Genomic DNA, 57,671 nt, shown 5'->3' on the forward strand with positions numbered 1-57,671 from the left:
AAGTGACTCGCCTTAGACTCATGGAATGGAGCGCGGCTGCGCGCTCCGGGGATCTGGGAGCCGGGCGGTTTGGACAGAGGCATCGCGAGACACGGAGGACCGGCAGGAGCCGGACCGACCGCGCCCGCGGCCGTGCGGGCCAAGTCCGTACAGGGCCCGTCCCAGGCGTTCGTGCGCATCGCCATCCTGGCCGCGTTGCTGTTGCTGGCCGTCTACACCGCCTTCGGCGTCAAGCGGCTGCAGGCCGAGGCCTCCGCCCAGCCGGGCGGCGCGCCGCTGTCGGCCAAGGCCGGGCTGATCGCCGGCCGCGTCGAAGTCAATCTGGCCGCCCAACGCGCGGGCCTCTCGGCCGCCGCAGACCTGCTGAAGCGTGATCCCGGCGCGACCATGGACGCCGCCGAAACCGCCCTGCGCGCCGCCGGTGGCGAAGCCGCGGCCGTCGCCGTGGTCAGCCAGAGCGGCGTCGTGGCCGTCTCGGGCCGTGACGAGGGCGCCGACTGGAAAGCCGCCGCCCAGGCCGCCTCCGCCTCGGGCCGCACCACCTGGGTCGGTTCGGTGGGCGAAACCGGCCGGCTCTATGTCGCCACCACCACCACCCTGGACCATGCCCGCGCCTTCGTGATCGCCAGCGGCGACGCCTCGCGCCTGATCGACGAGCCGGAGAAGGGCGACAGCGGCGCGCTGGCCTTGCCCAACGGCAAACTGATCGCCGCGCGCGGCAAGGGTGTCCAGGGAGCCACCTCGTTCCGCGAAGCCTTCGCCATTTCGCCCGAGGATGTCGGCGGCGGTTCCGCGGCCTTGCGCGGCCAGGGCGTCGACGGCGCGGCACTGGACGTCGTGGTGCGCCCCGTGTCCGAAGGCGCTCTTCAGGTCGTGGCCGTCTCGCCGACCCGCACCGTCGCCAATCTCGATCGCCAGGTTATGGAAGGCGCCTTCAACATGCTGGCGCCGCTGGGCGTCGGCATCGCCCTGGCCCTCCTGCTGATGATCCAGAGCCGCAAGGCCGAGCTGGCTCACCGCGAATTCGTCGACAGCGAGCAGCGCTTCCGCCTCGCCGTCGAGGCCGCCCGGTGCGGCATCTGGGAATGGGACCTGAACGCCGACCAGGTGTTCCTGTCCGACGTGACCGGCGCGATGTTCGGCTGGGGCGGCGGCGGGGTCGTCTCGGGTCAGGACCTGATCGAACGGATCTCGCTCGACCACCGCGAACGCGTGCGCCAAGCCCTGGCCAACGCGGCCATGTACGGTGCCTTCGACGTCTCGTTCCGCGTACCGGCCGTCGAGCAAGGCGGCCGTTCGCTATGGATCGACGCGCGCGGCCAAGGCTTCGGCAAGCCGGGCGGCGACGGCTATGTCCGCATCATCGGCGTGGCCCTGGACGTCACCGAGGAGCGCCTGGCCCAGGCCCGCGCCCAGGCCGCCGAGAACCGCCTGCGCGACGCCATCGAAAGCGTGTCGGAAGCCTTCGTGCTCTGGGATCGCCAGGGCCGGCTGCTGATGTGCAACCGCAACTATCGTAGCGTCTTCTCGCTGGAGCCCAAGCTGCTGAAGCCCGGCGCGGCCCGCGCCGAGGTCAACCGCTTCGCCGCCCTGGCCATCAAGCAGGACCACCCGGCGCCGGACGGCGCCAAGGGCGTGCGCGAGGCCGAGCTGATGGACGGCCGCTGGATCCAGATCAGCGAGCGCCGCACGGCCGAAGGCGGCCTCGTCATGACCGCCGCCGACATCACGGCGATCAAGACCCAGGAAGAAGCCCGCCGCCTCAACGAGGAGCAGCTTCAGAACGCCATCACCGGCCTCGAGCGCAGCCAGGAGCAACTGGCCGAGCTGGCCCGCAAGTACGAGACCGAGAAGGTCAAGGCCGAGAGCGCCAACAAGGCCAAGAGCGAATTCCTGGCCAACATGTCCCACGAGCTGCGGACGCCGCTGAACGCCATCAACGGCTTCTCCGAGATCATGATGAACGAGATGTTCGGCCCGCTCGGGGACCAGCGCTACAAGGGCTACAGCCACGACATCCACTCGTCGGGCCAGCACCTGCTGGCGCTGATCAACGACATCCTCGACATGTCGAAGATCGAAGCCGGCAAGATGAACCTCAAGTTCGAGCCGATGCACCTGGAGGACGTGGCCGAGGACGCCGTTCGCCTGGTCCGCAACCGCGCCGAGGCCGCCGGCCTGAAGCTGGCGATCGACTTCCCAGCCCTGCCCGAGGTCGAGGCCGACTATCGCGCCGTCAAGCAAGTGCTGCTGAACCTGCTGTCCAACGCCATCAAGTTCACGCCGCGCGCCGGCAGCGTCACCGTGCTGGCCGAGGTCCGCCGCGACCCGTTCGGCGACACGGTCAAGGTCTCGGTCGCCGACACCGGCATCGGCATCGCCAAGGAAGACCTGGCGCGCCTGGCCAAGCCGTTCGAACAGGTCGAGAGCCAGTTCTCCAAGACCACCCAGGGCACCGGCCTCGGCCTGGCCCTGACCAAGTCGCTGATCACCATGCACGACGGCGTGCTGGAGATGCACTCCATCCCCGGCGAAGGCACCACGGTCAGCTTCACCCTGCCCATCCGCCAGAGCGACCAGAAGGCCACCCGGGACTTCGTGGCGGCTTAGGGAGCGGCCGCGCAAGCGCGGCGGTTCACCGGGGCTGCTCATGTCTGGCGGTGACGATCCAAGCGCCCGCTCGCCGGCCGGAAGCCTAAGGCGTGCTCGCCCCGTTGCGGACATTTGACGCCGTGCGTCCTTCGAGGCGCGCTCAGGAGCGCGCACCTCAGGATGAGGTGATCAGTAGAAGACTTCCTCATCCTGAGGCGCCCGCGCAGCGGGCCTCGAAGGACGCAGGACATGTCCGCTATCCACCAGGCATGACGGGGCCGCAGAGGGGCGGCAATCCGAGCGCCGATCCGTCCTACTCCGGTGGCAGCCCGTCCGACGCCAGGGCCAAGTTCATGATCGCCGCCAGGCCCCATTGCGCCGCGCCGTTGGTCGAGACGCTGGGCGCCTCGTCGACGGGATTGAGCACAGTGGGCCCGACCAGGCGCTTGGCGTTCGTCGCGAGGTTCAAATCCTCGACCACGCCCCTGCCGAAGAACTCAGTCCAGGCCCGCTTGGCCAGCGCCTTGTCGCCAAGGCGCGACGCCGCGTAGGCGGTCAGGCGCGAGTGCCCTTGGCGCAGGTTCGCGCCGCCGAGCGGCTGGCCGAACTTGGCCACCTGCTCCTCGCGCGAGGCGTTGTAATAGACGCAGTAGTCCAGCCAGGCCTTCTCGTACTCAGGCACGCGGATCAGGGCCAGCATCTCGACGTGGATCTCGGGCGCGCCGAACGCGGCGTTCAGGTGCGAGAGCGCGATGCGGTCCCCGGCGCCGGAGAACGCGCCCGTCTCGGTGTCGTAGGACGCGCTGCCGGTGAACCACTGGCGCTTGAGGGCGGCGATGGTCTTCATGCCGGTGACGATCCGGTCGCGCCAACGCACGTCGCCGGTGCGCTCCCACTCGGTGAACCAGGCCCCGCAGAGCGAGCTCCAGTCCGTCCCGAACGAGGCGCGGACCTCGCCCTTGGGCCAGGCGCCGTCGCCCAGCTTGCGGCCGATGTTCACCCGGTTCAGGGCGTGATCGCCGTCCAGCAGGTCGCGCATCAGGTCGCCCACGCGCTCGTCGGCGGTCAGGTAGTAGTAGATGCGCCGATAGATGGCGTTGCTGACGCGCGGCTGCTTGGAGCTGTCGCCCCAGTGCTGCACGCCATGGCGCGTGCCCAGGCCTCGGTACTGGCCCACATGATAGACGTCGACCTCGCCGGTGTGGCGGGTCATGGCCTCGGCCATGCGGAAGAGGTCCGCGCGACCGCTCCTCAGGAAGCTCAGCCACAGCCAGAGATCGGTCGAGAGCTCCGAATTGTCCCAGGCGAAGCCGCCGATGTCGTAGCGCCAGACGTGCCGGTCGACGTCATAGGTGTGCATGACGTCGCCATAGTCCCAGAAGCCGTACCAGCGGCGCTGTTCGACCTGAGCGAGGTAGTAGTTGATCAGCTGGTCCTGGCGGGCCTCGATCTGGGCCTTCACCGGCGTACCGCGATCCGGCAGGCTCCAGGCGCCCAGGACCCCGGCCGCGTGGATGCGCGCGGGTGAGGCCATCAGGCGCGGCGGCCTGTCGTTCACCTGCGCCATCGCCGGGAAACGATCGCGGGCGGGCGTGGCGTCCAGGGCCCAGATCCGCAGCTCGGAGGTGCGGGCGATGCCCTGCGGCGTCCCCCAGTCCTTCTCGTAGTCCTCGTAGGTGATGTCGAGGCCGGCGGTCTCCTGGGCGTGCGTCTCCATGCCCAGACCGTCGTGGAAGAAGCGCATGTCCATGGCCGCCGCGTCGGGCGACCACAGCCAGGCGGTCAGGCTGGCGACCTCGCCCGCCGCGCCGCGGATCTCCAGGCCGGTCGGTGGGGCGCGCCAGAAGTTGGAAAGCCCGATCGCAGCGCCGCCGGAGACCCCACCGACATAGGCCACGCCACTGGCGCGCTGGCCGCCGTCGGCATGGATCCAGGCATGGCCCGGCTCCGTCCGCTTGCGGATCGTGAAGCCGTCGGCCGTGGCCTGCGACAAGAGGAAGTCGCCCCAGTTCGGGATCAGATGCAGGGCGTTGCGCACCGACCCGGCCATCTGGGCCTCGGGCGGCGTCTTGACGCCCGCGACCTGGGCCTCCCGGAAGGCCTTGCCCGGATCGCGGCGCAAGCCGGTCAGCGGCTTGACCGCCTCGGCCCACAGACCGCCGTCCGCGCCGGTGAAGCGCACGTGGCGATCGTAGTGCGCGTCGGCCATCGGCACGTCCGCCACCACGCCCAGGCCGCAGATGAAGTCCTTGGTCTCGTCGCCGTCGAACACGAAGGTATGGAGCATTCGCAGCGAGTCCGCGCCCGCGTAGGCGTAGAAGCGCACCGTAAACGGGGCCCAGGCGCGATCACCGCTCTTGTGACGGCCTTCCACGCGGATCACGGCGCGAACGGGACCCGCCTGCTCGACGGTCACCTTGTCGAGGGCGCTCTCAAAGGTCTGGCGGCGCACGGACGCGGCGTCGAATTCGGGCGCGTCCTGGGTCGTCAGCACCAGGCGAAGGTTCTTGAGCACCTCCCGGCCGTTCCGCCGAGCCGAGGCGACCAGGGCCGAGCCGGCGCGCGGGAAGCGCCAGGTGGCGACGCCCGTCGAAACCTCCACGGCCTCCGGGGTCTCGGTCACCTGTACGCCCGGGGCCACCTTGCCCGCGGCGCCCGGTTCGATCACCAGGCGCTCGCCGACATCGCCAGCGCCGATCGCGTGGCCGGTCCACTTCAGCGAGCCGTCCGGCCAGTAGGCCAGCGGCCAGGTCTGCAGCGGCACGTCCGCGCCGGCGGCGCTCTTGGCTCGGAAGGCTTGCTTGGGCTTGAGCGCGCCTTGGGGCCACGGCACGCCCCAGGTCTGCCCGGGATTCTCCTTCGGCGGCGCGCCATCGATCCAGGCCGCTTCAGTCGGCGGCGAACGGTCGGCTGGCGCCGCGATCGCGCCCGAGGCCGACCCGGCCAGGACCGCGAAGGCCGCCTGCGCCATCAGTTCACGCCTGGTGGCGGTCATCGTGCTTGTGAAGACCATCCGAGCACCGCTTCTTCCCATATATTGATATTATGTTTTACATGATGATCCACGACGCCGTTATCGACAAGCCCACGCTTGTGACCGCGTGGCGGGCGCGTAGCGCCACAAGCGCTCGCCTACACAGATGCGCCGCCGGCCGCTTCCTAATCTAAATTTTTGGAAATATTACTTGCGTTTCATAGACTTAAATCGACGTCATGAAGCACTCGTAACGGGTATTCCGCCGAAGCCGGGTCTACACCCTCGTTCAACAGATCGCCGCGAGCGACCACACGAACAAGGGATCAAGACCATGAGCAAGACCGTCAACCGTATCGCCGCCCTCGCCGCCCTGGCTCTGGCCGCCACGCCGATCATCAGCCTGACCGCCGCCGCCCACGCCGCCGACCGCGTTCAGCCGGTCGCCCGGATCAAGGTCGGCGATCTGACGCTGTCGAACCCGGACGACGCTCGCGAGTTCTCGCGCCGCGCCAACATCGCCGCCAACCGAGCCTGCGAGGCCACGGGTCTGCGCGGCCTGTCGGTGAAGGCCTGCCTGCTCGACTTCAACGAAGACCTGAAGGACGCCATGACCGAGCGCCAGACGGCCGACCTGAAGATCGCTCAGCGCGCCGGCGCCAAGATCGAGCTGGCCTCGAACTAAAGCCCGCGCCGCATCCACGCCGCGACCGCCCAAGCGTGGGCGTCGTGGCGGAGAGCGACCACCGCGTCGCGCGGGTCCAGCCAGACCAGCGCATGGTCGTCCTCGACCTTCAGGCCGGGCTTCTCGCCCGTCACCTTGACCCCATAGACGCCGCCGAAGTTCCGCACGGGCTGGCCGTCGGACTTCAGGAAGAGCTGCGACACCCGCTCGATCAGGGCGCCGGCCTCGACCACGAGGCCGGTCTCCTCGGCGAACTCGCGGGCCACGGCGTCTTCCTCGGTCTCGTCGCCATCTACCGCCCCGCCGGGCAGGTCGAAATACGGCGCCTTGCCGGGCTTGCTGACCTGGGCCAGGGCGATCTGGCCCCGGCCGTTCTCGGCGACGCCGAAGGCCGCGGGACGGTCCTGGTAGGTCAGCCCCGCGACGGGCGCGCCGAAAGCCAGCATTCCCGAACTCAGTCCTTGCCGTAGAGGTCGAACCACGGATCGGCCTTGCCGGCCTCGACGTCCGCCACGCTGATCTCCGGACGATAGCCGATCGTGCCCTTGGCGCTGGCGTTCCAGGCGTCAAGCGTCAGGTCACGCAGGGCCGCGGCCCCGGCCGCCAGGCGAGCCTGGACGAAGGTCTTGGCGCGCGGATCAGTGGCGACCATGCCGCCGTCCTTTTCCAGTTGGTACAGCGGCTCGGTCTGCTTCCAGGTCTCGGTCAGATAGCCGACGACGCGAGTCTCGATCGAGCACTCGCAAGCTTTGTATTCTGGCACCAGCGCCTTGATCGCCTTCTCGTCGCCCAGCGCCTTGGTCAGCGGGCCCTCGAACTGGAAGTGCGTCGAGCGCGCGTTGGTGTAGCCATTGGGGTTCGGATAGTCGCCCCAGCCGTTGTAGTGGACCGACAGGTGCAGCGGCTGGCTGGCGTCGCCGACATAGTGGGCCCAGACGCCCAGGTCGCGCAGCAGCAGGTCCTCGCGACGCTTCAGGTCGGCCTTGTAATAGGCCAGCTTGGTGGCGTCCTTCTCGAGCTTCACGGCGGCGGTCAGGATGCGCCAGTAGGTGAAGTCCTTCACCAGCTGCTGGTAGCCGTCGATGATCGCGTACGGCAGGTAGCCGGCCTTCCAGCTGTCGACGCCGGCGGCGCGCAGGGCCGTCTCATAGTCGACGCGGGTCGGCGGCAGGGTCGCCACCGTGAACATCGGCCCGCCATACATGCGGCCCTGGTCGTCGACGTCCAGGAAGTGGGCGGCGTCGCGGTCGGTGTCGTGGATCTTGCCCGAGCCTTTCCAGCGGTCCGGCTCGCGGGCGTACTCGCCGATGGCGGCCACGGCGGTCGGGGTGCGCAGGAAGGCCGGCACGTCGGCCGGCAAGGCGCCGACGCCGAGGACGCCCACGGTGCGGTGGCCCGAAGAGCCCCAGGCGAAGGCCGAGGCGGCCGGCGTCGACAGGACGGCGGCGAGGGTCAGGACTTTCAGGCTGGTCGACAGACGCAAGGCTTGGGCTCCGAAGGATCAGATAATGCCGAGCGCGGTCTCGACCCGGTCTACCCACGCCTTGACGGCCGGATAAAGCGAAAGGTCGAACCCGCCCTCGTGCGCCACGCGGGTGTAAGCCACCAGGGCGATGTCCGCCAGGGTGAGACGCTCGCCGACCAGAAAGGCCGTTTGTTTCAGCTGTGTTTCCAGGCGCGCCAGGGCCGCGTCGCCGCGTTCGATCAGCCGGGTTTCCAGGCTCTCCCGCGACTTGCCCAGATAGGCGACGTGAAAGCGGACCACGGCGACATAGGGTTCGTGGCTGTACTGCTCCCAGAACAGCCACTCGAACATCTTGGCCCGCTCATAGGCGTCGGTCGGGATCAGCACCGAGCCCTCGGCCAGATGCAGCATGATGGCGTTGGACTGGGAGAGGACGCGGCCGTCCTCCAGGACCACCATGGGGACCTGCCCCGCCGGGTTCAGGGCCAGGAACTCAGGAGTCCGCGTTTCGGCCTTGAGCACATTGGTCTCGATCCATTCGAACGGCAGATGAAGTCGCTCGGCCGTCCATTTCACCTTCAGGCAATTGCCCGAAATCGAGTCGCCGTAGATGCGCAGCGCCATGCGGTTCCTCCAGCAAAGCTTGCCGAAAAGTAAAAATTTGGCCCGCTGCGGCCCAGTTTCAAGCCCCTGAATTCACGCCGCTTTCTCGCCCGACAAGCGAGCTTGGCCGGAAAGGCGCCAGCTTCCAGGGTTGTCACAGAGCCGTGATCGGAATATCCAGACCGCCGCCCGACAGATACGCCGATAAGAGGTTCCCCTCGATGCGACGCAAACTCGCCGGAATTTTGGCCACCGCGGTCATCTCCGCCTTCGCCCTTCCCGCCATCGCGAACGCCGCCCCCGGAGACGAGTCCGTCGCCGCCGCGCCTGTGCGTTCGGACCCGCTGGGCGACCTCATCACCTCCGCCCTCACAGGTGTCCTGCCGGGCTCGGTCGATTGGAAGATGCGGGCGACGATGTATCACGCCGGCGCCAAGGGCATCCGCGCGTTCGACTCGCTGGGTTGCAAGGTCGCCGCCATGCGCACCGTCGCCGTGGATCCGAAGGTGATCCCGCGCCGCACGGTGCTGTTCATCAAGGAAACCGTCGGCCTGCCCATGCCCGACGGCGGCACGCACGACGGCTACTGGTACGCCTCCGACATCGGCGGCGCGATCAAGGGCCTGAAGCTGGACCTGTTCAGCGGCGTCGGCGCGGCGTCGATGAAGACCCTGCGCGCCATCGACCTGACCAATCTTTCGGTCAGCAAGGTCGGCGAGTTCAAGGGCTGCCCGCCGCAATAACAGGCGCCGGCTCCTCTCCGAGCTTCGCCGTCTTGGCGCTCGGCGATCTTCCCCCTACACGTGATGACCATTCGAGGCCCGCGAAGGGCTCGGGAGGTCGCATGCGTTTGTCCGTCAGTGTCTTGGCCCTGGTCTCAGCAGCCCTTCTCGCCGCCTCACCGGCGCATGCCGCTGACGATCTGTCCCGCCAGAAGGCCCAGGCGGCCAAGGTCTCGATCACCCGCGACGACTGGGGCATCGCCCACATCCATGGCAGGACCGACGCCGACGCGGTGTTCGGCATGGCCTACGCCCAGGCCGAGGACGACTTCAACCGCGTCGAGACCAACTTCATGACCTCGCTGGGTCGCACCGCCGAGGCGGAGGGCGAGAAGGCAATCTGGGCGGATCTCCGCCAGAAGCTGTTCATCGATCCGACGGTGCTGAAGGCCGACTACGCCCGGAGCCCCGCCTGGCTGAAGGCGCTGATGAACGGCTGGGCCGACGGGCTGAATTACTATCTGGCCACCCATCCGGACGTGAAGCCGAAGGTCATCAAGCACTTCGAGCCCTGGATGGCGCTCAGCTTCTCGGAAGGCAGCATCGGCGGCGACATCGAGCGCGTGGCCTTGACCCAGCTCGAAGCCTTCTACGGCAAGCGCCAGTTGGCCATGACGGCGGACGAAAAGGGCCTGCTGTTCAAAGAGCCCAAGGGCTCCAACGGTTTCGCCATCGCGCCGAAGCTGACGCTGGAGGGTCACGCCCTGCTGCTGATCAACCCGCACACCAGCTTCTTCTTCCGCTCGGAGATGCAGGTCTCCAGCGACCAGGGCCTGAACGCCTACGGCGCCACCACCTGGGGCCAGTTCTTCATCTACCAGGGCTTCAATGCTCACGCGGGATGGATGCACACCTCCAGCGGCGTCGACGTGGTCGACGAGTTCGCCGAGACGATCGTCGAGAAGGACGGCGCGCGCTTCTACAAGTACGGCTCGGAACTGCGGCCGCTGAAGAGCGAGGTGATCTCGGTCCCCTACCGGGCCACCGACGGGACGATGGCGGAAAAGAAGTTCACAGTCTTCAAGACCCACCACGGCCCGATCGTCCGCGAGGCCGACGGCAAGTGGATCAGCATCGCCCTGATGAACAAGCCGGTCGCGGCCCTGCAGCAGTCGTTCCTGCGCACCAAGGCCACGGACTACGCCAGCTTCATGAAGGTGGCCGAACTGAAGGCCAATTCGTCGAACAACACCCTGTTCGCCGACAGCAAGGGCGAGATCGCCTATCTGCACCCGCAGTTCATCCCGCTGCGCGACGACCGCTTCGACTACACCAAGCCGGTCGACGGCGCGGACCCGGCCACCGACTGGAAGGGCCTGCACGCGCTGAAGGATGCGCCGCACGCGGTGAACCCGCCGAACGGCTGGGCCTTCAACACCAACAACTGGCCCTACACGGCCGCCGGTGCCTACAGCCCGAAGAAGACCGATTATCCGAAGTACATGGACACCGCCGGCGAAAACCCGCGCGGGATCCACGCCGAGCTGGTGCTGAAGGACGCCAGGAACCTCACGCTGGGCGGGCTGATCGACAAGGCCTATGACCCTTACCTGACCGCCTTCGCTCGCCTGATCCCGACGCTGGAGGCGGCCTATGCCGCGACGCCCGATGGCGATCCGACCAAGACCAAGGTGGCCGACCAGGTCGCGGCGCTGAGCGCCTGGGACCGCAAGTGGTCGGCCCGCTCGACCGAAACCTCGCTGGCCGTCTTCTGGGGCGAGGCGATGTGGGCCAAGGCCGCGCCGGCCGCCCGGGCCCAAGGCCTCAACCCCTACGACTATATGGCCGACAAGCTGACGGCCGCCGAAAAGCTGGCGGCCCTGGCCGAAGCCTCCGACCGCCTGAGCGCCGACTTCGGCGCGTGGAGGACGCCGTGGGGCCAGATCAACCGCTTCCAGCGTAACGACGGCGCCATCGTCCAGGCGTTCGATGACAGCAAGCCCAGCATCCCGGTGGCCTTCACCTCGGCCCAGTGGGGCTCGCTGGCCTCGTTCGGGGCCAAGCGCTGGCCCGGGACCAAGAAATACTACGGCACGCTGGGCAACAGCTTCGTGGCCGTCGTGCAGTTCGGTGACAAGGTCCGCGCCCGCGCCGTCTCGGCCGGCGGCGAGAGCGGCGATCCGGCCTCCCCCCACTTCAACGACCAGGCGCTGCGCTACAGCGTGGGGAACTTGCGGGACGTGTACTTCTATCCGGAGGATCTGAAGAAGCACGCCGTGAAGACGTACAAGCCGGGGGAGTAGAGGCTCCAAATCCTCTCCCTAGCGGGAGAGGTGTCGGCGCAGCCGACGGAGAGGGAAGAGGCAAGGCATCAAGCCCTTCCCCCTCCGGTCGCTTCGCGACCACCTCCCCCGCTAGGGGGAGGATCTTGAACTAGATATCCCCGCCCACGTTCGGCGCCACGCCCGGCGCGCGCGCCACGTGGATGCCGCACTCGGTCTTTTCCTGACCCGCCCAGCGGCCCGAACGGCCGTCTTCCGACGGCTTGGTGCAGGGCCAGCAGCCGATCGAGGCATAGCCCTGGGCCACCAGCGGATGAGCCGGCAGCTGGTGCTCGGCGACATAGGCTTCCAGCTCGGCCTTGGCCCAGTTGGCGAGCGGATTGAACTTGATCTTGCCGTCGGCCTCCTCGACCACCGGCAGGCTCAGGCGGTCGCCGCCGTGGAAGCGCTTGCGGCCCGTGATCCAGGCGTCGAACCCGCCGATGGCGCGGTCCAGGGGCAGCACCTTGCGGATGTTGCAGCAGCCGTCGACGCTGGTGCGCCACAGGTCCGAGTTCGGGTCCTGGGTCGCCAGGTCCGCGAAGGCCGGGCGCAGGTCGCGCACGTCGGTCAGGCCGAACTGGGCGGCGAGGTTCTTGCGGTAGTCCAGGGTCTGGCCAAACAGCATGCCGGTGTCGAGAAACAGCACCGGAATCTTCGGCGACACCTGCGAGGCCAGGTGCAGCAGCACGGCCGACTCCGCTCCGAACGACGAAACCAGCGCCAGGCGGTCGCCGAAATGGTCATAGGCGGCGCGCAGGATGGTCAGCGGATGGGCGTCGCGCAGCTCGGCGTCCAGCCGGGCCGCGAGGCCAGCAGAGGTCCCACCGATCTGGTCGTACGCCATCAGCCCGCCCTCTCCTCGAACGCGACCTGACGATCGTCTGCCGCGCGCTGATAGACGTGGCGGAAGCGGCTGGCGGCCTTGGTCCAGGCCTCGGGCGTGGCGCCATCGTTCGGCTCGAAGGCGTCGAAACCGCAGCGGACCATGAAGCCGGCCTGCTCTTGCAGCACATCGCCCACGGCGCGGACCTGGCCTTGATAGCCGAACCGCTCGCGCAGCAGCCGGGCCGAGGTGTAGGCGCGGCCGTCGCGGTACTTCGGGAAGGCCAGGGCCACCACCGCGATGCGCGGCAGGTCATAGGCCAGGACCTCGACCTCTTCGTGGGACTCGATGCGCACCCCGACGCGGCGGCTGTTGGAAGACAGCAGCGCGTCGCCCTCGGCTTCGAAGCGGGCCAAGGACAGGATCACGTCGCCCGCTTCGGGGATGGCGTCCTCGTCGGTGACGTTGACGAAGGCGTCGTCGGCCCAGCGGGCCTCGCCGTCAGCCAGCTCAATCAGCTTGGGCATAGACCGCCTCCTTGAAGGGCTCGAGGCCGACGCGGCGATAGGTGTCGAGGAAGCGCTCGCCGTCGGCGCGGACGTTCAGATAGGCGCCGACCAGCTGGTCGACGGCGCTGGCGACCCGGTCGGCCGGCAGGGCCGGACCCAGGATCTTGCCGATCGAGGCGTCCTCGGCCCCCGAGCCGCCCAGCGACAGCTGGTAGAATTCCTCGCCCTTCTTATCGACGCCCAGCACGCCGATGTGGGCGACGTGGTGGTGGCCGCAGGCGTTGATGCAGCCGCTGATCTTGATCTTCAGCTCGCCGACGTTCTCGGCGCGATCGGGATCGGCGAACTGGCGGGCGATGTCCTGGGCGATCGGGATGGCGCGGGCGTTGGCCAAGGCGCAGTAGTCCAGGCCGGGGCACGCGATGATGTCGCTGATCAGGTCGATATTGGCCGTCGCCAGGCCGTTGGCCTGCAGGGTCGCGAACACGGTCGGCAGGTCGTCCTGCTTCACGTGAGGCAGCACCAGGTTCTGGGCGTGGGTGACGCGCAGGTCCGAGAAGCTGTAGCGCTCGGCCAGATCCGCCACGACGTCCAGCTGGCCGGCCGAGGCGTCGCCCGGCGTCTGTTCCTGGGCCTTCAGCGAGACCTCGACGATCGCATAGCCCGGCTGCTTGTGGGCGCGGACGTTGTTGCGGACGAAGCGGGCGAAGGCGCTGTCATTGGCCTTGGCGAGCTCGAAGGTTTCCGAACGGGCCGGGAGGGTCTCGAACGGGGTCTTGGCGAACGCGGCGCGAATACGGTCCAGCTCGGCCGTCGGCAGGTCGGCGCGGGCGCCGTCGATCTTGGCCCACTCTTCCTCGACCTGACGCGCGAACTCCTCGGCGCCCAGGGCGGCGACCAGGATCTTGATCCGGGCCTTGTAGATGTTGTCGCGACGGCCGTGGCGGTTGTAGACGCGCAGGATCGCTTCCAGATAGCTCAGCAGCCGCTCGGTCGGCAGGAACTGCTTGATGGTCGGGCCGACATAGGGCGTGCGCCCCTGGCCGCCGCCGACGATCACCTCGAAGCCCAGCGCGCCGTCGCGGCCTTGGCGCATCAGCAGGCCGATGTCGTGAACCTTGGCCGCCGTGCGGTCCTTGGCCGAGGCGGTGATGGCGATCTTGAACTTGCGCGGCAGGAACGAGAATTCCGGGTGCAGGGTCGACCACTGGCGGATCACTTCGGACCACACGCGCGGATCGTCGATCTCCTCGGCCGTGGCCCCGGCATAGGGGTCGGACGTCGTGTTGCGGATGCAGTTGCCGCTGGTCTGGATGGCGTGCAGGTCCACCTCGGCTAGCTTGTCCAGAATATCCGGCGCGTCCTTCAGCTTCACCCAGTTGAACTGGATGTTCTGGCGCGTGGTGAAGTGGCCGTAGCCCTTGTCATAGTCTCGGGCGATCTCGGCCAGACGGCGGGTCTGGGTCGGGTTCAGCGAGCCGTAGGGAATGGCGATCCGCAGCATGTAGGCGTGCAGCTGCAGATAGAGGCCGTTCATCAGCCGCAGCGGCTTGAACTGGTCCTCGGTGATGTCGCCGGCGAGGCGGCGGGCGACCTGGCCGCGGAACTCGTTCGAGCGGTCGATCAGGAACTCTTTGTCGATGACGTCGTACTGGTACATGCCGCCCTACTTCCTGCGGATCAGGTCGACGCGGCCGGTCGAGCGCGCCGCGCCCGCCGCGTGCCGCAGGGCTTCGACGACGTCGCCGCCCTCGGCCTGCTTGCCGTGCGTGGGTTCGTTGGAGGGGCCCAGGGCCCGGATGCGTTCGCGATAGCTGAGCGGCGCCCAGCGGCCTTCGGACTCGACCAGATCGATCGGATAGACGTCGACCACAACGGTGGGCTGGCCCTTGCCCGTGGCGACCGCGGCCTCGATCGGCTCCTCGGTGTCGAACAGCTCGGCGTCGCCGAAGCGCTCGACCCACAGGCCGCCCTTCCAGAAGACGACCTCGCCGTCGATCAGGCGATTGGCGGTGACAGCTTTCATGAGCGCGCGCTCACCTCGAACGAAACGGACTGGGAAATCTCGGTGGCCCCTGGGCCGACATCGGCCAGGGCCATGGCCTCGCCGACCATCAGCAGCGCGGGGCCGGTCAGGCCTTCGGCGGCTTCGGCCAGGCCGGCCAGGGTGGTGAGGATGCGGCGCTCGTCGGCGCGGCTGGCGTTCTCGACCACCAGGGCCGGGGTCGAGCCCGCGCGGCCGGCGGCGGTCAGGCGCGCGGCGATCAGGCCGGCCGTCGAGACGCCCATATAGACGACCACCGTCTGGTTCGGACGCGCCAAGGCGGTCCAGTCCAGATCGGGATCACCGTGAGCGGCGTGGCCGGTGACGAAGGTGACGGCCTGGGCCGCGCCGCGATGGGTCAAGGGGGCCCCCGCGCTCGCGCTGGCGGCCAAGGCGGAGGTGACGCCGGGGACGACGTGGCACTCGACGCCCGCCGCGCGGCAAGCCAGAAGTTCCTCGCCGCCGCGACCGAACAGGAACGGGTCCCCGCCTTTCAGCCGGACGACATTCAGACCGTCCAGGGCCAGGCCCACGATCAGCTGGTTGATGTCGTCCTGCGGCAGGGTGTGACGCGACTTGCGCTTGGCGACATTGATCCGGCGCACCGACGACGGCGCCAGATCGAGGATCTCGTCGGAGACCAGGCCGTCATGAACGACCACGTCGGCGGCGCGCAGGGCGTTGAAGGCGCGGAAGGTCAGGAGGTCCGGATCCCCGGGCCCCGCCCCGACCAGCCACACCGCGCCCAGGGCGCGATTGGCCCGAGTCCCGCCGACGACGACGAGACCGGGCTTTCGGGAAGGCGCCTTGCGAGGGGCCATCGGATTCAGGTCCTCTAAAAGCGCGGGGCGAGACTTCCGCCGTCGCGCGACCCTTTGAGTTTTCAACGCAATACGGGGCGGCTCCTACGAACCACCCCGCCCTACCTTGGAAGAAATAGTGGGGGCGACCTTGCGGTCGCCCCCACGGCGTCCACTCGCGAAAAGGGCCAATCCGCCAGCGAACGCTTGCAAAGTCGGCGCGAAGGGGCCAATTCGCAAACAAGGACTTCTGCCGGGGCGTTCAGTAAAACTCATGGAAAGACCGAACGAGCGCCGCCGCCTGCCGCCCCTGAACGCCCTGCGCGCGTTCGAGGCCGCCGCCCGGCACCTGAACTTCAGCCGCGCCGCCGACGAGCTGTCGGTGACGCCCGGCGCCGTCAGCCAGCAGATCCAGAACCTCGAGGACTATGTCGGGGCCGCCCTGTTCAAGCGCACGCCGAAGGGCCTGTTGCTGACCGACGCGGCCCAGACCGCCCTCCCCGCCCTGCGCGAGGCCTTCGACCGTCTGGCCGAGGCTGCCTCCCTGCTGACCGCCGCCGTCGACGGCCGTCGCCTGACCCTGACCGCCGCCCCCTCGTTCGCCGCCAAGTGGCTGGTGCCGCGCCTGGGCAAGTTCGAACAGGCCCATCCCCAGGTCGACGTCTGGCTGTCGGCCGGCATGGAGGTCGTGGACTTCGCCACCGGCGAGGTCGACATGGCCATCCGCTACGGCTCGGGCCGCTACCCGGGCCTGGAGGTCATCCGGCTGTTGCAGGAGACGGTGGTGCCGGTGGCCAATCCTGACCTGCTGACCGAGAACGCGCTGGAGCGGCCCGAAGACCTGGCCCACCACATCCTTCTGCACGACGGCTCGCCCGACGCCGACGACAGCTGCCCGGACTGGGCCATGTGGCTGGCGGCGCGCGGCATCAAGAATGTCGACGGGGCGCGAGGCCCGCGCTTCAACCAGTCCAGCATGGTCATCGAGGCCGCCGCCAACGGGCGCGGCGTCGCCCTGGCCAAGCGCACCCTGGCCCAGGCCGATCTCGACTCCGGCCGCCTGGTCATCCCGTTCGAAGCCGCGACGGCGGTCGACTTCGCCTATTACGTGGTCCACCCCAAGGCCAAGGGCCGCCTGCCCCAGGTGAAGGCCTTCGTGAACTGGCTGCGGACCGAGGCCGAGGCGCACGAGGCCGCCCTGCGCACGATGGACAACGGCGCGGGCATTTAGGCGCTTACGGTACTGGTTTCCGAGCCCGGAAACCGCTTAAAGAGGCCCATGAAAACGACGACTCTCACGGTCGACGAGCGGCTCGCTCCCGTCGACTGCCAGACCATGGCCGATGTGCGCCGGGGCGTTGACGCCCTGGACCGGGCCCTGGTCCAGCTCCTGACCGAGCGCCAGGGCTACATGGACGCGGCGGCCCGCATCAAGGCCGACCGCAACAAGGTGTTCGACCGCGCGCGGATCGAGGACGTGGTGACCAAGGTCCGGGCCGCCGCGCGCGAGTCCGGCCTGTCGGAAGCGATCGCCGAACCGGTCTGGCGGACGCTGATCGACCGCTGCATCGCGTACGAATACGACAGCTGGGACAAGACGAAGGGCTGAGGGCCCTCCCCTCTCCCCTTGCGGGAGAGGGTGACCCACGCAGTGAGTCGGGTGAGGGGTCGCGCCGCCCTGTCGGACAGGTCCTTCAACCCCTCATCCGCCAGCTTCGCTGACACCTTCTCCCGCAAGGGGAGAAGGAACGCGCCCACTAGTCCCCGTCGATCAGATTCCCGAACTGGCCGAGGATAGAGCCCTCGCCACGGTTGCCGCCCTGGCCCTGCGCGGCCTGCATCATGCGGCCGGCCAGGCGCGCGAACGGCAGCGACTGGATCCAGACTTTCCCCGGCCCACGCAGGCGGGCGAAGAACAGGCCCTCGCCGCCGAACAGCACGCTCTTCACGCCGCCAGCCATGACCAGGTCGAAGTCGACGCTGGGCGTATAGGCGGCCAGGCAGCCGGTATCGACGTGCAGCTCCTCGCCGGGCGCGAGCGTGCGCTCGACCAGGGCGCCGCCCATCTGGACGAACACCCAGCCATCGCCTTCCAGGCGCTGCATGATGAAGCCTTCGCCACCGAACAGGCCGGTCATCATCCGCTTCTGGAAGTGGATACCGATCGACACGCCGCGCGCGGCGGCCAGGAAGCTGTCCTTCTGGCAGATCAGCGTCCCGCCCAGCTGGCCCAGGTTCAGCGGCAGGATCGAGCCCGGCGTCGGCGAGGCGAAGGCCACCCGAGCCTTGCCCGTCCCCTGGTGGGTGAAGACGGTGGTGAACAGGCTCTCGCCGGTGATCAGCCGCTTACCCGCGCCCAGCAGCTTGCCCATGATGCCGCCGCCCTGGTCGGCCGCGCCGTCGCCGAACACGGTGGTCATCTGGATGCTGGCGTCCTTCCAGACGAAAGCGCCGGCCTCGGCCACGGCGCTCTCGCCGGGATCGAGCTCGATCTCGACGAACTGCAGTTCCTCGCCCTTGACCTCGAAGTCGATGTCGTCGGCGACGCTGGCGCTGCGTTGATGGCTCCAGGGGCTGGGGGGCATGGGGAGGTCTCCTTTGTCTAGAGCACCGTTCTAGCGAGCCCGCGGTCGCGCCGCTAATGAAGCATCGGTAAGTCGGCGCCCAATTTCGGCGCGACTCGCGCTGAGCCGCGGCTCTTGGCCAAGAGCGGTCAAGTCGGCGACGCCGTCTGGTCATACCATTGGTCGGACAAATGGGCGCCGAATGCGTGCCCGCCTCGCGCCAAAAATGGGGCGTCAGAAGGCAAGTTTTCCCTGGCGATTCAAGGCATGCTGCCGCAATGGGCTTGGACGCGCTTCCAACGTGCGGCGGCTAATCCGCATCCTATGGTTTTGGCCTGACCAAGTGGTCGCCACCTCCGGATAAGTGGCATTACCAATTCTTGACAACGATCCGAACTGGTCGGATAAGTCTCCCTCAAGGGCGCCAGGTCAGTGCGCCGGGGGAGGCATTTCATGATCCATGCTCGCAACACCTTCGCTCTCCGCACCGCGCTGATGGCGTCGTGCGCCGCGCTCGCGGTCGCTTCGGTCGCCGAAGCGCGCCAAGCCACGCCGGCTCCGGCCGCGCCGAAGCCGGAAGCCGAGACGGTCGAAGCCGTCGTCGTCACCGGTTTCCGCCAGGCCTACGCCAACGCCATCGCGACCAAGCGCGAAACCCTCGAAATTTCGGACGGCATCTCGTCGGACGGCCTGGGCCGCTTCCCGGACCTGAACGTCGGTGAAGCCATCCAGCGCATTCCCGGCGTCCAGATCAACCGCGAGGCCGGCAGCCGCAACGCCACGATCAGCCTGCGCGGCCTGCCCGGCAGCTTCGCCCGCACCACCCTGAACGGCGGCGCCTTCGCCGATCCGATCCTGAACGGCTCGACCCCGTTGGGCGCTTTCAACTCTGACATTTTCACCGCGATCAACGTCATCAAGACGCCGTCCGCCTCGAACCTGGCCGGCGGCCTGTCGGGCAATGTCGACCTGCGCATCAACCCTGCCCTGTCGCGCAAGGACGGCGGCTTCGCCAAGCTGTCCTACGAGTATAACGACCTGGGCAACCTCGGCAGCCCGCTGGCTTCGCTGGGCTACAACAAGCACCTGACCGACGACTTCGCCGTGTTCGGCGTCGTGGCCTGGAAGGACGAGAAATTCCGTCGCGACTCGATCACCGTGAACTCGTGGGGCAACCGCCTGGGCGCGATCCAGGTCGGCAACCAGGCCGCCGCCGGCGCCAACCCGGTCTACGACGCTCTGATCGCCGCCAACCCGGGCGGGGTCTACTACCCCAGCCAGACTCGCCAGCTGGTCAAGTTCAACCGCGGCACCACCCTGTCGGCCTCGACGGGCTTCGAGCTCCGCATCAACGAACAGTGGAAGTTCGGGACCAACGCCTTCATCACCAAGCGCAAGCTGGATGAAGCCACCAACAACCTGCTCTACATCGACGCCGGCGCCGGCAACGGCACCAACACCGCCCTCGCGGCCACCTCGGCCGTCGCCAAGATCACCGACATGGGCACGCCCTACATCGTCCAGACGCCGAACGGTCCGCGCGCCTACATCAACAAGTTCAAGGCCGAGAACATCAACACCTTCGACTCGGTCCGTTCCGAGCCGGCCGAGAACCAGACCTGGGCCATCAACCCGACCCTGGAGTTCAAGAACGACGACTGGAAGGCGACCGCCACCGCGACGATGTCGCGCGCCAAGGCCTACGCCAACCAGATCGAACTGGACGTCGTCCAGAACCCCTATCGCAACCTCGGTCCCGCCGGCCTGAACGGCATCGTCGCGACGGTTTACACGGGCGGCGCCAACCTGGGGGACTACACGGCGACCCTGGTCACCCCGCACGCCACCCACCTGCCGACCGGCGGCTTCCTGATCCCGGCGACCAACACCGCTCCGACCCAGGCCGGCGCCCAGATGCCGGGCCAGAGCGCCACCACCGCCGCCGACCGCTTCGGCGTCACCGGCACCAACGGCCAGGCCAAGAACGAACTCGACGCATTCCAGGTCGACTTCGAGCGCACCCTGGAGGGCTTCGTGAACGTGCTGCAGTTCGGCGGCCGCGCCGAGCACAACAAGTTCACCTCCAGCGGCTCGCGCAACACCGCCCTGGGCGCCCAGACCCAGAACATCACGCCGGACATGGCCTACCAGCTGTCGTACGCGAACGACTTCTTCGGCGGCCAAGCCGGCGGCGCGACGACCAATTGGATGAACGTCGACATCAACCGGGTGCTGAAGGCGATCACGCCGGTCAACACCAACCTGCGCACGACCCTGAACCCGAACGGCCTGCCCGACCAGTTTCTGCTGGGCGCGCCGGGCGTGTTCCTGACGCCCTACGGCGTGGTGAACAACTACACGGACGGCAACTACTGGAACAACAACTTCAGCAACCAGAACGACGTCCTGTCGGCCTATGCCGCGGCCAAGTTCAAAGGCGACCTGTTCAGCATCCCGATCCGCGGGACGGTCGGCACGCGCTATGAGCGCACCGACCAGAAGATCGTCGCCCTGAACTGTAAGAACTGCACCACGGCGCTGTCTAACCAGGCCGGCGCGATCAACCACTCGCTGAGCACCTCGACCCGCAAGAACAAGTTCGACTACTGGCTGCCGTCGGCGATCATCATGGCCGACCTGCGCGACGACCTGGTGTTCCGCGCCGCCGCCTACCGCACCTACGTCCGTCCGCAACCGCGCGACAACGTGCCGACCACCTTCGTGCAGGTGCCGGTCGATGTGAACCCGCCGACCGACCCTGTCTACACGGTCACCTTGGGCGCGACGGACATCAAGCCGTACACCTCCGACTCGTATGACATGTCGCTGGAATGGTACAATCGTCCGGGCGGCCTGATCTCGCTCGCGGCCTACCGCAAGGAAGTGAAGGGCTACATCGGCCCGATCACCGACCAATCGGTTCTCTGCCCGGCCAGCGGCAAGATCGATGGCATCGACGTCGACCTGGGCACGCTGACGATCGACACCTCGGCCGGCTCGCCCAAGTGCATCAGCTCGAACAGGTTCACGGGTTCAGGCGGCGTGCTGAAGAACGCCGAAGTGCGCGTCACCGGCAAAACCAACCAGTCGCCGATGACCGTCACGGGCCTTGAGTTCAACATCCAGCAGAACCTGGATTTCCTGCCGGGCTTCTGGAAGAACTTCGGTGGCGCGTTCAACTACTCGTATACGAAGATCGACGGCAAGGACACGGCGGGCAACAAGATCACCCTGCCCAGCGTCTCCAAGAACAACATCAACGTGATCGGCTACTACGAAGCCGACTGGGGCGGCGTCCGTCTGGTCTACAACTGGCGTGACAAGTACGACCTGGCCGCCGGCAATTCGTTCGTCGGCGACGCCCGCACGGTCAAGGCCCGCAGCCAGCTCGACGCCTCGGCCTCGCTGAAACTGACCAAGGACATGACGATCTCGGTCGACGCCTTCAACCTGACCGACGCACAGCGCTCGGAATACGAAAACGACCCGATGCTGCCGCGCTTCATCGACTACGACGGCCGCACCTATCAGGTGACCCTGCGCGCCAAGTTCTAGGCGAAGAGACCAAACTCCTCCTCCTGCATGGGGCCGAAGTTCGCTTCGGCCCCTTTCTTTTTGCCGCTAGCCTTTCAGCGACCGCAGGGCCTGTTCGTGGGCGTAGGCGGCGATGTCCATCAGGGCCACGTCCAGGGCCGTCTTGACCCCCTCCAGGCTCTCCTGGCCCGCCTCGCAGCGCTCGCAGACCTCGCCGAGCTGGAAAGCGCCCACGCCGCGCGCCGCGCCCTTCACCGTATGGACCGCGTCCTTCCAGCCGGGATGGCTCGGATCCAGCATCGGAGTCCACAGCGCGGCCTGCTCACGGAACAGCGCCAGCACCTCGTCGACGACCCCGGAATCCCCCGCCGCGAACCCTTCCAGGTAAGCGAAATCCACGGCTCCGCTAATATCTCGTCTGGCCATGAAAAAAGCTCTTGCGCTGCCAAAATCATTGCGTATGTTCCGCGCCTCGCCGCCGGGGCTCGCAAGTGCTTCGGACCGTCGAATGGGTGTATAGCTCAGTTGGTAGAGCAGCTGACTCTTAATCAGCGGGTCGTAGGTTCGAATCCTACTACACCCACCATTCTCTCGAAAAATCAGTAAGTTGTCCGGGGCCGCGCAAGCGGCCGAGAGCCCCTGCGCGCCGGCCTCTACGCCTGCCATTTTCCGCGAAATGACGGCCTTCCGACATCGAAGCGGAGCCACATCGCGGCGAGATCATTTCAGCTCTGCAAACCGGCGCACATGTTGGGCCTCTACGGGTCGGAAGACCGTCTGCGTACCGGCGGTCCTCCGGGCCGGCCTGTCGCCGCCCGCTCACCCCGCGCCTGGCGCGGCCGGCTCGAAGGCTGACGATGACCGACTTTCAGACCACCGCCCCGCGCACGCCTCCGCGCCGCCGGACGCTGATCCTCGGCGGGCTGATCGCCATCCTCGCCCTGGTCGGGATCGTCTGGCTGGCCTGGGCGCTGCTGCACGGCGACAAGGGCGAAGGCGGCGGCCAGGGCGGTCCGGGCGGCGGAGGCGTCGGCGGCCGTCGCGGCCCGGCCAGCACGGTGGCGGTGGCTAGCGCGACCGCCACGGACCTGCCGATCATCATCGAGGCCCTAGGCACGGTGAAGCCGGCCGCCACCGTCACGGTGCGCCCACAGGTCTCGGGCACGATCACCCAGGTGATGTTCCGCGAAGGCCAGGTGGTCCAGCGCGGCCAGGCCTTGGTCCAGATCGATCCCCGCCCCTTCCAGATGTCGCTGATGCAGGCGCAGGGCAACCTGACCCGCGACGAGGCCCAGCTGGCCGCCGCGCGTCTCACCCTATCGCGCTACCAGACCCTGCTGACCCAGGACTCGATCGCCCGGCAGGAGGTCGACACCCAGGCCGCGACGGTCAAGCAGCTGGAAGGCACGGTGATGTCGGACCGCGCCGCCGTGGGCACGGCGCGCCTGAACCTCGGCTTCGCCCGCATCATCGCGCCGGTCTCGGGCCGTGTGGGCCTGCGCGTCACCGACGTAGGCAACTATATCGGCTCGGGAGACGCCAACGGGGTGGCGGTGATCACCACCGTCTCGCCGATCGACGTGGAATTCACCGTCCCGCAGGACGACGTGCCGCGCATCGCCGCCCGCCAGGGCCGGGCCAACGTGCCCGTCACCGCGCTCGACCGGACTCGCACCCAGACCCTGGACCGCGGGACCTTCTCGACCCTCGACAACCTGGTCGACACCGGCACGGGCACGGTGAAGGCCAAGGCGCGCTTCCCGAACGCCGGGAACGCCCTGTTCCCCAGCCAGTTCGTCAATGTCCGCATGGAGCTGGACACCATCAAGGGCGCGATCGTCGTGCCCGCCACGGCTGTCCGCCAGGGCGGCGACGGCGCGTTCGTCTGGCTGCTGAACCCCGACAAGACCGTTTCCAAGACCCCCGTGAAGATCGGCCAGGCCACCGGCGTCCAGGTCCAGATCACCGAAGGCCTCAAGGCCGGCGACAAGGTCATCACCGAAGGCGGCGACCGCCTGCGCGACGGCGGCAAGGTCCAACTGCCCGGCGCCCGTCCGCAAGGCCAGGGCAAGGGTGAAGGCAAGGGCAAGGGCCAACGTCGGAACCGCGACGGCGCCCAAGGCGGCAGCCAGGGCCAAGGTCAGGGCGGCGGCGAAGGCCGTCGCCAGCGCCAGGACTGACCCCCGCGATGAACCCTTCGCGCCCTTTCATCCAGAGGCCGGTCGCCACGGCTCTGTTCATGGCCGCCATCGTTTTGGCGGGTCTGGTCGGCTTCAGGCTGCTGCCGCTGTCGGCCCTGCCCCAGGTCGACTACCCCACGATCCAGGTCCAGACCCTCTATCCCGGGGCCAGCCCCGAGGTGATGAGCCAGACCGTCACCGCGCCGCTTGAGCGGCAGCTGGGCGAGATGTCCGGCCTGGCCCGCATGAGCTCGGTCAGCACCGCCGGGGCGTCCGTCGTCACCCTGCAGTTCGAACTGGGCGAGACACTGGACGTCGCCGAACAGGAGGTCCAGGCCGCCATCAACGCCAGCGGCTCGCTGCTGCCGGCCGACCTGCCCGCTCCGCCGGTCTACGCCAAGGTCAATCCGGCCGACGCGCCGGTCCTGACCCTGGCCATCACGTCCGACACCCTGCCGCTGACCGAGGTGCAGAACCTCGTGAACACCCGCCTGGCCCAGAAGATCAGCCAGGTCTCGGGGGTCGGGCTCGTCAGCCTCTCCGGCGGCCAGCGGCCCGCCATGAGGATCCAGGCCGACACCCAGGCCATGTCCAGCTACGGCCTTACTCTATCGGATGTGCAGACCGCGATCAGCGCCGCCAACGCCAACAGCGCCAAGGGCAGCTTCGACGGTCCTACCCGCAGCTATACGATCAACGCCAACGACCAGCTGCTCAGCGTCGACGACTACAGGTCGCTGATCGTGAGCTACAAGGACGGCGCTCCGATCCGGCTCTCGGACATCGCTCAGGTCGTGGCCAGCGCCGAGAACACTCGCCTGGGCGCCTGGGCGGACAAGACCCCGGCCATCATCGTCAACGTCCAGCGCCAGCCCGGCGCCAACGTCATCAAGACCGTCGACGCCATCAAGGCCAAGCTGCCGGAGCTGCAGGCGGGCCTCCCCGCCACCCTGGACGTCCGCGTCCTGGCCGACCGCACCACCGGCATCCGCGCCTCGGTGCACCATGTCGAGCTCGAGCTGCTGCTAGCCGTGGTGCTGGTGGTGCTGGTGATCTTCTTCTTCCTGCACAGCCTGCGCGCGACGGTGATCGCCAGCCTGGCCGTGCCGATCTCGCTGATCGGCTCGTGCGGGGTGATGTATCTGATGGGCTTCTCGCTGAACAATCTCAGCCTGATGGCCCTGACCATCGCCACCGGCTTCGTCGTCGACGACGCCATCGTGATGATCGAGAACATCACCCGCCACCTCGAGCGAGGCGAAAAGCCCATGGAGGCGGCCCTGAGGGGCGCCAAGGAGATCGGTTTCACGATCATCTCGCTGACCATCTCGCTGATCGCCGTGCTGATCCCGCTGCTGTTCATGGGCGATGTGGTCGGGCGGCTGTTCCGCGAGTTCGCAATCAGCCTGGCCATCACCATCCTGATCTCGGCCGTGGTCTCCCTGACCCTGACGCCCATGCTGTCCGCGCGCTGGCTGACCGCCCATCCCGAGGCCGACACCAAGGGCGTCAGCAAGAAGGCCCAGGACCTCTTCGAACGGGTCGAGCGCCGCTACGAGCGCGCCCTGGCCTGGGTGCTGGAGCGCCAGACCGCGACCCTGATCACGGCCGTCGCCACCCTGGTCCTGACCGGCGTCCTCTACATGATCATCCCCAAGGGCCTGTTCCCCACCCAGGACACCGGCCAGCTGCAGGCGCGCACCGAGATGGCCCAGTCGGTCTCGTACGCGCGCATGTCGGATCTGCAGCAGCAGGCGGCCGAGGCGATACTGGACGATCCGGCGGTCGAGAACGTCGCCTCGTTCATCGGCGTCGACGGCGCCAACAACGCCATGCTCCACACCGGCCAGCTGCAGATCAACCTGAAGCGCGATCGCTCGGGCTCGCAGGAAGCGATCATGAAGCGCCTGCGCGAGCGGGTCGCCGAGGTGGCGGGCGTCACCCTCTACCTCCAGCCCACCCAGGACCTGACCATCGACGCCGAGACCGGCCCGACCCAGTACCGCCTGTCGCTGGAAGGCGCCGACACCGCCACCATCAAGGAATGGGCCGGCAAACTGACCGCCGAGCTGGCGCATGTGAAGGCGGTGCGGAACGTCTATTCCGACGCCTCGGCGACCGGCCAGGCGGCATTCGTCGACATCGATCGCGACACCGCCGCGCGCCTGTCGATCACCGCCTCTGACGTCGATGACGCCCTCTACAGCGCCTTCGGCCAGCGGATCGTCTCGACCATCTTCACCGAGACCAACCAGTACCGGGTGATCCTGGAGGCCAAGCCGGGCGTGCTGACCGACCCGACCACCCTGGGCAATCTGAACCTGAAGACCGGCGGCGGCTTGCCCGCGCCCCTGGCGGCGTTCTCGACGATCAAGACGCAAGAGTCGCCGTTGCAGGTGACGCACGTCGCCCAGTTCCCGGCCACCACGATCGGTTTCGACACCGCCCCCGGCGTCTCGCTGGGCCACGCGGTCGACGAGATCCGCAAGGCGATGAAGGCCATCGAGATGCCCGTCTCGGTGACCCACACCTTCCTGGGCGCGGCGGGGGCCTATCAGAACTCGCTGTCGAACCAGCTGTGGCTGATCCTGGCCGCCGTGGTCTGCGTCTACATCGTGCTGGGCGTGCTCTACGAGAGCTACATCCACCCGCTGACCATCCTGTCGACCCTGCCGTCGGCGGGCGTGGGCGCGCTGCTGGCCCTGTGGATCACCGGCAACGACCTGGGCGTCATCGGGATCATCGGCATCATCCTGCTGATCGGCATCGTCAAGAAGAACGCGATCATGATGATCGACTTCGCGATCGACGCCGAGCGCGAGCAGGGCAAGAGCCCGGAGGAGGCCATCTTCCAGGCGGCCATCCTGCGCTTCCGGCCGATCCTGATGACCACCCTGGCGGCCCTGTTCGCGGCCGTGCCGCTGATGCTGGGCTTCGGCGAGGGCGCCGAGCTGCGCCGGCCGCTGGGCATCGCCATCTTCGGCGGCCTGCTGCTCAGCCAGCTACTGACCATGTTCACGACCCCGGTGGTCTACCTGGCCTTCGATCGCCTGGCCCCGGCCGCGCGTCGCAAGCACCGTGACGAGGGCCCGCATCCCGACCGTGTCGACCCCGACCCGATCCCGGGGGCGCCGTCGTGAACCTCTCGGGTCCCTTCATCCGGCGGCCGGTCGCCACCATCCTGCTGACCCTGGGCGTGGCCATGGCCGGCATCGCGGCCTTTTTCGTGCTGCCGGTCTCGCCGCTGCCCCAGGTGGATTTCCCGACCATCTCGGTCTCGGCGAACCTTTCGGGCGCCAGTCCCCAGACCATGGCCTCCAGCGTCGCCACACCGTTGGAGCGACGGCTGGGCGTCATCTCGGGCGTCAACGAGATGACCTCGCAAAGCTCCACGGGCTCCAGCCGGGTCACCCTGCAGTTCGACCTGAACCGCAAGATCGACGGCGCCGCGCGCGAGGTGCAGGCCGCCATCAACGCGGCCCGCGCCGACCTGCCGGCGACGCTGCGCAGCAACCCGACCTATCGCAAGATGAACCCGGCGGACGCGCCGGTGATCATCCTGGCCCTGACCTCCGACTCCAAGACCCCCGGCCAGATCTACGACGCGGTGTCCAACATCGTCGCCCAGCGGATCGCCCAGGTGACCGGCGTCGGCGATGTCGAGATCGGCGGCGGCTCGCTGCCCGCCGTGCGGATCTCGGCCAATCCGTTCCTGCTGAACAAGTACGGCGTCGCCATGGAGGACGTCCGCGCGGCCATCCAGTCGGCCAACGCCAACCGCCCCAAGGGGGCGCTGGAGGGCGCGGGCCAGCGCTATCAGATCTACACCACCGGCGCGGGCCGCAAGGCCGCCGACTATGCCGGCCTGATCGTCGCCTGGCGCGGCGGAGCGGGCATCAAGCTGTCGGACGTGGCTCAGGTGACCGACAGCGTCGCCGACACCCGGACCCTGGGCCTGTTCAACGGCAAGCCGGCCATCATCGTCCTGATCACCGCCCAGCCCGGCGCCAACATCATCCAGACCGTCGACAGCGTCCGCGCCACCCTGCCCGAGCTGCGCGCCCAGCTGCCCGGCGACATCAGCGTGGCGGTGGCCAGCGACCGCACCAACTCGATCCGCGCCTCGCTGCACGAGATCGAGGTAACCCTGCTGATCTCGATCGTGCTGGTGATCGTCGTGGTCAGCGTCTTCCTGCGCAGCGCCCGGGCGACCTTCATCCCGGCGGCGGCGACCATCGTCTCGCTGCTGGGCACGTTCGGCGTGATGTACCTGATGGGCTTCTCGCTGAACAACCTCTCCCTGATGGCCATCACCGTGGCCACCGGCTTCGTGGTCGACGACGCCATCGTCGTGCTGGAGAACACCGCCCGCCATATCGAGAACGGCATGGACCGCTTCGCCGCCGCCCTTCTGGGCGCGCGCGAGGTCGGGTTCACCGTGCTGTCGATCAGCATCTCGCTGGTCGCCGTCTTCATCCCCCTGCTGTTCATGGGCGGTCAGGTTGGGCGCCTGTTCCGCGAGTTCGCCGTCACCCTGTCGGCGGCGGTGCTGATCTCGCTGGTCATCTCGCTGACGACCACGCCCATGATGTGCGCCTACCTGCTGCGATCCCAACGCAAGGAGAAGGAGGGACCCATCGCCCGCTTCTTCGAGCGCGCCTTCACGGTCGTGCATCGCGCCTACGAGCACAGCCTGGACTGGGCCCTGGCGGCCAAGCCGCTGGTGATCCTGATCCTGGTCTCGGTCATCGCCATGACCGCCTGGCTCTACATAGCCGTGCCCAAGGGATTCTTCCCCCAACAGGACAGCGGCCAGCTGAACGCCGGCATCCGCGCCGACCAGTCGGTCTCATCCCAGGCGATGCAGAAGAAGCTGCGCCAGGTGGTCGGCATCATCCACAAGGACCCCGCCGTCGACACGGTGGTCGGCTTCACCGGCGGCGGCCGCGCCGGCGGCGGCTTCCTGTTCGTGAACCTCAAGCCGATCGGCGAGCGCAAGGAGAAGGGCTCGGCCGTCATCGCCCGCCTGCGGCCGCAGTTGGAGCGCGTGACCGGCATCCGGGTGTTCCTGAACCCGGTGCAGGATCTGCGCATGGGCGGGCGGCAAAGCAATTCGACCTACCAGTACACCCTGACCAGCGACTCCAGCGCCGCCCTCAAGGAATGGTCCGCCAAGCTGGCCGAGGCGATGAAGGCCCATGACGACGTGCTGACCGACGTCGATTCCGACCAGCAGGAGAACGGCGTCGAGACGATGGTGACCATCGACCGCGACAGCGCCGCCCGCCTGGGGATCACGCCGCGCGCCGTCGACAACGCGCTCTACAACGCCTTCGGCCAGCGGCAGGTCGCGACGATCTACGAGGACGTCAACCAGTACGCCGTGATCCTGGAATGGCAGAAGGCCTTCGCCCAGGGCCCCGAGGCGCTGAACGACGTCCAGGTGCCGACACGCCCGGTGGGAACCGGCTCCGGAACCGCTGCGGCGACCCGCAGCGTCAATCCGGCCCTGCGCGATCCCTCGACCGGCGCGGCGCTCAACACCGCCGCCACGGCCATGACGCCCCTGCCGGCCATCGCCAGCGTCGCCCAGAACGCCACCCCGACCTCTGTCAACCACCAGAACGGCGAGCTGGCCACCACGGTCTCGTTCAACCTGGCCGACGGCAAGGCCCTGGCCGACGCGCGCCTGGCCGTCCAGCAGGCCGAGGCCGCGATCGGCATGCCGACCAGCGTGCGCGGCAGCTTCCAGGGCAGCGCCCGCGCCGCCAACGACCAGATGAAGCAGCAGCCCCTGCTGATCCTGGCCGCGATCGTGGCGATCTATATCGTCCTGGGCATCCTCTACGAGAGCTACGTCCACCCGATCACGGTGCTGTCCACCCTGCCCGCCGCCGGGGTCGGGGCGGTGCTGGCCCTGCTGATCTTCAAGATGGAGTTCTCGATCATCGCCCTGATCGGGGTCTTCCTGCTGCTGGGGATCGTCAAGAAGAACGCCATCCTGATCATCGACTTCGCCCTGGACGCCCAGCGCAGCCGGGGCCTGACCGCCCAGGAAGCCGCCCGCGAGGCCAGCCTGCTGCGCTTCCGCCCGATCCTGATGACCACCCTGGCCGCGGCCCTGGGCGCCCTGCCCCTGGCCATCGGCTTCGGCGAAGGCGCCGAGCTGCGGCGTCCGCTGGGCGTGGCCATCATCGGCGGCCTGATCGCCAGCCAGCTGCTGACCCTCATCACCACCCCCGTGGTCTATGTCTATCTCGACCGCCTGCGCGGGAAGACGCGCAAGGACGAGCGGCATCTGGCCCACCACCCGACCGCGCCGGAGCCCGCTCGATGATCGCCCCTTTTCGCCTGGCCTGCTCCGCATCGCTGCTCGCCCTGTTGTCGGCCTGCTCGATGACCCCGGCCTATGAAACGCCCGCCCTCAAGAGCGCCGCTCCCGCCCAGTACAAGGCCCTGGAAGGCTGGAAGACGGCCACGCCGTCCGATCATCTCGACCGGGGTGACTGGTGGACGCTGCTGGGCGACGCGCAGCTCAACGCCCTGGCTGAGCGCGTGAAGGTGGACAACCAGACCATCGCCCGCGCCGAGGCCGCCTATCGCCAGGCCCGCGCCCTGGTCCGCGAGCAGCGCTCTGGACTGTTCCCGTCCATCGACCTCTCGGCTTCGGCCAGCAAGTCCGGCGGCGGCGGCACGCGCAGCACACCCTCGGGCGGGGGCAGCACCAGCGCCGGCGACACCCAGCGCTATCAAGTCGGCATCGGCGCCGGCTGGGAGCCCGACGTCTGGGGCCGCATCCGCGCCGGGATCAGCGGCGCCAAGGCCGGTGCGGAGGCCAGCGCCGCCGACCTCGCCTCCGCCCAGCTGTCGGCCCAAGGCGAACTGGCGGCCAGCTATCTGGGCCTGCGCCGCGCCGACACCGAGATCGCGCTCGTGGGCGCGACGGTCGCGGGTTACCAGCGCAGCCTCCAGATCACCCAGAACCGCTACAACGCCGCCATCGCGCCCAAGTCCGACGTGCTGCAGGCCCAGAGCCAGCTGGCCAACGCCCAGTCGACCCTGGAGGGCCTGGTCCAGGACCGCGCCACCTTCGAGAACGCCATCGCCGTGCTGGTCGGCGAACCGGCCAGCAATTTCCGCCTGGCGGCCGACGCGACCTGGAAGCCGGTCGTGCCGGAGATCCCGATCGGCGTGCCCTCGACCCTGCTGGAGCGCCGTCCCGACGTCGCCGCCGCCGAGCGCCGCGTGGCCGCCGCCAATGCCGATATCGGGGTGGCCCGCGCCGCCTTTTTCCCGACCTTCAACCTCAGCGCCAATGGCGCCTCGACGGCCAGCAAGCTGGGCGACCTGTTCGCGGCCTCGGCCAACACCTGGTCGCTGGGGCTCTCGGCCGCCCAGACCCTCTTTGATGCGGGCGCGCGAAAAGCGCGGGTGGAGCAATCGCGGGCCGCCTACGACGCGACCGCCGCCGACTATCGCCAGACGGCCCTCCAGGCCTTCGAGGACGTCGAGAACCAGTTGACCGCCGCCCGCACCCTGGAGCGGCAGTACGCGCTGCAACTGACCGCCTCCCAGGCCGCCGACCAGACCGAGCAGATGCTGCTGAACCAGTATCGCGCCGGCCAGGTGGCCTACACCGACGTCGTCGCGGCCCAGGCCTCGGCTCTGTCGGCGCGGCGGGCGTTGATCACGACGACGGTCGCGCGCCAGACGACGGCGGTGGCCCTGGTCCAGGCTCTTGGCGGCAGCTGGCGCTGACCTCGCGGGAGGCTGGACGCGGGGCCCGCCAGGCCCGAAGCTCGGCCCATGTCCGCTTCCGCCGATCCTGAACTGATCGAAGCCCTGCGCCAGACGGTGCGGGCGCTCTGCCGTGACTTCCCGCCGGCCTATTGGCGCGGCCTGGATCGCGAGAAGGCCTATCCGACCGACTTCGTGGCGGCCATGACCAAGGCCGGCCTGCTGGGCGTGCTGATCCCGGAGGAATACGGCGGCGGGGGCCTGGGTCTCACGGCCGCCTCGGCGATCCTGGAAGAGGTCCACGCCAGCGGCGGCAACGCGGCCGCGCTGCACGCCCAGATGTACACCATGGGCACGGTGCTGCGGCATGGCTCCCAGGCCCAGAAGGACACCTGGCTGCCCAGGATCGCCGACGGCTCGATCCGGCTGCAGGCGTTTGGCGTCACCGAGCCCACGGCCGGCACCGACACCACCTCGATCTCGACCTTCGCCCGCCGCGAGGGGGATACCTATGTGATCAACGGCCAGAAGGTCTGGACCAGCCGGGCCGAGCACTCCGACCTGATGGTCCTGCTGGCCCGCACCACGCCCAAGGACCAGGTCGCCCGCAAGAGCGAGGGCCTGTCGGTGTTCCTGGTCGACATGCGCGAGGCCAAGGGGCGTGGACTGACGATCAAACCGATCGCCACCATGCTGAACCACGCCACGACCGAGATCTTCTTCGACAACCTGGTCATCCCGGCCGACAGCCTGATCGGCGAGGAGGGCAAGGGCTTCCGCTACATCCTGGACGGCATGAACGCCGAGCGGATCCTGATCGGCGCCGAGTGCCTGGGCGACGCCGCCTGGCTGATCGGCAAGGCCCGCGACTACGCCAACAGCCGCGTCGTGTTCGGCCGGCCGATCGGCCAGAACCAGGGCGTGCAGTTCCCGATCGCCCGCGCCTATGCCCAGGCCCACGCCGCGCGCCTGACCGTCTATGACGCCGCGGCCCGCTATGACGCCGGCCTGCCGTGCGGCGAGCAGGCCAATATCGGCAAGATGCTGGCCTCCGAGGCCTCGTGGGCGGCGGCGGAGACCTGCCTGCAGACCCACGGCGGCTTCGGCTTCGCCGAGGAGTACGATATCGAGCGCAAGTTCCGCGAGACGCGTCTCTACCAGGTGGCCCCGATCTCGACGAACCTGATCCTGGCCTATGTCGCCGAGCACGTGCTCGGCCTGCCCCGCTCGTACTGATGAGCGCCTTCGCCGACTGGGTCGGTCGCGAGCGACGGCGGACGGCGGTCCTGGCGGCTTCCGACCTGGCCCGTCTTGCGGCGGTGCTGGATCGACCCGCGCCGCCCGACGAGGTTCCGCCAGCCTGGCACTGGGCCTGCCTGGCCGATCCGGTCGCGCGCGCCGATCTCGGTCCCGACGGCCACCCCCGGCGCGGCCTCTTCCTGCCGCCGATCGAGGCGCCCCGCCGAATGTTCGCGGCGGCGGACCTGCGGTTCGCAAAACCGCTGCGCATCGGCCTCGAAACCGAGCTGGTCGAGACCATCGCCAAGATCGAGGACAAGCCCGGCGCCAGCGGGCCGCTGACCTTCATCACCCTGGATCGAACCTTCAGCCAGGCTGGCGAGCGGTGCGTCCAGGAACGCCAGACCATTGTTTACACCGCCGCCCCGCCCTCGCCTCGGACCGCGGACACGGAATCCGCCCCGGCCGCCGATTGGAGCCAGGAGACCCCGACCGATCCCGTGCTTCTGTTCGCCTTCTCGGCGGCGACATCGAACAGCCACCGCATCCACTACGACCTGGACTACGCGACAGGGGTCGAGGGCTATCAGGGCCTCGTCGTCCACGGCCCCCTGATCGCCCTGCTGCTGTTGGACGCCATGCCCGAACGGCCGCTGACGCGCTTCGCGTTTCGCGCCGTGAAACCCGCCTTCGCCGGCGAGACCGTCACGGCGCGCGGCCGCCTTGTCGAAGACGGCGCCGCGCTGTGGGCCGAGGCCGACGGGACGGTTCTGATGACCGCCAAGGCGACCTTCTAGGCTGCCCTACTCCTCCAGCGTCGACGTATCGAAGCCGTGGTACAGCGACAGGAACCGGAACGGATGGCCTGGGACGTACTCGTTGAACATCACGTTGTTGATGTCGCTGAAGGTGTCGAAGATCCCGATCGATACGTCGGGGACGTGCAGCGCCAGGTGATGGCGGGCCAGGTTCAAGGCGACCTGGTCGATCCAGCGGGTGACGGTTTCACCGCTCAGGCGCTCGTCCAGATAGGTTCGCAGCCAGCGCAGCAGCACGGCGGTGGCGGGGGTCGGGCGGGCCAGCAGCAGGTTGGCGGTGATCCGCGAGCCGGCCTGGATGTTGCGGTCGTTTTCGTTGATCACCAGGTCCGCGTCGCGCCACTGGTCGAGGAGATCGGCGACGCCGCGCTGCAGCAGCAGGTCGATATCCGACACGAAGACCGGCCGTTGCAGCAGGTCCAGCAGGCCGCCCAGGCGCTGGAAGCGCACCGACTGGTAGTGGGCGACGGGGATCTCGATCAGGCCCTTGGGCGGGGCCTCGAAGCACTGGGTCGTCACCGCCGAAGCGTCGAAGTCATCGCCCACGAAGACCAGGCGCGGATCCTCGATCCGCACGGTCGCCGCCGCTTCCGCCAGGCGATCCTTGCCGCCGATCACGTGGATCACCACCAGGAACGGCACGTCGCTGTGCTTGATCACCGACAGGGTCAGCAGGCGGCCATAGAGCTCGACATAGCGCTCGTCGGCGGCGGCGAAGAACACCACCTGGGCGCCCAGGGCGTCGGCATGGGCCTTGAGCCCTTCCGCGTCGAGGGTCTGGCCGTCGCCGGTCAGGAAGATCTGGGGGCCATCGTCCGGCGCATCCGGCGTCGGCCCATCAAGGTTCGCCCCGGTCAGGGAGTCCATCACCACCCGATAGTGGATCACCCAGTCGGTCCACTGCGGCCCCGGCGCCTGGACGTCCAGCGCCTGCGCCTCGGCCAGCAGGGCCTCGAACAGGGCCAGCCGCTCCCAGGTCAGAGGCTCGCAGAGGATCAGGCTGACGGCGTCGTGATAGAACTTCATCCGGCCTAGCGCGTGCAGTCCGGAGTGCGGATTGCGGGCCGTGGCGATGGCCTGGGCCAACTCGCCGGCGACGTCGATCGCGGGCTCTTCCGGCGCGGGCGGCGGCTCGGCGCCGGGCCCCACGCCTTCGAAGAACCGGCTCATCGCCGCCAGCGCCTCGCCACGCGCGGGCAAGGCACCCTCGCCGCCCAGGATCTCGAACCGAAGCCCGCCTCGCCAGCCGACCTGCAGCTCGAACCTGTTCATCGCCTGCTCCCAGGCGGTCTCGCCCGGGAAGGTCAGATGCTCGATCAGGGGCGTCTTGGGGGCCAGGACCAGGACGCCAGCGTCGTTGTCCACGCCCCAGCGGTGATGGGCGAAGCCGCGATGGGGCCCCTCGGGCTTGAGGACCTCGAGAAAGCGCGACGGCGTGGTGATCCAGCCGGCCTCGGCGACCAACGGCAGGCGTTCCAGCAGCACCGAGGGCCGAGCTAGGAGCTGCAGGGCGTGCAGCGCCACCACATAGTCGAACCGGCCTTCACGGGCCACGTGGGCCAGGATGGCGCGGTAGGTCTCCTGATCCGACAGGTCGCCCGGGAACTCGACGTCCGCCCCGCCCAAGGTCGCGTCACGCAGATCCTCGGGCCAGCCCGGCGGACCGCCGCCGATCGTCAGGATGCGAAAGTCGGGATTCTGGGCTTTGCGGGCTCTCAGGTGCCTTACGAGGCCGTTCAGGTCGTTCAGCGCCGTCAACCGCCCGAACTGGGACGGCCGCGCCGCCCGTCGCTTGAACAGGAGGTCCATCTGCAGGATGCCGTCACGGACCTCCTCCAGGCGGTGGAAATCGGTGACGTCGACCGGCGCGAAGCCCATGGACGCCAGCTGCGCGAAGACGTCCTCGGCCGGAGGCGCGCCCTCGTTGAAATTGACGACCGAGATCTCGATCAGAATGTAGTCGGCCTGGCGCAGGACCGTCGCGCCGCCGCGCAGCACATCGAGCTCGGCGCCTTGGGTGTCGATCTTGACGAAGTCGAAGCGACGGCCGCTCAGCAGGTCGTCCAGGCGGACCTTGGGCACCGTTCGCTGAACCACCAATTCGTCGCGGAAGTAGTGCGAAGCCTCGCGGTAGAGCGAGGCGCCGGTCGTCTGCAGCCAGTCCTTGGACAGGAACAGCTCGGCCTCGCCTGCCGCGTCGGAGGCGGCGACCATGTGCCGCTCGAACGGCGTCTGGGCCAGGGCGTCCTCGCAGAACGGATTGGGCTCGACCAGGGTCGGGGCGCAGTCCGGAAAGGCCTGCAGGAAGCCCCGGGTGAAGTCGCCGACGTTCGCGCCGATATCCAGAAGGGTGCGTGGCGCGTAGCCGTCGAGCTTCAGGGCCTCCAGCTGCCGGCGGTTCACGTGGACGCGCCCTCCCACAACCGCCCGTCGGCCGGGATCGACTTGACCTGGTCGCGCCGCGCCAGCTCGTGGACATAGAGGGCGTCCAGGTCGGGCTCGGCCTGCATCTCGCGATCGTCGCGATCCAGGGTCAGGCCGATATCGAGATAGGTCAGCAGGTTGGCGAGGTTCGGCCGCGGCCGCTGGCCAGCCTGGTATTCGGCGATCATCTCGCCGTAGAGCTCTTCCAGCTTGCCCGCCAGCAGGTCCATGTCGAACAGCACGCAGGTGTCGCGATTGGCCGCCAGGCTTTCGCGCATCGCCTGGGCCTTGGCGCGATCGGAGCCGATCTCGACGGCCTTCTCGACATAGGCCTGGGCGCTGTCGACCACCAGCTCAGGCAAGCCGGCGCTACGCACCAGGCTGCCGCAGACCCGCGAGGCGAAGCAGCGGCCTGACCAGGTCAGGACCGGCACGGACATCCAGAGCGCGTCCGAGGCGGTGGTGTGGGCGCCATAGGGCGTGGTGTCGAGGAACAAGTCCGCCAGGCGATAGCGCGCCAGGTGCAAGGCGTTCTGCATCTTCGGCGCGAAGACCAGGCGCGTGCGGTCCACGCCCCGCGCCTCGGCCGCGTCGCGCAGGCGGGCGTTGGTCTCGGGATTGCTGTCCAGCAGCCAGAGCACGCTGCCCGGCGTGCGCTTCAGGATCTCCATCCAGCGGCCAAAGCTGTGCGGCGTGATCTTCTGGGTGCCGTTGAAGCAGCAGAAGACGAAGCCGTCCTCGGGCAGGCCCGCCTCGGTGCGGGTCGGGCAGCTGTCGTCGACCTTCCGACGGCGGTCATTGGGCTGGTAGCAGGGAATCCGGCGAACCGCCTCGGTGTAGTAGTGCTCCATCTCCGGCGGGATGATCCACGGGTCGCCGACGATGTAGTGGTGATAGTCGCTGCCCATCGTCCCCGGATAGCCCAGCCAGTTGACCAGGATCGGCGCGGGACGCCGGGCGAAGACGGCCGACCGGGCGTCGCGGGTGTGGCCGTTGACGTCGACCAGGATATCGATGCCGTCCTCGGCGATGCGCTGGGCGGCCTCGTCGTCCGTCATCGGACGGATGTCGGTGAAGTGCTCGACCGCGGCCCGGATGCGGGTGTTCAGCCCGTCGCTGGACTCCGGCCCGCAATAGTAGGCGAACACCTCGACCTTCGACTTGTCGTGCACCTCGAACAGCTCGGCCATCAAGTATCCGACGGCGTGATCGCGCAGGTCCGACGAGATGTAGCCGATGCGCGGGCGGCGGCCGGCCAGGTCGATCGGCGCGTCGCGGCGGTCGGCGCGGATCTGCTCGGGCGTGGCCTTGGCCTCGCGCTCGATGAACACGTTCGCGGCGGCCATCTGCAGCACGGGATCGTCGGTATAGGCCGCGATCGAGAGCGGATTGACGCCCTCCAGCAGGACCTCGCGGCGGACGCGCTCGCTCGGCAGCAGCGCCGGCCATTTGCATTGCGAGAGGCGCGTGGCGACCAGCTGGCCGATCACGTCCATCGCGTGCGGGTCGAGGTCTGCGGCCCGCTGCAAGGCCATCTCGGCGCGGGCCGGCTGGTGCATTTCGCCTAGCAGGCGGGCGATCTGCTTCAGGCAGGTGAAGGCGTATCCCACGCCCATGCCGCTCATCACGCCCGGGCGGTTGGCGCCGATCTCCCAGGTTGCGATGGCTAGCTCGTTCAGTCCCGCGCGCTCCTGCAGGCCGCCCAGATTGACGTAGGCCGGCATGAAATCGGCGTTGAGGGCGATGGCCTGCTCCAGCGAGGCCGCGGCGCCGGCATTGTCGCCGAGAGCGGCCTGGAGGATGGAACGATTGAACAGCGCCACGCAGAGCTGCGGATGCTCGGCGTTGAACCGGATCCAGACCTTGTAGGCCTGGTCCGCCAGGGCGGGCTGTCCGCCCCCTCCCAGGCTCGCGGCGAGGGTGATGATGTCGCCGAGCGGGTAACCTTCAGCGGTCAGCTTGCTCAGCAGATCCAGCGTATCGACGTCGGCCATTGTCTTCCTGAAACCGATTGGCGGCGGACAGGCGCGGGCGAGCACGGCGCGCGAGTCAGCCGAACACGATCATGGCATGGGGTGGGAGCCTCGACCAATGGCCGAGACGCGAGCCGCCGCCCGCGCCGGTGGGCGCGAGCGGCGAGCGTCAGAGTCAGTTGATCGTCAGGTACGAAGCGATCTGAGCGTCGCTCAGGCTCTGCACCTGGGTGGCGGTCAGGGCGCTGGCCTGGGTGCTGCTCATCGCCTCGATGTTGGTCGTCGAGAGATAATCCAGCTGGGTCGAGGTCAGGCCGGACAGCTGCGTGGCTTGCAGCTGGCCGATCTGGGTGGTGTTCAGAGCGCCCACCACCGTCGTCGACAGAGCGCCGAGCTGGCTGGTGGTCAGCGCCGCCAGCTGGGTGTCGGCCAGGTCGCTGACGTCGGTCGTGGACAGGCCCTTCAGCTGCGTCGAGGTCAGACCCTTGATCTGGGTCGTCGACAGCGCGCCGGTCTGGGTGGAGTCGAAGGCCGAGACGTTGGTCGCCGACAGGGCCGCCAGTTGCAGGATGCTCAGGGCGGCGATCTGGGTGTCGGCGAACTGACCGATATCGGTCGTGCTCAGGCCCGCCATCTGGCTGGCGACCAGGCCCTTCACCTGGGTGGTGGTGAGGGCGCCGACCTGGGTGGTGTCCAGCGCCGAGAAGGCCGTGGCCGTCAGCGCACCGACTTGCGACGCGTTCATGCCGCCGATCTGGGTGGTCGACAGCTGCGCCGCCTGCGTCGAGGCCAGGACCCCGAGCTGCGCGTTGGTCAGAGCGCCGATCTGGGTGTCGCCCAGCTCGCCGATGTCCGTCGTCGACAGGCCCTTCACCTGGTCGACCGTCAGGCCCTTGACCTGGGTGGTCGTCAGGGCGGCGGTCTGGGTGGCGTTGAAGGCCGAGACGTTGGTCGTCGACAGCGCCGCCAGTTGGCTGGTGGCCAGGGCCGCGATCTGGGTGTCGGCGAGTTCGCCGATATCCGTCGTCGTCAGGCCCTTCAGCTGGTCGACTGTCATGCCCTTGATCTGGGTGGTGGTCAGCGCCGTCATCTGGGTCGCGTTCAGCGCCGAGAAGTTGGTCGCATTCAGCGAGCCGATCTGAGCCGCGGTCAGCGCCGCCACCTGGGTGTCGGCCAGCTCGCCGATATCCGTGGTGGTCAGGCTCTTCAGCTGCGTGGCCGTGAGGCCCTTCAGCTGGGTGCTGCTCAGGGCGGCCACCTGGGTGCCGTCCAGGTTCGAGAAGCCGGAAGCCGTGAAGCCGCCGATCTGCGTCGAGCTGAGCGCGCTCACCTGGGTCGTGGCCAGGGCCGCGATGTTGGTGGCGTTCAGGCCGCCCAGCTGCTGAGTCGTCAGACCCTTCACCTGGGTCTCGGTCAGGGCGCCGATCTGGGTCGAGTTCAGCAGGGTCAGGTTCGTCGACGGGATCGCCCCCAGCTGGGTGGCCGAGAGGCCACCGATCTGGGTGGTCGACAGTTCCTGCACCTGGGTCGAGGCCAGGGCCCCGATCTGGGCGGCCGAGAGCGCGCCGATCTGGGTCGAGGACAGCTCGTCGATGTCGGTGACCGACAGGCCCTTCAGCTGCGTGGCCGACAGCGCCTGAATCTGCGTGTTCGCCAGCGCCGCCACCTGGGTGTCGGACAGGGCCGAGATGTTGGCCGCCGAGATGTTCTTCAGCTGGTCAGCGGTCAGGGCCGAGATCTGCGTGGTCGAGAACTCGCTGATGTCGGTGGTCGTCAGGCTCTGCAGCTGGGTGGTCGCGATGCCCTTGATCTGGGTCGCCGACAGGGCCGCCACCTGGGTGCTGTCGAGCAGCGAGAAGCCCGTGGTGCTGAACGACCCGATCTGGCTGGCCGACAGGCCCGTGATCTGGGTGTCGGCGAGCTCGGCCAGCGCGCCGCTGTCCAGACCCTTGATCTGGGTCGCAGAGAGGCCCTTCAGCTGGGTGGAGCTCATCGCGGCCCACTGCGTCGCATCGAGCAAATTCAGGGTCGTGGTGTCGAAGCCGCTGACCTGGGTCGAGGCGAGCGCGGCGATGGCCGTTTCGCTGAACTCCAGCGCCTCGCCGCTCATCCCGTTGATCTGGGTGGCGGACAGGCCCTTCACCTGGGTGGCGGTCAAGGCGGCCATGGCGGTGCTGTTGAGCGACCGCAGGTTCGTCGACGACATGGCTCCGAGCTGGGTGGAGCTCAGCGCCGCGATATTGGTCTCGCTGAAGGAGCCCAGGATGCCTTGCGGCAGAGCGCCGAGCTGCGAGGTGTTCAGGCCAGGGATCTGGCTGGCTTCCAGATCGTCGTAGAACGCGCTCGCGAAGTTGGTGAAGGATTCCTTCTTGATGGCGCCGATCTGGGTCGTGGTCAGCGCCTTGATCTCGGTCCCGTCGATCGAGGTGATGTTGGTCGCCGTCAGCGCCCCCACCTGAGCCGTCGTCATGGCGGCGAGTTGGGTCCCGGTCAATTCGGACAGAAGGCCGCCGGTGACCGCGCCGATCTGGCTGACGGTCAGCGACTTGATCTGCGTGGTCGTCAGCGCCTGCGTATTGGTTTCGTTGATGCCGTTCAGATAGCTCGCCGAGAGGGCGGCGATCATGGTCGTCGAGACGGCGGCCGTCTGGGTTGCGTCGAGGTTGTCGAACAGGGCGCCGGCGAGATCCTTGGCCTGGGTTGCCGCCAGGCCGCCCAACTGCGTGGTCGTCAGAGCGGCGACCTGGGTCGATTCCAGGTTGCCCAGGGCGGTGACGTTCAGCGCGGCGAGCTGGCTGGGGGCCAGGAACGACACCGAGGTCGAGAACTCGCGAATGTTGTTGACGTCAAGCGAGCGCAGCTGGGTCGCCGACAGGCCCTTGACCTGGGTCGACGACAGGCTTTGCACCTGGGTCGAGTTCAGGGCCTGGAAGGCCGTGTTGCTGAGCGCGCCGATCTGGGTCGCGGTCAGGCCGGTCAGCTGGGTTTCCGACAGCTCCTGGACCTGGGTGTCGACCAGGGCGCCGACCTGGATGGCCGACAGCGCGCCGATCTGGGTCGAGGACAGTTCGTCGACGTCGGTGACCGACAGACCCTTCAGCTGGGTCGCCGTGAGCGCCTGGATCTGGGTGTTGGCCAGCGCCGCCACCTGGGTGTCGGCCAGGGCCGAGACGTTGGCGGCCGACAGGTTCTTCAGCTGGTCGGCGGTCAGGGCGGCGACCTGGGTCGTGGCCAGCTCGCCGATGTCGGTGGTGGTAAGGCCCTTCAGCTGGTCAGCCGTGAGGCCCTTGATCTGAGTGGTCGACAGGGCCGCGACTTGCGTGCCGTTCAGGGCCGAGAAGCCCGTGGCGGTCAGCGAGCCGACCTGCGAGGCCGAGAGCGCCGCGACCTGAGTATCGGCCAGTTCGCCGATATCCGTGGTCGTCAAGCCCTTCAGCTGGGTCGCCGTCATGCCCTTGATCTGGGTCGTGGACAGGGCCGCGACCTGGGTGCCGTTCAGGGCCGAGAAGCCGGTGGCCGTCAGGGCGCCCAGTTGGGTCGCCGTCAGGGCGCCCACCTGGGTGTCGGCCAGTTCGCCGATGTCGGTCGTCGTCAGACCGGCCAGTTGCGTCGCGGTCAGACCCTTCATCTGGGTCGCCGACAGCGCCGCCACCTGGGTGGCGTCGAAGGCCGAGAACTTGGTCGCGCCGAGCGCGCCGATCACCGAGGAGCTGAGACCCGAGATCTGGGTCGTCGTCAGGTCCTGCACGTTCAGCGCCGTGACCTGAGCCGCGCTCAGGGCCGAAAGCTGGGTGTCGGCCATCTCGCCGATGTCGGTCGTCGTCAGGCCGGCGATCTGGGTGTTGGTTAGGCCCTTGATCTGGGTGACCGTCAGGGCCGCCGTCTGGGTGGCGTCCAGCGCCGAGAGGTTGGTGGCCGAGAGGTTCTTGATCTGATCGGCGGTCAGGGCGCCGATCTGGGTGTCGGCCAGCTCAGCGATGTCGGTGGTCGACAGGCCCTTCAGCTGGTCGGCGGTCAGGCCCTTGATCTGGGTGGTGGACAGGGCCGCGACCTGCGTGCCGTTCAGGGCCGAGACGTTGGCCGGCGACAGGGCGCCGACCTGGACGGCCGAGAGGGCCGCGACCTGGGTGGTGGCCAGCTCGCCGACGTCCGTGCTCGTCAGACCCTTCAGCTGGGTCGCCGTCATCCCTTTGATCTGGGTTTCGCTCAGCGCCGCGACCTGGGTCGCGTTCAGGGCCGAGAAGTTGGTGGCAGTCAGCGCGCCCACCTGGCTCGACGATAGGGCCGCGAGCTGGGTGTCGGCCAGGTTGCCGATGTTGGTGGTGTTCAGGCCGCCCAGTTGGCTGGCGGTGAGGCCTTTGACCTGCGTGGTGCTCAGCGCCCCCAGCTGGGTCGCGTCCATCAGGCTGAGATTGGTCGAGGTGATCGCGCCGAGCTGGGTGGCCGAGAGGCCGCCGATCTGCGTGGTCGAGAGTTCCTGCACCTGGGTCGAGGCCAGGGCGGTGATCTGGGCGGCCGAGAGCGCGCCGACCTGGGTCGAGGACAGCTCGTCGATGTCGGTGGTCGTCAGACCCTTCAGCTGGGTCGTCGACAGGGCCGCGACCTGGCTGTTGGTCAGGGCCGTGACCTGGGTCTGGCTCAGGGCCGAGACGTTGGCGGCCGACAGGTTCTTGATCTGGTCGGCGGTCAGGGCCGCGACCTGGGTGTCGGCCAGCTCACCGATGTCGGTGGTCGTCAGACCCTTCAGCTGGTCGGCCGTCAGGCCCTTGATCTGGGTCGTGGACAGCGCCGCGACTTGCGTGCCGTTCAGCGTCGAGAAGCCCGTGGCGGTCAGCGAGCCGAGCTGCGTCGCCGTCAGGGCGCCCACCTGGGTGTCGGCGAGGTCGCCGATGTCGGTGGTCGTCAGCCCCTTCAGCTGGGTGGCCGTCAGGCCCTTGATCTGGGTGGTCGACAGAGCCGCGGTCTGGGTGGTGTCCAGCGCCGACAGGCCGGTGATCGACAGGGCGCCGACCTGGGTCGCCGCCAGGGCCGCGACCTGGGTGGTCGCCAGCTCGCCGATGTCGGTCGCATTCAGCGCCGCCAGCTGCGAGGTCGTCAGACCCTTGACCTGGGTTTCGGTCAGGGCGCCGACCTGGGTGGCGTCCAGGGCCGAGAAGTTGCTGGCCGAGAGCGCGCCCACCTGCGAGGCGCTGAGCGCCCCGATCTGGGTCGTCGACAGGCTCTTCACGTTGGTCTGGGTGAGCGCCGAGATCTGCGAGGTCGCCAGGGCGGCGATCTGGGTGTCGGCCAGTTCACCGATGTCGGTGGTCGACAGACCCGCCAGCTGGGTGTTGGTGAGGCCCTTGATCTGGGTCGTCGTCAGCGCCGCGACCTGGGTGTCGGCCAGGGCCGAGACATTGGTCACCGAGAGATTCTTGATCTGGTCAGCCGTCAGGGCGCTGACCTGGGTGGTCGACAGTTCACCGATGTCGGTGGTCGACAGGCCCTTCAGCTGGTCGGCGGTAAGGCCCTTGATCTGGGTGGTGGTGAGCGCGGTGACCTGGGTCTGGCTCAGGGCCGAAACGTTCGTCGCGGTCAGCGCGCCGATCTGGGCGGCCGACAGGGCCGCGATCTGGGTGTCCGCCAGCTCGCCGATATCGGTGGCGTTCAGGCCCTTCAGCTGCGTCGCGGTGAGGCCCTTGATCTGGGTCTCGGTGATCGCCGCCACCTGGGTGCCGTTCAAGGCCGAGAAGCCGGCCGAGGTCATCGCGCCCAGCTGGGTCGAGGACAGGGCCCCGACCTGGGTGTCCGCCAGGTTGCCGATGTTGGTGGTGTTCAGGCCCGCCAGCTGGCTGGCCGTGAGGCCCTTGACCTGGGTGGTGGTCAGCGCGGCGGTCTGGGTGGCGTCCAGCTGGCTCACGTTCGTCGTGGTCAGCGCGCCGATCTGGCTCGAGGACAGGCCACCGATCTGAGTGGTCGACAGCTGCTGCACCTGGGTCGTCGCCAGCGCGCCGACCTGGGCCGTCGTCAGGGCGCCGACCTGGGTCGAGGACAGCTCGCCGATGTCGGTGGTCGACAGGCCCTTGACCTGGGTCGTCGTCAGACCCGCGACCTGGGTGTTGGTCAGGGCCGTGACCTGAGTCTGGTTCAGGGCCGAGATGTTGGCGGCCGACAGGTTCTTGATCTGGTCGGCGGTCAGGGCCGCGACCTGGGTGTCGGCCAGCTCGCCGATGTCGGTGGTCGTCAGACCCTTCAGCTGGTCGGCCGTCAGGCCCTTGATCTGGGTGGTCGACAGCGCCGCGACCTGGGTCGCGTCGAGGGCCGAGACGTTGGTGGCGGTCACGCCGGCCAGCTGGGTGGCCGCGAGGGCGCCGATCTGGGTGTCGGCCAGTTCGCCGACGTCGGTGACGCTGAGACCCTTCAGCTGGGTCGCCGTCATGCCCTTGATCTGGGTGGCGCTCAGCGCGGCGACTTGAGTGGCGTCCAGGGCCGAGAAGGCCGTCGTGGTCAGCGAGCCCAGCTGCGTGGCGCTGAGGGCGCCGACCTGGGTCGTGGCCAGCTCGCCGATGTCGGTCGCGTTCAGCGCGCCCAACTGGGCGGTCGTCAGGCCCTTGATCTGCGTTTCGCTGAGCGAACCCACCTGGGTGCTGTTCAGGGCCGAGAAATTCGTGGCGCCGAGCGCGGCGACTTGGGTCGCGGCCAGGGCGGCCAGCTGCGTGGTCGCCAGCTGCTGGGCTTGGGTGGTGACCAGGGCGCCGATCTGCGAGGCGTTCAGGGCGCCGACCTGGGTGTCGGCCAGCTCACCAATGTCGGTGGTCGTCAGGCCCTTGATCTGGTCGGTGGTCACGCCCTTGATCTGGGTGACCGACAGCGCGCCCACTTGAGTGGCGTCGAGGGCCGAGAAGTTGGTGGACGACAGCGCGCCCACCTGGACGGCCGAGAACGCGCCGACCTGGGCCGCCGACAGCTCGCCGATATCGGTGGTCGTCAGGCCCTTCAGCTGCGAGGTCGTCAGCGCGGCGATCTGGGTGTTGCTGAGCGCGCTGACCTGGGTCGCATCGAGCTTCGACAGATTCGTGGCGCTGAGCGCGGCCAGGCGGTCGCCGGCCAGGGCGCCGATCTGGGTGCCGGCCAGTTCAGTGATATCGGTGGTGGAGAGGCCCTTCACCTGGCTGGCGGTCAGACCCTTCACCTGGGTCTCGCTCAGCTGACCCACTTGAGTCGCGTCGAAGCCCGAGAAGTTGGTCGCCGACAGGGCACCCAGTTGCGTCGCGCTAAGAACGGCGATGTGAGAGACGTCGAGGCCAGCCAGCTGGGTCGAGGTAAGGGCCGAGACCTGCTGGGTGGAAAGCTGCGTAAGCTGCGTGACGTCGAAGGTCACCGAAGTGGCGAACTTCGGGATCTGCGTCGCGGTGAGCGCCTTGACCTGCGTCGTACTGAGCGCGGCGACCTGCGTATCCGCTAGCGCCCCAATGCCCGTTGCGCTGATCGCGGCGACCTGAGTGCCGCTGAGGGACTGGATGTCCGTCGTCGACAAGCCTTGGATCGCGGTGACCGTCAGGGACGAGATCTGCGCGGCGGAGAGACTGGAGATCGGCATACATATCCATCCTTGCTGGCGGATACGCCCCTTAGCGTATCACTGAGCAATGTGGAGACGCCCCCCAAACGCTGACGTCTCGGCAACAAGCCACACTACGGCCTATCTCGCGTAACCATAAGTCCTTTCCAAGTCCTTTCAACGAGACAAGCGGACGCAGCCGAACACCCGAGACGCCGCGCACGCCAAGGCAGCCTGTTTTGGCCACTGAGATTTGCCACAAAGCCTTACTAGACAAGCTCATAGCCTGGACCTCGATCGTCCGGCCACTGTGCTGTCAGCGCCTCTTTTTCGCTTAACAGGCGACTAACAAAGCCAGATCAAACCTCGCCTGAGGTCATATTCCGGGGTCAATCCCAGGGTGTCTCGATTCGGATTTACCCCTGCCCGCTCGCCAAAAGCTCGAAACTGGCCGTCAGGCCGTCGGCTGAGGAGCTGGCGATCCACACGTCGAAGACGCCCGGCTCGACGATCCAGTAGTCGTTATCGCCGACGAACATCAGATGCTCGCGCTTCAGTTCGAACCGAACCTCGCGCTCGACGCCAGGGGCCAGGGAGACGCGCTGGAAGCCCTTCAGCTCGCGGACCGGGCGGGTGCGACTGGCGACACGGTCGCGGATATAGAGCTGGACGACGTGGTCGCCCTGGACCGCGCCGATGTTCTTCACCCTGGCGCTGACGTGCAGGGTCTCGCTCCAGCCCAAGCGCGGGGTGCTGAGCTTCACGTCGGAAACGGCGAAGCCGGTGTAGCTCAGGCCAAAGCCGAACGGATACAGCGCGTCATTGCGGATCGACCGCCAGCGCGCCTTGTACTCCTGCCCGTTCGGATCGGCCGGCGCCGGGCGGCCGGTGGTGCGGCCGTTGTAGAAGAACGGCTCCTGGCCGCTGTCGATCGGGAAGCTGACCGGCAGGCGGCCCGAGGGATTCACCCCGCCGAACAGCACGTCGGCCACGGCGTTGCCCATCTCGCTGCCCAGGAACCATGTGGCCAGGATCGCCGGCGCGTCGCGGACGGCGCCCTCCAGGGCCAGGGCGCGGCCGTGGCGCAGCAGCACGACGACCGGCTTGCCCGTGGCGGCCACGGCCTCGGCCAGACGTTGCTGGACCGCGGGAACGCGGATGTCGGTGCGCGATTTGGCCTCGCCGGTCATGTCCTGGCTCTCGCCGATGGCCAGCAGCACGACGTCGGCCGCCTGGGCGGCGGCGACCGCGCGCTCGATCCCGCCGGCGATAGCCGCCTCGACATCGCAGCCACGTTCGACGATCAGGCCCGCCGGGTCCGCCAACTGGGCGCGCAGACCCGTGGCGAGGTCGACGTTCAGCCGCCGGTCGGCGAAGAAGCCGCCCCAGGCGCCCAGCACGTTCTCGCGATCGTCCGCGAACGGACCGATCAGCGCCAGGCGCTTGCCGGCCTTGGGCAGCGGCAGGAGGTTGCGGTCGTTCTTCAGCAGCACGATCGAGCGCGCGCCGGCCTCACGGCTCAGCGCCCGGGTCGCCGGCGTGCCCATGCGCGAGGCCTCGGCCTTGGGGTCCAGCGAGCGGTAGGGATTGTCGAAGAGGCCGATCGCCTCCTTCAGCGCCAGCACCCGGCGAACCGAGGCGTCGACCACCGCCATGGGCACGGCGCCCGAGGCGACCAGTTCCGGCAGGTAGCGGATGTAGAGCCCGCTCTGCATGCTGATGTCGACGCCGGCCAGGATCGCCAGGCGCGCGGCGTCGCGATCGTCGGCGGCGAAACCGTGGGCGACCAGCTCCTGGTCGGCCGTGTAGTCCGAGATCACGACGCCCTTGAAGCCCCACTCCCCGCGCAGCAGGTCGGTCAGCAGGCGCTTGTTGGCGGTGGCCGGGACGCCATTGACGTCGTTGAAGGCCGACATGGTGGTCAAGGCCCCGGCCGCGAACGCGGCCTGGAACGGCGGCAGATGCACCTCGCGCAGGGTCGCTTCGGAGAGTTCGACCGAATTGTACTCCAGCCCCGCCGTCACCGCGCCATAGGCGGCGAAGTGCTTGGGCGTGGCCAGCATGCTGTCGTCGGCCTTGAGGTCCTTGCCCTGGAAGCCGCGCACGCGGGCAGCCGCCAGCACCTCGCCCAGATACACGTCCTCGCCCGAGCCCTCGACCACACGGCCCCAGCGCTGGTCGCGCGCGACGTCGACCATCGGCGCGAAGGTCCAGTGCAGGCCGGCGGCCGTGGCCTCCTGCGCCGCCGCCCGGGCGGTGCGCTCGGCCAGGTGCGGGTCGAAGCTGGCCGCCTCGGCCAAGGGGATCGGGAACACGGTGCGGAAGCCGTGGATCACATCGGCGGCGAACAGCAGCGGGATCTTCAGGCGCGAGCCCTCGACCGCGACCTTCTGGGTGTCGAGGGCGGCCTGGACGCCGACGCCGTTCATCAGCACGCCGATCCGGCCGGCCCTGATCTCGTCGGTCAGAATCTGGGCGTTGCGGATATTGACCAGCGGGTTCATGTCGCCGATCGGCGGCCGGATCATGTCGGCGAAGCACGACAACTGGCCGGCCTTCTCCTCGATCGTCATCTGGGCCAGCAGGGCTTCGACGCGATTGGAGGCGCGGGCGAAGGCGCTCGGAGCGGTGACGGCCAGGCCCGCCAGGGCGGCCGCACCGGACAGGAAGCCGCGTCGGCTTGACCCGTGCGGGCCGCCGTTCGTGGTCTTCAAAGCCATGGAATCCCCCGGGGACGCTTCACCAAGCGGGCAAATTCGCCGCTAAAGCGCCCCGGCGCAACCGCGCTCGCCTACTCCGCCGCCTGCAGCGCCGCATCGGCGGGCGTGCGGCCGGCGTCATAGATTTCCTGGTCCAGGATCCCTTCCCGCTTGGCCACGATGGTCGGGACCAGGGCCTGGCCCGCGACGTTCACGGCGGTGCGCCCCATGTCCAGGATCGGGTCGATGGCCAGCAGCAGGCCCGCGCCTTCCAGGGGCAGGCCCAGGGTCGACAGGGTCAGGGTCAGCATCACCGTCGCGCCCGTCAGGCCCGCCGTGGCGGCCGAGCCGATCACCGAGACGAAGACGATCAGCACATAGTCCGACCAGGCCAAGTGCACGCCGAAGAACTGGGCCACGAAGATCGCCGCGATCGCCGGATAGATCGCCGCGCAGCCGTCCATCTTGGTCGTCGCGCCGAACGGCACGGCGAAGGCGGCATAGGCGCGCGGCACGCCCAGGCTGGTCTCGGTCACGGCCTCGGTCACCGGCAGCGTCCCGACCGACGAGCGCGAGACGAAGCCCAGCTGGATCGCCGGCCAGGCGCCTTGGAAAAACTTCACGGGGTTGAGGCCGTTCAGGGCCAGGATCGTCGGGTAGACGACCAGTAGCACCAGGGCGAGACCCAGATAGATCGCGCCGGTGAAGGCGCCGAGCTGGCCCAGGGTCGTCCAGCCGTACTGGGCCACGGCGTTGCCCAGCAGGCCGACCGTGCCGATCGGCGTCAGGCGGATCACCCACCACAGCACCTTGCGCACAATGGCCAGGGCCGAGGCGTTGAACTTCAGGAACGCCTCGCCCGCCTCGCCGACCTTCAGCGCCGCCACGCCGGTGACCAGCGAGATCACCACGATCTGCAGCACGTTGAACGACAGCGAGGTGGTGGCCGCGCCCGCATCCGAGATCTTGGTCGAGGCTGCCAGGCCCAGGATGTTGCCGGGGACCAGGCCGGTCAGGAAGTCTAGCCACGAGCCGTGGGTCTTGGGCGCCTTGGCGGCGGCGGCCTCGACCGTGGTGTGCAGGCCCGGCTGCAGGATCAGGCCCAGGGCAATGCCGATCAGGACCGCGATCAGGGCCGTGACCGCGAACCAGAACAGGGTTCGCCAGACCAGGCGGGCGGCGTTCTGCATCTGGGCGATATTGGCGATGCTGGCGACGATGGCGGTGAACACCAGCGGTGGCACCAGGACGCGCAGCAGCTGGACGAAGATCACGCCGATCTGGTGCAGGGTCTCGGCCAGGCCGTAGCCGGCCTGTCCCTCGTCCGCCCCCAGCCTGCGGGCCAGCAGGCCAAGTCCCAGGCCCAGCACCATGGCGGCCAGAACCTGGATCCCGAAGCCGCTGATGAAGCGGCTGTTCTTGGCTTGGGCGGCGGCCATGCTCGTTCCTCAAAGACTGCGCGTTTAATGTCGTGCGCGGCAGTGGGATTTACGAGCGAGGTTTTTCGGCGATCCCCTTCAGGAAAACTGATCTGCCTAAAGGCGCGGCAGCCACATCCCCACGATGGCGAAGAAACCGCCCGCCGCCGTCGCCAGGGTCGCGACGACCATGCCGCCGGCCATGGCGAACTTGGCCAGGGTCCCTCCCCGATGGCGGGCCAGCAGATAGAGCTCGAGCACCGCCAACGGCAGCAGCACGTGGGCGAAGGCCAGGACGATGTCGAACGGCCCGTCGAAGGCGTCGGTGTGGCCCACCGGTCCTCGGTTGGCGACGAACCACAGCATCATGCCCAGGCGATAGAAGAACACGCCCAGCATCAGGACGAAGGCCCGCAGCGCCCAACGCCGGTGGACCTCGAACCGCCGGGCCCGCGCGAACCGGAAGGCCTGGGCGGCGCAGACCGCCAGCAGCACGGCGTTCAGCGTGTTGCCGACCGCCATATAGCTCCCGGCCACGGCGCCGCGCGTGAAGGCGATGTAGAGGCCCGAGCCGGCGATGGCGAAGGCCACGGCGACGAAGATCCGCCCGTTCCAGCGGTGCAAGGCGGGCGCCCTGGCCCGCAGCGCCGGGACAAGCTGCGTCGCTCCGGCGAAGGTCACGAACACCGCCAGCAACAGATGGACGCCCAGCGCCAGATTGCCGGCCGCGTCGCCTGGATTGTAGCCGTGCCCCTTGGGCAGCACGACGTTCCAGCGCTCCCAGTTCCCGGTCGCCGCCCCGACGCCGTAGATCGCGACGATGTAGATCCCGAAAGCCCACAACCCGGCGACCAGGGCGACGAACCAGGCGGCGGCCGAAAGGCTCAAGGCCCTGGCGGCGGTCTTTTCCATGCAGCTACTCATTCGATCGACGCATCCCTCGATCGGAAGGCTTAGGGACCACCCATCACGTCGACCATGACGCGCGGCGCCACGAACTTGACCCCGGCGATCACGCTGCTACCGCTCGACCATGGGTACGGTGCGTGCGCAGGCGACGGTTTCGGGCGGGTTCTTCAAGGGCCTGCTGACGTTCGCCGCGTCGCTGGGCGCCGATCGCGAGGCGCTGCTGGCGCGCGCCGGCGTGCGTGAAAGCGACCTCGCCGACCAGGACGCGCGGATCCCGTTGGACGCCTACAAGGCGCTCTATCGCGCCGGCCAGGCGCTGACCGGCGAGCCGGCCCTGGCCCTGAAGTTTCCAGAAGCCACCCGCTTCGAGGAAATCTCGATCGTCGGCCTGATCTGTCAGTCGGCCGAGACCATGGGCGCCGCCCTCAAACAGTTGAACCGCTTCTCGCGCCTGGTCGTCGAGGTCGACGGCGTTTCGGACGGCCCGCGCTTCCAGCTGACGCCACGCAACGGGGAGCTCTGGTTGGAAGACCGCTGCTCGAACGCCGAGGACTTTCCGGAACTGGTCGAGGCGGCGCTGGCCCGCTTCACCTGCGAAATGGCCCGCCATTATCCGGACTTCACCTTTGTCCGCGCCGTGCATCTGACCCGCTCGCGCCCGGCCCACGCGGCGGCCTACGAGCCGATCCTGCGGGCGCCCGTCACCTTCGGGGCGGCCTGGAACGCCCTGCGGATCGAGCCCTCCTGGCTGGCGCTGGAGATCCACCGCCCCAACCGCTACGCCTTCGGCGTCTTCAACGGCCACGCCGACGCTCTGCTGAAGGGTCTGGAAGACGCCAAGACCACGCGCGGCCGGGTCGAGGCGCTGCTGATCCCCTTGCTGCACACCGGCGAACTGGCCATGGAGGGCGTCGCTCGCGCCCTGGGACTTTCCCGACCGACACTGTATCGCCGACTGAAGGCCGAGGGGGTCAGTTTCGACCAGGTGCTGGACACCCTGCGCCACCGGATGGCCGTGACCTATCTGGAGGACGAGCGCCTGTCGGTGAACCAGACGGCCTATCTGGTCGGCTTCTCCGAGACGAGCGCCTTCTCCCGCGCTTTCAAACGCTGGACGGGAACTAGTCCACGCGGCCGCAAGGCGACCTAGTCTCTCAACCGGACCTTCACCGTCGTCGAGAGGCCTGGCCGCAGCCGCGCCACCTGGGCCTGGCCGGGATCGAGGCGGATGCGCACCGGCACGCGTTGGACGATCTTGGTGAAGTTGCCCGTGCCCGGCTCGAACGGCAGCAATGAGAACTGCGAGCCGGAACCGGGCGCGAAGCTCTCGACGTGGCCCTTCAGCGCCTTGCCGTCCAGGGCGTCGACCTTGATCGTCGCCTCCTGACCGGGAAGCATCCGCGCCACCTGGGTCTCCTTGAAGTTGGCGACCACGTAGAGGGCCTTCACCGGCACGATGGTCATCAGCCGCGTACCGGGCTGGACATAGTCGCCGGGCTCGGCCTGGCGGTCGCCGACCACGCCGTCGATCGGCGAGACGATGATCGTGTGGTTCTGGTCCTGGCGGGCCAGGATCAGGGCCGCGCGGGCGCGAGCCACGGCCGCCTGGGCCTGGGCGAGGTTGGCCGACAGGGTGGCGCGCTTGGCGGCGGTGACAGCCGCCTGGTCCTGGCTGACGGCCAGCTGGGCGCGGCTGCGGTCGGCGGCCGATTGGGCTCCGACGGCGGTGGCGCGGAAACGCTCGACGTCGCGCCGGGCCACCGCCCCGCTGTCGGCGAGATCCTCGTAGCGCTTGCGGTCTGCCTGGGCGCGGACGTTCTCCGCGTCGGCGGCGGCGATCGTGGTCTGGGCGGCGCGGATGTTGGAACCCGCCAGGCGCTGCTCGGCGTCCAGCGAAACCAGGGCCGCGCGGGCGCTGGCGGCGGCGGCCTCGGCATTGGCGATGTCGGCCTCGGCCGAGGCGACGCGGGCGTCGAACTCTTCCGGATCGATGCGGACCAGAGGATCGCCGCGCTTGACCGCCTGGTTGTGGCCGACCAGCACCTGGGCCACGAGGCCCCGCACCTTGGGCGCGACGCTGGAACTATCGGCCTGAAGATAGGCCGCGTCGGTCGAGACCGAACTCTTGGGCATGGCGATCAGCGCCGCGCCGCCCGCGGCCACCACGAGGGCGCCGCCCACGGCCAGCACGCTCTTGCGCGAGAACGGGGCCTTGCGGGCCTTCACGGACGGCTTCGCGGCGACGCCCGAGGCGTCTTCAAAGGTGGCGTCGGTCATTGGGCGGCCTCCAGGCCGAGGCGGCGCTTCAGGTGCGTCCGCGAGCGTTCGAGCATGGCGTCGGAGCGGTCGGGATTGGCCTCGGCCCGCGCCAGGGTGATGGCGCCGACCAGTTCGGCCAGGGTCGAGCTGGCTTCGTCCTCGGCATGGTCGCGGCCCAGCGCCGTCAGATGCTTGGTGATGATCCCCGTCAGGTGGGCCACGCCCCTGGCGTAGCGCTCTCGCGAGGCCTCGTTCAGGCGCGGCGCGTCGACCGCCAGATACGGCAGCGGACAACCGCCCTCGCGCGTGTCGCGGTGGCGGCGCGAGAGGTAGAAGTCGATATAGCCGGTCAGGGCCTCGCGCGGCGGCAGCCCTTTGATCTTCTCCAGCATCACTGTCGGCCCGCCCTCGAACATGTGGGCGACAGCCTCGGCGATGAAGACCTCCTTCGACGGGAAGTGGGCGTAGAAGCCCCCGTGCGTCAGGCCCGCCCGGGCCATGACCCCGGCCACGCCCAGACGGTGCGGACCTTCCTCGCGAATGGCCTTGGCGGCCTCGTCCAGCACCTTCTGGCGGGTGCGCGCCTTGTGTTCGTTGTCGTAGCGCATCTTGCGGCCTCGATTACATGACGCATATAATATTATGGCCATCATACTTTCAAGGGGCGCTCCCCCCGGGATCTGAACATGAGCGACGACGCCAAGCCGATCGACCCGGGCGCCCTGCCCACCCCGACCAAGTTCCTGATCTTCGCGGTGATGGCGTTTGGCCAGTTCATGGCCCTGATCGACATCCAGATCGTGGCGGCGTCGCTGAACAGCGTGCAGGCGGGCCTGTCCGCCGGACCCGACGAAATCAGCTGGGTGCAGACCGGCTATCTGATGGCCGAGCTGGTGATGATCCCGTTCGCCGCCTTCCTGGCCCAGGCGCTGTCGACGCGGTGGCTGTTCGCCTTGTCGGCCGGCCTGTTCACGATCTCCTCGGCCTTGTGCGGCATGGCCTGGGACATCGACTCGATGATCCTGTTCCGCGTGCTGCAGGGCTTCACCGGCGGGGCCATGGTGCCGACCGTCTTCGCCACCGGCTTCGCCATGTTCTCAGGACCTCAGAGGGCGATGATCCCGGCGATCCTGGGCATGGTCTCGGTGCTGGCGCCGACCCTGGGCCCCACGGTCGGCGGCTGGCTGACCGACGCCATCGGCTGGCGCTCGATCTTCTATATCAACATCGTGCCCGGAGCTCTGGTCACCCTGCTGGCGATCCAGTTCATCAAGGTCGACCGGCCAAATCTCTCGATGCTCAAGAAGATCGACTATTCGCACCTGGCGGCCATGGCGATTTTCCTGGGCGGGCTGGAGTTCGTGCTCGAGGAAGGCCCGCGCAAGCAGTGGTTCGAGGATACGCACATCGCCATCGCCGCCTGGGTGACGGTCGTGGCCCTGGCCCTATTTATCGAGCGCTCGCTGCGGTCGGGCGGGCCGATCGTCAAGCTGTCGCCGTTCCGCAAGCCGACCTTCGCCTTCGCCTGCGCCTTCAACCTGGTGATCGGTTTTGGGCTCTATGCGTCGACCTATCTGATCCCGGTCTTCCTGGGCCGGGTGCGCGGCTATGACAGCCTGGAAATCGGCACGACGGTCGTGGTCACCGGCATCGCTCAGATCCTGTCGACGGTGATCGCCGCGCGCCTGTCGACGCGGGTCGACGCCCGGATCACCGTCAGCGTCGGCCTGACCCTGTTCGCCGCCGCCCTGTGGCTGACCTCGCACATGACCAGCGAGTGGGGCTTCATGGCCCTGCTGGGCCCGCAGGCCTTGCGCGGCTTCGCGATCATGCTCTGCATCGTGCCCAGCGTGACCCTGGCCCTGGGCGGGTTCGAGGCGGCCGAGCTGCGCTACGCCTCGGGCCTGTTCAACCTGATGCGCAACCTGGGCGGGGCCATCGGCATCGCCGTGGTCAATACCTGGCTGGGCGACAACGCCCGCATCCATGTGGCCCGCTTCGGCGAGGCCCTGGGCGAGGCCGGACGTTCGGGGACCGACGCCCTTGGAGCCCTGGCCGCTCGCATCGCCGAGCGCACGCCCGACGCCGCCCAGGCCGCCCTGATCATGCAGGGCGAACTGGCCAAGGTGGTCGGTCGCGAGGCCCTGACCCTGGCCTTCAACGACGTCTTCCGGGTGATGGCCGTGCTGTTCCTGGCGGCCCTGGTCATGGCCCCGTTCTGCAAGCCGCCGCCTCTGGCCGGCGCGGCCCCGCCGCCGGACGCGCACTGAGCAAAAAAGAACCCCGGGAAGACAGGCTTCCCGGGGGGCTTGCAGGTAGTTCGGTTTGAAAGGTTCGCGGGAGGGCCTAGTGGGCGCTCGCCACGCCCTCTTCGATCTCGTGGGTCGGGGCCTTCTTGGCGGCCAGGGCGAACCACAGGACGTAGACGTAGCAAATCAGCGGCGCGATGAAGGCCAGCGACTTCGAACCGGTCGCTTCCTCGATGGCGCCGAAGGCCAAGGGCAGGAACGCGCCGCCGACGATGGCCATGCACAGCAGGCCCGAGGTCGCCGAGGCCGGGGCCGACGAGCGCTGCAGGGTCAGAGTGAAGATCGTTGGGAACATGATCGAGTTGAACAGGCCGATCAGCAGGGCCGCGAAGGCCGGGATCAGGCCGCTGGTGACCGGAACCGTGGCCAGCAGCAGGTTCACCTCACCCGCGTGAGCCGTGGGGACCATGTCCTTGGTGAAGATCACCAGCAGGCTCAGCGCGATGGCGCCGACGGCCACGAAGGCCAGCAGGGCGTAGTCCTTGATCGACTTCAGCAGGGCCGAACCGCCGAAGCGGCCGATCATGGCGAAGACCATGTAGAAGGTGGTCATCTTGCCGGCCTGTTCGGCCGGGATGTTCAGGATGTGCGCTTCCTCGAGGAACAGCAGCAGGTTCAGCGAGATCGCCACCTCCGCGCCCACATAGAGGAAGATGCCGATCGCGCCGAGATTGGCCCACTTCGAGCCCAGGGCCGTCAGCGGATTGACGAAGTGCCCGGTCTTCGGGGCGGCTTCGGTGATCAGGTGGCGCACGAAGAAGATGGCCAGGACGAACAGGGCTAGGCCCACGCCGATCGCGAAATAGACGTTGGAGACGAAGCCCAGGGCCTGCTCGCGCATCGGCTCGGTGATCGTGATCCCCTTCTGGAAGATCTCGCCCTTCAGCAGGAAGTTCGCGCCGAACCACAGGCCGCAGGCCGCGCCCAGCGAGTTGAACGATTGCGAGAGGTTCAGGCGGAACGAGCTGTCCTCCGGACGGCCCATCGAGGCGATCAGCGGATTGGCGGCCACCTGCAGCAGGGTGATGCCCGAGGCCATCACGAAAAGGGCCGTCAGCACCAGGGCGAAGGTGTGCAGCTTGGCCGCGGCGATGGCGATGAAGCAGCCGACGACGATGCCGCCCAGGCCGACCATGACCGACTTGGCGTAGCCGAACTTCGACAGGAAACCGGCCGAGGGCATCGACATGACGCCATAGGCGATGAAGAAGGCGAAGCCGGTCAGGTTGGCTTCGACGGGGCTGAGCGTGAAGACCGTCTTCATGGTCTTCAGCAGCGGGTCCAGCAAGTTGGTGACCAGGGCCCAGATGAAGAACAGGCACGTCACATAGACGATGGCGAGCTTGACGCCCCCGCTCTTGCCCTCGCCCCGGGTAGGGGATTTCGCGATCGCGGCGTCGGTCATCGGACGGCGCCCTCGAGGCTATATGTTACCGCAATCACTGCACCACTCCCTTAGTGACGATGTTCTATGAGTCCGTCTTTCGCGGACGCGACATTCACCGGAAGCGTGACAACGTTGTCAACCACAGTCGTGGTTTTTCCGTGATTTAGACCGCTGCTGACGGAACCGGAATCGCCCTGCCCTCGCTTGATCCAGACAGCGGGAGACCACCATGTCGGTTCTGGCGATCCTCTTGATTTCAGGCGTTTTCGTGCTGGCGGCGATGGCCGGCCTGGCCGACGCCCTGGTGCATTTCATCTGCTGGGCCGCCAGCCGGCTGACCGCGCCAAAGACGATCGCCGAGCGACCTCAGCCGCCGGCGCAGGGAATCACCGCGTAGCGCCGCGCGGTCAGCCAGCGGCTGCCGGTCCCGTCGTCCAGATCCTGGACGTAGGGCGCCTTGGGCGTCCAGTCGCGGGCGTTCAGGCGCGGATCGGGCGCGCTGGTCTCGTCATCCCAGCGTGGCCAGACGATCCAGGCCGGGGCGTGGGGGGCGGAGCAGAAGGCGCGCACCTTTTCCGGGTTCGGCGGCGAGGTCCGCCGCGCCGCGACGGTCAGCGCCCGCATCCAGTCGTCCCCCGCCAAGCCAGTCGCCCGCAGACGCTCCGCGCGGGCCGCCAGCTCCAGCGCGAGGGGGCGTGAGAAGACGACGCCGGCGCTCTGCACCTTGCTCGACCAGCTGGGCCGGCCCATCAAGGCCCACGACTCGATATCGCCGACCATCCACAGCACCTCGCCCGGCTTCCAGGCGGTCATGGCGACCAGATCGGGGTCCCTGCCCCGGTCCCGCTGACGGACGGAGGCCGAGCGGTCGTCCCAAAGGCATGCCGCCAGCAGGCCGATCACGGCGACGGCCACGATGCTCAGGGCAACGGGCGGCGCCTTCCAGCCCTTCGCGAGCCAGAGACCGACGACCACCGCCACCGCGAGACCCGGCAGGTCGCTGCTCCAGACGAAGCCCTGGCTGAACGGCCAGGCGGCCGGCATCCGCTCCAGGGCGGCGGCCAGAGCCACGCCTCGAAGCGCGGCATAACCCACGATCGCCAAGGCCAGCAGGCCGACGGCGACGCCGTAGAACAGGCC

37 protein-coding genes, 1 tRNA gene and 1 pseudogene (1 of these 39 only partly in view) are annotated in these 57,671 nt (G+C 68.4%); 17 read left to right on the forward strand and 22 right to left on the reverse strand.

The features are described from left to right. Positions 1–81 precede the first annotated feature (81 nt). Positions 82–2,610, forward strand: a complete 2,529-nt coding sequence (gene pleC / locus AC1RRV_RS04415) for a cell cycle histidine kinase PleC (RefSeq protein WP_492858652.1) — start codon at positions 82–84, stop codon at positions 2,608–2,610. A 295-nt stretch (positions 2,611–2,905) separates the two neighbouring features. Here pleC and AC1RRV_RS04420 read toward each other — a convergent pair whose 3' ends face one another. Continuing rightward, on the reverse strand, positions 2,906–5,587 hold the full coding sequence (locus AC1RRV_RS04420; RefSeq protein WP_492858367.1) for an exo-rhamnogalacturonan lyase family protein: 2,682 nt from the start codon (positions 5,585–5,587) through the stop codon (positions 2,906–2,908). 313 nt (positions 5,588–5,900) lie between these two features. On the opposite strand from AC1RRV_RS04420, the gene AC1RRV_RS04425 reads away from it, so the two are divergent. After that, positions 5,901–6,251, forward strand: a complete 351-nt coding sequence (locus AC1RRV_RS04425) for a UrcA family protein (RefSeq protein ID WP_492858368.1) — start codon at positions 5,901–5,903, stop codon at positions 6,249–6,251. Here the strand turns inward: AC1RRV_RS04425 and AC1RRV_RS04430 are convergent. From AC1RRV_RS04430 to AC1RRV_RS04440, 3 genes are read right to left on the reverse strand one after another with little or no spacing between them, the layout of a single operon-like run. Then, complete coding sequence (locus AC1RRV_RS04430; RefSeq protein ID WP_492858370.1) at positions 6,248–6,697, reverse strand: NUDIX domain-containing protein; 450 nt, start codon at positions 6,695–6,697, stop codon at positions 6,248–6,250. The genes AC1RRV_RS04425 and AC1RRV_RS04430 overlap by 4 nt on opposite strands. An 8-nt stretch (positions 6,698–6,705) precedes the next feature. Next, positions 6,706–7,734, reverse strand: a complete 1,029-nt coding sequence (locus AC1RRV_RS04435; protein WP_492858371.1) for a phospholipase C/P1 nuclease family protein — start codon at positions 7,732–7,734, stop codon at positions 6,706–6,708. An 18-nt stretch (positions 7,735–7,752) separates the two neighbouring features. Further along, positions 7,753–8,340: a glutathione S-transferase family protein gene (locus AC1RRV_RS04440; RefSeq protein ID WP_492858372.1), complete on the reverse strand. Its 588-nt coding sequence runs from the start codon at positions 8,338–8,340 to the stop codon at positions 7,753–7,755. A 200-nt stretch (positions 8,341–8,540) separates the two neighbouring features. On the opposite strand from AC1RRV_RS04440, the gene AC1RRV_RS04445 reads away from it, so the two are divergent. Further along, complete coding sequence (locus AC1RRV_RS04445; RefSeq protein ID WP_492858373.1) at positions 8,541–9,062, forward strand: 3D domain-containing protein; 522 nt, start codon at positions 8,541–8,543, stop codon at positions 9,060–9,062. Between the two features lie 101 nt (positions 9,063–9,163). Next, entirely contained in the window at positions 9,164–11,344 is a 2,181-nt protein-coding gene (locus AC1RRV_RS04450) for an acylase (protein WP_492858374.1), read from the forward strand. 130 nt (positions 11,345–11,474) lie between these two features. Here the strand turns inward: AC1RRV_RS04450 and AC1RRV_RS04455 are convergent, their stop codons facing one another. Genes AC1RRV_RS04455 through cobA form a run of 5 tightly spaced genes read right to left on the reverse strand, consistent with a single transcriptional unit; the run spans position 11,475 to position 15,562 of the window. Beyond that, a complete protein-coding gene (locus tag AC1RRV_RS04455) occupies positions 11,475–12,209 on the reverse strand; it encodes a phosphoadenylyl-sulfate reductase (protein ID WP_492858375.1) in 735 nt (244 codons plus the stop codon). Continuing rightward, on the reverse strand, positions 12,209–12,715 hold the full coding sequence (locus tag AC1RRV_RS04460) for a DUF934 domain-containing protein (RefSeq protein ID WP_492858376.1): 507 nt from the start codon (positions 12,713–12,715) through the stop codon (positions 12,209–12,211). The genes AC1RRV_RS04455 and AC1RRV_RS04460 overlap by 1 nt, the downstream gene beginning before the upstream one ends. Then, positions 12,699–14,357 (reverse strand): nitrite/sulfite reductase, encoded by a 1,659-nt coding sequence (locus tag AC1RRV_RS04465; protein WP_492858377.1) that lies wholly within the window; start codon positions 14,355–14,357, stop codon positions 12,699–12,701. Before AC1RRV_RS04465 ends, AC1RRV_RS04460 begins: the two co-directional genes overlap by 17 nt. Positions 14,358–14,363: 6 nt before the next feature. Continuing rightward, the gene (locus AC1RRV_RS04470; protein WP_492858378.1) at positions 14,364–14,723 is read right to left on the reverse strand and encodes a DUF2849 domain-containing protein; all 360 of its coding nucleotides are present in this window, start codon (positions 14,721–14,723) and stop codon (positions 14,364–14,366) included. Beyond that, positions 14,720–15,562, reverse strand: coding sequence for a uroporphyrinogen-III C-methyltransferase (gene cobA, locus AC1RRV_RS04475; RefSeq protein ID WP_492858379.1), 843 nt, complete (start codon positions 15,560–15,562; stop codon positions 14,720–14,722). The genes AC1RRV_RS04470 and cobA overlap by 4 nt, the downstream gene beginning before the upstream one ends. 253 nt (positions 15,563–15,815) lie before the next feature. On the opposite strand from cobA, the gene gcvA reads away from it, so the two are divergent. Continuing rightward, positions 15,816–16,772, forward strand: a complete 957-nt coding sequence (gene gcvA / locus AC1RRV_RS04480) for a transcriptional regulator GcvA (RefSeq protein WP_492858380.1) — start codon at positions 15,816–15,818, stop codon at positions 16,770–16,772. A 48-nt stretch (positions 16,773–16,820) separates the two neighbouring features. Next, entirely contained in the window at positions 16,821–17,150 is a 330-nt protein-coding gene (locus tag AC1RRV_RS04485) for a chorismate mutase (RefSeq protein WP_492858381.1), read from the forward strand. Positions 17,151–17,298: 148 nt separating this feature from the next. Here AC1RRV_RS04485 and AC1RRV_RS04490 read toward each other — a convergent pair whose 3' ends face one another. Continuing rightward, positions 17,299–18,126 carry a TIGR00266 family protein gene (locus tag AC1RRV_RS04490; protein WP_492858382.1) on the reverse strand — a complete coding sequence of 276 codons (828 nt, stop codon included), beginning with the start codon at positions 18,124–18,126 and terminating at the stop codon, positions 17,299–17,301. A gap of 432 nt (positions 18,127–18,558) precedes the next feature. On the opposite strand from AC1RRV_RS04490, the gene AC1RRV_RS04495 reads away from it, so the two are divergent. Beyond that, positions 18,559–21,660 carry a TonB-dependent receptor gene (locus tag AC1RRV_RS04495; protein ID WP_492858383.1) on the forward strand — a complete coding sequence of 1,034 codons (3,102 nt, stop codon included), beginning with the start codon at positions 18,559–18,561 and terminating at the stop codon, positions 21,658–21,660. A gap of 66 nt (positions 21,661–21,726) precedes the next feature. On the opposite strand, the gene AC1RRV_RS04500 is transcribed toward AC1RRV_RS04495, so the two are convergent. Further along, complete coding sequence (locus AC1RRV_RS04500) at positions 21,727–22,065, reverse strand: Hpt domain-containing protein (protein WP_492858384.1); 339 nt, start codon at positions 22,063–22,065, stop codon at positions 21,727–21,729. An 84-nt stretch (positions 22,066–22,149) separates the two neighbouring features. On the opposite strand from AC1RRV_RS04500, the gene AC1RRV_RS04505 reads away from it, so the two are divergent. The 7 genes from AC1RRV_RS04505 to AC1RRV_RS04535 all read left to right on the forward strand — a co-directional run bounded on the left by AC1RRV_RS04505 (position 22,150) and on the right by AC1RRV_RS04535 (position 33,592). Further along, positions 22,150–22,225: transfer RNA gene (locus tag AC1RRV_RS04505), tRNA-Lys, on the forward strand. A gap of 271 nt (positions 22,226–22,496) precedes the next feature. Further along, the gene (locus tag AC1RRV_RS04510; RefSeq protein ID WP_492858385.1) at positions 22,497–23,819 is read left to right on the forward strand and encodes an MdtA/MuxA family multidrug efflux RND transporter periplasmic adaptor subunit; all 1,323 of its coding nucleotides are present in this window, start codon (positions 22,497–22,499) and stop codon (positions 23,817–23,819) included. An 8-nt stretch (positions 23,820–23,827) separates the two neighbouring features. After that, entirely contained in the window at positions 23,828–26,959 is a 3,132-nt protein-coding gene (locus AC1RRV_RS04515; protein ID WP_492858386.1) for a multidrug efflux RND transporter permease subunit, read from the forward strand. After that, positions 26,956–30,156 (forward strand): efflux RND transporter permease subunit, encoded by a 3,201-nt coding sequence (locus tag AC1RRV_RS04520; RefSeq protein WP_492858387.1) that lies wholly within the window; start codon positions 26,956–26,958, stop codon positions 30,154–30,156. Before AC1RRV_RS04515 ends, AC1RRV_RS04520 begins: the two co-directional genes overlap by 4 nt. Then, a complete protein-coding gene (locus tag AC1RRV_RS04525; protein ID WP_492858388.1) occupies positions 30,153–31,577 on the forward strand; it encodes an efflux transporter outer membrane subunit in 1,425 nt (474 codons plus the stop codon). Before AC1RRV_RS04520 ends, AC1RRV_RS04525 begins: the two co-directional genes overlap by 4 nt. A 48-nt stretch (positions 31,578–31,625) precedes the next feature. After that, positions 31,626–32,792 (forward strand): acyl-CoA dehydrogenase family protein, encoded by a 1,167-nt coding sequence (locus AC1RRV_RS04530; protein ID WP_492858389.1) that lies wholly within the window; start codon positions 31,626–31,628, stop codon positions 32,790–32,792. Next, entirely contained in the window at positions 32,792–33,592 is an 801-nt protein-coding gene (locus AC1RRV_RS04535; RefSeq protein WP_492858390.1) for an HTD2 family dehydratase, read from the forward strand. The genes AC1RRV_RS04530 and AC1RRV_RS04535 overlap by 1 nt, the downstream gene beginning before the upstream one ends. 6 nt (positions 33,593–33,598) lie before the next feature. Here AC1RRV_RS04535 and AC1RRV_RS04540 read toward each other — a convergent pair whose 3' ends face one another. The 7 genes and pseudogenes from AC1RRV_RS04540 to AC1RRV_RS04570 all read right to left on the reverse strand — a co-directional run bounded on the left by AC1RRV_RS04540 (position 33,599) and on the right by AC1RRV_RS04570 (position 50,579). Beyond that, positions 33,599–36,034: an FkbM family methyltransferase gene (locus tag AC1RRV_RS04540; protein ID WP_492858391.1), complete on the reverse strand. Its 2,436-nt coding sequence runs from the start codon at positions 36,032–36,034 to the stop codon at positions 33,599–33,601. Continuing rightward, complete coding sequence (locus tag AC1RRV_RS04545) at positions 36,013–38,031, reverse strand: O-linked N-acetylglucosamine transferase, SPINDLY family protein (protein WP_492858392.1); 2,019 nt, start codon at positions 38,029–38,031, stop codon at positions 36,013–36,015. Before AC1RRV_RS04545 ends, AC1RRV_RS04540 begins: the two co-directional genes overlap by 22 nt. A 154-nt stretch (positions 38,032–38,185) precedes the next feature. Then, positions 38,186–40,636 carry a beta strand repeat-containing protein gene (locus AC1RRV_RS04550; protein ID WP_492858654.1) on the reverse strand — a complete coding sequence of 817 codons (2,451 nt, stop codon included), beginning with the start codon at positions 40,634–40,636 and terminating at the stop codon, positions 38,186–38,188. Positions 40,637–40,692: 56 nt separating this feature from the next. Beyond that, a pseudogene (locus AC1RRV_RS04555) lies at positions 40,693–45,639 on the reverse strand (beta strand repeat-containing protein); the annotation flags it as partial. Between the two features lie 327 nt (positions 45,640–45,966). Further along, on the reverse strand, positions 45,967–48,270 hold the full coding sequence (locus AC1RRV_RS04560; RefSeq protein WP_492858393.1) for a glycoside hydrolase family 3 N-terminal domain-containing protein: 2,304 nt from the start codon (positions 48,268–48,270) through the stop codon (positions 45,967–45,969). A gap of 71 nt (positions 48,271–48,341) precedes the next feature. Continuing rightward, on the reverse strand, positions 48,342–49,688 hold the full coding sequence (locus tag AC1RRV_RS04565; protein WP_492858394.1) for a dicarboxylate/amino acid:cation symporter: 1,347 nt from the start codon (positions 49,686–49,688) through the stop codon (positions 48,342–48,344). A gap of 96 nt (positions 49,689–49,784) precedes the next feature. Next, positions 49,785–50,579 carry a DUF2306 domain-containing protein gene (locus tag AC1RRV_RS04570; protein ID WP_492858395.1) on the reverse strand — a complete coding sequence of 265 codons (795 nt, stop codon included), beginning with the start codon at positions 50,577–50,579 and terminating at the stop codon, positions 49,785–49,787. A 121-nt stretch (positions 50,580–50,700) separates the two neighbouring features. Here AC1RRV_RS04570 and AC1RRV_RS04575 point away from each other — a divergent pair, with 121 nt between their 5' ends. Next, positions 50,701–51,726 carry an AraC family transcriptional regulator gene (locus AC1RRV_RS04575; protein WP_492858396.1) on the forward strand — a complete coding sequence of 342 codons (1,026 nt, stop codon included), beginning with the start codon at positions 50,701–50,703 and terminating at the stop codon, positions 51,724–51,726. On the opposite strand, the gene AC1RRV_RS04580 is transcribed toward AC1RRV_RS04575, so the two are convergent. Both AC1RRV_RS04580 and AC1RRV_RS04585 read right to left on the reverse strand, forming a co-directional pair. Beyond that, complete coding sequence (locus AC1RRV_RS04580) at positions 51,723–52,853, reverse strand: HlyD family secretion protein (protein WP_492858397.1); 1,131 nt, start codon at positions 52,851–52,853, stop codon at positions 51,723–51,725. The two genes, AC1RRV_RS04575 and AC1RRV_RS04580, sit on opposite strands and share 4 nt — an antisense overlap. After that, entirely contained in the window at positions 52,850–53,443 is a 594-nt protein-coding gene (locus tag AC1RRV_RS04585) for a TetR/AcrR family transcriptional regulator (RefSeq protein ID WP_492858398.1), read from the reverse strand. Before AC1RRV_RS04585 ends, AC1RRV_RS04580 begins: the two co-directional genes overlap by 4 nt. Before the next feature lie 78 nt (positions 53,444–53,521). On the opposite strand from AC1RRV_RS04585, the gene AC1RRV_RS04590 reads away from it, so the two are divergent. Further along, positions 53,522–55,105, forward strand: a complete 1,584-nt coding sequence (locus tag AC1RRV_RS04590) for a DHA2 family efflux MFS transporter permease subunit (protein ID WP_492858399.1) — start codon at positions 53,522–53,524, stop codon at positions 55,103–55,105. A 76-nt stretch (positions 55,106–55,181) separates the two neighbouring features. Here the strand turns inward: AC1RRV_RS04590 and AC1RRV_RS04595 are convergent, their stop codons facing one another. Then, the gene (locus AC1RRV_RS04595) at positions 55,182–56,549 is read right to left on the reverse strand and encodes a sugar MFS transporter (RefSeq protein WP_492858400.1); all 1,368 of its coding nucleotides are present in this window, start codon (positions 56,547–56,549) and stop codon (positions 55,182–55,184) included. Between the two features lie 211 nt (positions 56,550–56,760). On the opposite strand from AC1RRV_RS04595, the gene AC1RRV_RS04600 reads away from it, so the two are divergent. Beyond that, positions 56,761–56,928 carry a hypothetical protein gene (locus AC1RRV_RS04600; protein ID WP_492858401.1) on the forward strand — a complete coding sequence of 56 codons (168 nt, stop codon included), beginning with the start codon at positions 56,761–56,763 and terminating at the stop codon, positions 56,926–56,928. Here AC1RRV_RS04600 and AC1RRV_RS04605 read toward each other — a convergent pair. After that, positions 56,898–57,671, reverse strand: the 3' end of a protein-coding gene (locus tag AC1RRV_RS04605; RefSeq protein ID WP_492858402.1) for a hypothetical protein. Its footprint extends 1,146 nt past the window's final position; the window shows 774 of its 1,920 coding nt (coding positions 1,147–1,920); its start codon lies beyond the right edge, outside the window — the gene reads right to left on this strand; the stop codon is at positions 56,898–56,900. The genes AC1RRV_RS04600 and AC1RRV_RS04605 overlap by 31 nt on opposite strands.

The sequence above is a fragment of the Caulobacter sp. GW821-FHT11E10 genome (assembly GCF_058808375.1).

What these genes read in the sequence shown, in the direction of transcription:
- AC1RRV_RS04485 (WP_492858381.1), top strand. Translation starts at nt 16,821, where the DNA reads ATGAAAACGACGACTCTCACGGTCGACGAGCGGCTCGCTCCCGTCGAC.
- AC1RRV_RS04560 (WP_492858393.1), bottom strand. Translation starts at nt 48,270, where the DNA reads ATGGCTTTGAAGACCACGAACGGCGGCCCGCACGGGTCAAGCCGACGC.
- AC1RRV_RS04460 (WP_492858376.1), bottom strand. Translation starts at nt 12,715, where the DNA reads ATGCCCAAGCTGATTGAGCTGGCTGACGGCGAGGCCCGCTGGGCCGAC.
- AC1RRV_RS04510 (WP_492858385.1), top strand. Translation starts at nt 22,497, where the DNA reads ATGACCGACTTTCAGACCACCGCCCCGCGCACGCCTCCGCGCCGCCGG.
- AC1RRV_RS04565 (WP_492858394.1), bottom strand. Translation starts at nt 49,688, where the DNA reads ATGGCCGCCGCCCAAGCCAAGAACAGCCGCTTCATCAGCGGCTTCGGG.
- AC1RRV_RS04525 (WP_492858388.1), top strand. Translation starts at nt 30,153, where the DNA reads ATGATCGCCCCTTTTCGCCTGGCCTGCTCCGCATCGCTGCTCGCCCTG.
- cobA (WP_492858379.1), bottom strand. Translation starts at nt 15,562, where the DNA reads ATGGCCCCTCGCAAGGCGCCTTCCCGAAAGCCCGGTCTCGTCGTCGTC.
- AC1RRV_RS04430 (WP_492858370.1), bottom strand. Translation starts at nt 6,697, where the DNA reads ATGCTGGCTTTCGGCGCGCCCGTCGCGGGGCTGACCTACCAGGACCGT.
- AC1RRV_RS04590 (WP_492858399.1), top strand. Translation starts at nt 53,522, where the DNA reads ATGAGCGACGACGCCAAGCCGATCGACCCGGGCGCCCTGCCCACCCCG.
- AC1RRV_RS04545 (WP_492858392.1), bottom strand. Translation starts at nt 38,031, where the DNA reads ATGGCCGACGTCGATACGCTGGATCTGCTGAGCAAGCTGACCGCTGAA.
- AC1RRV_RS04570 (WP_492858395.1), bottom strand. Translation starts at nt 50,579, where the DNA reads ATGGAAAAGACCGCCGCCAGGGCCTTGAGCCTTTCGGCCGCCGCCTGG.
- AC1RRV_RS04440 (WP_492858372.1), bottom strand. Translation starts at nt 8,340, where the DNA reads ATGGCGCTGCGCATCTACGGCGACTCGATTTCGGGCAATTGCCTGAAG.
- AC1RRV_RS04495 (WP_492858383.1), top strand. Translation starts at nt 18,559, where the DNA reads ATGATCCATGCTCGCAACACCTTCGCTCTCCGCACCGCGCTGATGGCG.
- AC1RRV_RS04500 (WP_492858384.1), bottom strand. Translation starts at nt 22,065, where the DNA reads ATGGCCAGACGAGATATTAGCGGAGCCGTGGATTTCGCTTACCTGGAA.
- AC1RRV_RS04530 (WP_492858389.1), top strand. Translation starts at nt 31,626, where the DNA reads ATGTCCGCTTCCGCCGATCCTGAACTGATCGAAGCCCTGCGCCAGACG.
- AC1RRV_RS04580 (WP_492858397.1), bottom strand. Translation starts at nt 52,853, where the DNA reads ATGACCGACGCCACCTTTGAAGACGCCTCGGGCGTCGCCGCGAAGCCG.
- AC1RRV_RS04420 (WP_492858367.1), bottom strand. Translation starts at nt 5,587, where the DNA reads ATGACCGCCACCAGGCGTGAACTGATGGCGCAGGCGGCCTTCGCGGTC.
- AC1RRV_RS04600 (WP_492858401.1), top strand. Translation starts at nt 56,761, where the DNA reads ATGTCGGTTCTGGCGATCCTCTTGATTTCAGGCGTTTTCGTGCTGGCG.
- AC1RRV_RS04455 (WP_492858375.1), bottom strand. Translation starts at nt 12,209, where the DNA reads ATGGCGTACGACCAGATCGGTGGGACCTCTGCTGGCCTCGCGGCCCGG.
- AC1RRV_RS04425 (WP_492858368.1), top strand. Translation starts at nt 5,901, where the DNA reads ATGAGCAAGACCGTCAACCGTATCGCCGCCCTCGCCGCCCTGGCTCTG.
- AC1RRV_RS04585 (WP_492858398.1), bottom strand. Translation starts at nt 53,443, where the DNA reads ATGCGCTACGACAACGAACACAAGGCGCGCACCCGCCAGAAGGTGCTG.
- AC1RRV_RS04575 (WP_492858396.1), top strand. Translation starts at nt 50,701, where the DNA reads ATGGGTACGGTGCGTGCGCAGGCGACGGTTTCGGGCGGGTTCTTCAAG.
- AC1RRV_RS04450 (WP_492858374.1), top strand. Translation starts at nt 9,164, where the DNA reads ATGCGTTTGTCCGTCAGTGTCTTGGCCCTGGTCTCAGCAGCCCTTCTC.
- AC1RRV_RS04445 (WP_492858373.1), top strand. Translation starts at nt 8,541, where the DNA reads ATGCGACGCAAACTCGCCGGAATTTTGGCCACCGCGGTCATCTCCGCC.
- gcvA (WP_492858380.1), top strand. Translation starts at nt 15,816, where the DNA reads ATGGAAAGACCGAACGAGCGCCGCCGCCTGCCGCCCCTGAACGCCCTG.
- AC1RRV_RS04595 (WP_492858400.1), bottom strand. Translation starts at nt 56,549, where the DNA reads ATGACCGACGCCGCGATCGCGAAATCCCCTACCCGGGGCGAGGGCAAG.
- AC1RRV_RS04550 (WP_492858654.1), bottom strand. Translation starts at nt 40,636, where the DNA reads ATGATCGCCGCCCTCTCGGCGAGCTATCTGAACGGCATCAACGAAACC.
- AC1RRV_RS04470 (WP_492858378.1), bottom strand. Translation starts at nt 14,723, where the DNA reads ATGAAAGCTGTCACCGCCAATCGCCTGATCGACGGCGAGGTCGTCTTC.
- AC1RRV_RS04465 (WP_492858377.1), bottom strand. Translation starts at nt 14,357, where the DNA reads ATGTACCAGTACGACGTCATCGACAAAGAGTTCCTGATCGACCGCTCG.
- AC1RRV_RS04535 (WP_492858390.1), top strand. Translation starts at nt 32,792, where the DNA reads ATGAGCGCCTTCGCCGACTGGGTCGGTCGCGAGCGACGGCGGACGGCG.
- AC1RRV_RS04515 (WP_492858386.1), top strand. Translation starts at nt 23,828, where the DNA reads ATGAACCCTTCGCGCCCTTTCATCCAGAGGCCGGTCGCCACGGCTCTG.
- AC1RRV_RS04490 (WP_492858382.1), bottom strand. Translation starts at nt 18,126, where the DNA reads ATGCCCCCCAGCCCCTGGAGCCATCAACGCAGCGCCAGCGTCGCCGAC.